Origin of the sequence: Saccharibacillus alkalitolerans (genome assembly GCF_011090185.1) — a bacterium.
Classification (GTDB): domain Bacteria; phylum Bacillota; class Bacilli; order Paenibacillales; family Paenibacillaceae; genus Saccharibacillus; species Saccharibacillus alkalitolerans.
In genome coordinates this window covers 230,110-287,292 of the sequence record NZ_JAAFGS010000003.1, presented here as the reverse complement: position 1 = coordinate 287,292, position 57,183 = coordinate 230,110, and the positions used below count along the sequence as shown (strand labels likewise).

The following is a 57,183-nucleotide window of genomic DNA, read 5'->3' as shown; positions in this document are numbered from 1 at the left end:
CTGCTGTTGAGCTTCGGGATCGAATTCAGCCAAATGTACCGGGCGCCGTGGATCGACGGACTGCGGCATACGGTTTTGGGGGCGCTGATTCTCGGACGGGGCTTCCTGACGGCGGATCTGGCGCGTTATACGGTCGGCATCGCGGCCGCTTTCGCCGCGGACGCCGCTGTCGGGACGGGATTCAGGCATAAAAAGAACGGTTAAGCGGAAAAGTTTTGAAGTTTTAAAGTTTTGAAGTCACGTCCAAGGGGGACAGACGATGAAAAAAGTAATAATAGGCAGCGTGCTGACGCTGGCCGGAACATGGATTACGGGATGCATTTTTGTGGCGGCCGCGCTCTTCGTGCCCAACCTTTCCTCCTGGGAAGGAACGCGGGTATGGTATGCGATCTTCGGATCAGGGCCGTACGAAGCGGACCTGAAGCAGAGCATGGCGCTGGGACTTCCTTTCGCGGTCGGCGTGCTGATGTTCGCGTTCGGCATCGTCATTTTGGCCGTCGAATTTTTCCGCCCGGAGGAACGCCGGGGCAGCGCGCCGGCGCCGATTCGTCCGCTTCCCGGCGGGAACGGCGGGACAAAGCTGGCCGCTTTTTCTTCGGATAAGGCTCCGCTGACGGAAACGGAAGAAATTCCGACCATGAAGGAAGTCGGCCCGTGAACGGGGAGGTTCTAAAGGAAGCGAGGAATGAATCATGATCGATATTCGTAAGCTGGAGGCCCGAGACCTGCCGCCGCTGGCGGCTTTATACGGAGAGTTGGTTGAAGAGAAGTCGTCGCCGGAAGCGATGCGGGATCCCTTTGCGGCGATCGCGGCCGACGAACGTTATGTTCTGCTGGGAGCTTTCGAGGAAGAAAGGTTGGCCGGCAGCGTGATGGGCATCGTCTGTTACGACCTGATCGGCGGCTGCCGTCCGTTCATGGTCGTGGAGAACGTGATCGTGTCGGATGCGTTCCGCGGCCGCAAGGTGGGGCGTCTGCTGATGGAGAAGCTGGAGGAGATCGCACGGGAAAACCGCTGCGCGTACTCGCTGCTCGTCTCGAGCGGTTTCCGCAAAGAAGCGCATGCCTTCTACGAATCGCTGGGCTATACGGAAGACGTGCGCGGCTTTCGCAGGAGGCTGGACTGAGGCGAACGCACGTCGCGAAACTTTTTAGAAAAAAAGTGAGTACCTATCTTGTAATCGCTTTATCCCTTATGTTACAATGGGCCTAACAACAGGATTGTGACCGGTCATGCGGGCAATGCCTAAGTTAACTCAAATATTATTAACTCGAGGTGGATTCCATTTCGACTTGATGATATTTGCATTAACTTAGGCTTTTTTTATAGCCACATTGCGGCGGAAGAGAAGCCGGGCCGCCGGAAACGCGGAAATGCAGTCGGGAGTGAAGAACGATGATTATTGAAAAAGTGCTGAATAACAATGTGCTGCTGACCCGCAATGCCAAAGGGAAAGAGGTCATCGTAATGGGTCGGGGCATTTCTTTCAACAAGGTAATCGGCGACGAGGTCGATGAACACAAGATCGATAAAATTTTCATGCTGAATACCAACGAATTGACGGCGCGCCTGACCGAGCTGCTGAACGAGATTCCCGTGACCCATCTCGAAACGGTCAAGGCCATTGTCGAACACGCGGGCCGGGTGCTGGGCGAAGAATTGAACGACAACATCTATCTGTCGCTGACCGATCATATTTCGTACGCGATCGAGCGTCAGAAAAAGGGAATCGAATTCAAGAACGCCATGCTGTTCGAGATCAAGCGCTTCTACAAGAAGGAGTACGAGATCGGGCAGGACGCGCTTCGGATGATCGAAGACGAGATCGGCGTCAAGCTGCCGGAGGACGAAGCGGGCTTCATCGCCCTGCATATCGTCAATGCGAGAACGGACGGGGCGGAAATGCGTTTGACGATGGAAATGACGGAGATTGTGCACCATATTCTGAACATCGTGACGTATCATTACGGCATCGTGCTCGACGAATCTTCATTGAGCTATTCGCGCTTTCTGACGCATCTCCAGTACTTCTCGATGCGGCTGCTGCGCAAGGAAGTGCACGAGAGCGGAGAAGATTTTTTGTACGAGCAGGTGCGCAAAAGCTATGCCAAAGCGTTCGACTGCGTCAAAAAGATCGACGATTACCTACAGAGCACGTATCATCAGGCGCTCAGCAAAGACGAATACGTGTATCTCACCATCCATATCCAGCGGATCACGACGCGCGGCGAGGAATAGAATGTCTCAGAACAGAGGCATTTAGGCGGACAATCGAATACGGTTTATCTCCAATCGGAAACAGGGTGTAACTGGTCATGCAGGCAAAACCTGAACTGGTGAGAGAACGAACGTCGATCCCTAAGGATGGCGTCTGTTCGGTCACGAGTTCAGGTTTTTCTGCGTTTTAAGAAGGCAAAAGGGCAGCCGGCGCCGTTTTTGCTCCAACCAAAACGCAGCAGAGCGAACTCGAAAGATTCGTCCACCTTACAGCAAGGCAATCCAGCGAGGAGGCATAATCATGAACGCGAAAGACCAAGAAATCGCTAAAAAAGTGATCGAAGGGGTAGGCGGGGAAGACAATGTCAGTTCCGTGTTCCACTGCGCGACCCGTCTTCGTTTCAAATTGAAAGATACCGCCAAAGCGGATAAGGAAGGCTTGAACAACACGCCGGGCGTCGTCACCGTCGTCGAGAGCGGCGGCCAATTCCAGGTCGTCATCGGCAACAACGTGCCCGAAGTATTCAAAAGCATGATGAGTCAGACCCGTCTTAAAGACGCCGAAAGCACGGACGGCGGCGGGCAGGACGAAGAAAAAGGCAGCTGGCTGAACCGCGCGGTCGACATGATCTCCAGCATTTTCTCGCCGCTGCTCGGCGCTCTGGCCGGAGCCGGGGTGCTCAAAGGCCTTGTGGCGCTGTTCCTCGTAATGGGATGGATTCAGGAGGAATCCGGCAGCTATCTGATCCTGAACGCCGCTTCCGACAGCGTGTTCACGTTCCTGCCGATCTTCCTGGCCATCACGTCGTCGCGCCGCTTCAAGACGAATACGTTCGTCTCCGTCGCCATCGCGGGCGCGCTGGTCTATCCGGCGATCGCGGCGGCGCAGGAGGCCGGGACCGCCCTTAATTTCTTCGGCATTCCGATCGTGCTCGTGACGTACACGTCGACGGTTATCCCGGTCATTCTGGCCGTATGGGTGCAGTCTTACGTCGAGAAGTTCTTCGCCTCGTTCGTGCATCAATCGGTCAAGAACATTCTGGTGCCGATGCTGACGCTGCTCGTCGTCGTTCCGCTGACGTTCCTGGCATTCGGTCCGGTCGGCAACATCATCAGCGAAGGTCTGGCCAGCGGCTACACCTGGCTGTATAACCTGAGCCCGATCGTCGCGGGATTGATCGCGGGCGGATTCTGGCAGGTCTTCGTGATCTTCGGCGTTCACTGGGGATTCGTGCCGATCATGCTCAGCAACCTGGGCACCATCGGCTACGATACGATGCTGCCGATGCTGGCGGCTCCGGTGCTGGCTCAGGCCGGCGCGCTGTTCGGCATTTTCCTCAAAGCCAAAGACCGCGACCTCAAAGCGCTGTCGGGTTCGTCGACGCTGGCCGGCATTTTCGGAATTACCGAGCCCGGCATTTACGGCATTACGCTGAAATATAAAAAGCCGTTCATTCTGGCCTGCATTTCCGGCGCGATCGGCGCGGCCATTATCGGGGCCGGCGGCGGACGAGCCATTTCGTTCGCGCTGCCGAGCGTGCTTGCCATTCCGGCTTACGTCGGTACGGGCTTCGCCACGACCGTCATCGGCATCTTCGTCGCCTTCGCCCTGGCGGCGCTGCTGAACCTGTTCTTGTTCAAAGAGCCGGCAGCGGATACCGCGCCGGTTCCGGCACGCACGAAAGACGGAGAACCGGCCGCAATTCGTCCGGAGGAAGCGGTCTCCGATTCGTCGGACAGCCTGTTGAAAAAAGAAGTGATCGTCAGCCCGCTGGAAGGGACGATTCAGCCCCTGAGCAGCATTCCGGACCCGGCCTTCTCCTCGGGCGCGATGGGTCAGGGCATCGTCATCGATCCGTCGTCGGGCCGCCTGACGTCTCCCGCGGCGGGAACGGTAACGACCGTATTCCCGACCGGTCACGCGATCGGCATCACGACGGACGGCGGCGCGCAGCTGCTGATCCACGTGGGCGTCAATACGGTCCGTCTGAAAGGACAGTTTTTCGACAAGAAAGTCAAAGAAGGCGATCGGGTAGAAGCCGGGCAGCTGTTGCTAGAGTTCGATCTCGAGCAGATCAAGGCGGCCGGCTACGTGACGGCCACGCCGGTGATCGTTACCAATTCGGCCGATTATCTGGATGTCCTTAAGACGACGGAAACGTCTGTTCAAGGCGGGGATTACCTGCTGACGGCGGTCGTATAACCGATAGGCCGATTATTTTCGGCCTTTATCAGAACAGCCCCGAGATCCGTTCGAGAGAACGGATTTCGGGGCTGTTCGGCATACAGCGATAGACATGGAGAAGACAGGCCGGTCTGCGGTCGTTTTATCTTAAAAACGCTGTTCGATCAGCTTGGCCGTCCGGATCAGCTCTTCGTTGTCCCTGGCGGTCACTCCCGACAGAAGCATGCTGCCGTCTTCGAAGCCGATCCGGCTGTCGAATCCGTGAAGAAGCGCTTCTATGTACATCGGCCACATCGTGACTTCGGCTCCGTGCAGCAGAATGGGCAGTCTGCAGCCGGCTCGCTTCAAAATGCCGCGGATTCGGCGGACCGCCGCCGATTCCCGGCCGGGATCGGGAACCTCGATCTCGATCAATACCCGCAGGCATTCGTCGCGTCCGGGCATGGCGGCGAATCGTTCGGCGTCGGCTTCGCTGCGCAGTCCCGCTTCGACGCCGATGCCGCGCGCCTGCGCCGCCATTACGATCCATTCGGCGTCGGGTTCGTGAATGTTGACCGAAATATAATCGGGCAGCACCTGCCAGGAACGCAGCCGGTTCATACGGGCGGCGCTGTCGGGCAGAATCGGCCAGGCCGTGGAGATGCCGACCGGAACGCCGGGCAGACGTTCGCGAACGGCCGACAGCGTCCGGGCCACGTCTTCCGCTTCGAGGCTCTCGTCTTCCCGTTCGTTGCGCACGTGAATATGCAGTTCGGCCGCCCCGGCACGGATCGCTTTCGCGGCATCCGCGGCGATTTCCGACGGGGTACAGGGAACGGCCGGATGATCTTTCCGGGTTCGCGTGCCGTTCAGGCAAGCTTGAAGCATGCGGCAGCCTCCTTCCAGACGACTGATAAGTTCTAGTATATTCCAATTATCGGAAAGAGCGAACGTTATTTTTAGCTGTTTACGGTGTCCGTAATCTATAATGCATCCTAATAAGTTCCATTATTTCTCATAGACCAATAGTCGATTTGCCTTATTTATCGGCTTTTTTGCCGGACTAAAGTCGTCATTCCTCCAAGCTTGCTAATAAAAAACTTTTTTTGTCCGATATTTTTTGTAAAAGGAATTTGGTTAAGTAAATCCAGGGGGGATTGTCCATTGCGCATCCATGTAACGGAGCTTCAGCACGGCGATATGCTGAAAGACGACACGTTCAGTCCGGCAGGGCTGCACGTACTGCCGAAAGGCACGGTAATCAAAGGGGAAGAGACGGATCTGTTGGATCGCCACAAGGTCGACTACGTCGAGATCGAGCCGCGGGGAACGCAGACCGGAATCGGCGTGCTCAGCGCCGCGATGCAGAGCCATATCGAGCTGGCGATCCGCGGCTACCAGTCCATTTTCCTCGAAGCGCTGACCAGCGGCAAATTCGATCAGGAAGCGGTCGATCTGCAGCTTGAGCCGCTTCTGCGCACCGTGGACGAACATCGCGACATTGTATCGCTTCTGCTCGTGCTGGAGCGCGAAGATGTAAGCCTGTACAATCACTCGATGCAGGTCGGCATGCTTTCTTATTACATGGCGACATGGCTCGGTTATTCGCGCGAGGAATGCTATGCGATCAGCAAAGCCGGCTATCTGCACGACATCGGCAAGAGCAAGATTTCCCCGACCATTCGCAACCGGACGGATTATTTGACGGAGTACGATCTCCAGGAGCTGCGCAAGCATGCGAAGCTGGGTTACGACGTGATCAAAAATTCCATGGACGACGAGACGACGGCGCTCGTGGCCTGGCAGCATCATGAACGGGAAGACGGTTCGGGATACCCTCAGGGACTGACCAAGCCGGATATTCATCCGTATTCGCAAATCGTGGCGGTAGCCGATACATATTTGAGACTGTCGGAGAGCAAAAAAGGCGAACCGAAGCGTCCTCTGCTCGACATCCTGCGGGAAGTGCACGAACTGGGCTTCGGCAAGCTGAACGAAAAGCCGGTGCAGGCGCTCGTCCAGCATCTGATGTCGAACCTGCTCGGCAAAAGCGTTCGGCTGAGCAGCGGCGAGACGGGAACGATCATTCTGAACAACCCGTCGGACATCTTCAAACCGCTCGTACGGGTCGGGGATTTGTTCCACGATTTGTCGCGCGAACGGAACTTGTCGGTCGAAGAAGTGTTTATTTGATACGGGTTGACGGGGCGGTGCCGGACGGGACAGGGCTGCTGCCGGCCGCCGACGAAAGAGCTTTCCGGAACGATTCCGGAAGGGCTCTTTTTTTGCGATCGGGGAAAAAGAGGAATCGCTCCTCTTCGTCCCGAAGTTTAACGGTATGAGCGCAGAGCAGCTTAAAAAGCGAGGAGGGGTACGATGCAGCCGAAATGGTTGGAGTGGGCCAAGCAGATCCAGGCGATCAGCCAGGCGGGGCTCGAATATTCCCGGGACGTCTACGATCTGGAGCGATTCGAGATGCTGAGAACGCTGAGTCTGGAGATCATGCACGAGTATACCGGCGTGGAGACGGAGCGGCTGCGCGAGCTGTTTGCCGGGGAGACCGGATACGCAACTCCGAAAGTCGACGTGCGCGGCGTTATTTTCCGGGCCGATAAAATGTTGCTGGTGCGCGAACGGCTCGACGGAGCCTGGGCGATGCCGGGAGGATGGGCGGATATCGGATTGTCGGCCAAAGAGAACGTGGTCAAGGAAATCCGCGAGGAGACCGGGTATACGGCGGAAGCGGGCAGGCTGCTGGCCGTGCTGGACAAAAAGTTTCACGATCACCCGGTGTCCCCTTTTCACGTCTACAAGATGTTTATTCGCTGCGAGATTACCGGAGGGGAAGCGGCCGCGACCCTGGAGACAAGCGAAACCGGATTTTTCGGCGAAGACGAACTGCCTCCGCTTTCGGTCGAGCGCAACACCGAACGGCAGGTTAAGGCGATGTTCGAATATCTTCGCGAACCGGAACGTCCGGTATGGCTGGATTGATTGCTTTCCTATAATAAAAATTATACATATGAAAAATTCATGATAGATTTCGGCGATTCATCGAACCGGAAAAAGGGCCGAAAATAACGATAGTTGGTTCATTACAGCGTTCAGCGCATATTGGGGGATGAAACGGAATGATAGAACTGTTGGTCGTGCGGCACGGCGAGTCGCAGGCGGATTTGGAAGACCGCCACGAAGGCCGGGCGGACTTTGAATTGACGCCGCTCGGCGAACGGCAGGCGGGCCTCGCGGCTGCCTGGATCGCCAAGCGGTATCGTCCTCACGAGATTCTCGCCAGTCCGCTGAAGCGAGCGGCGCGGACGGCCGAGGCGATCGCGCAGGAGTGCAGCCTCGCGGTCGATTACGATCCGAATCTGATGGAATGGGATAACGGCCTGCTGGCCGGATTGAAGCGGGAGGAAGGGCGCGTACTCTATCCGCTTCCGCCGGGAGGCAGGCAGCCTCACGATACGTTCGGGGAGACGGAATCGGAGATCGAGTTTCGGGCACGCGCGGAAGCTTTTTTATCCAAGCTGCTGTTCGCGCATCAAGGCAGGTCCGATCTGCACCGCATCTGCATCGTCTCGCACGGCGGCATGATCAACATGCTCTTCCACAGTCTGATGAATCTGCCGTTCCGGACGGAAATGTCGCTCGCGACGGGGGATACGGGCGTCCATTTGTGGAGAATCGACGGTTCGCGCAAACGGATCGTCTTCACGAATGCGCAGGAGCATTTGCGAAGCTGAACCGAGCATAAAGGAGGAGCCTGATATGGGAAGAAGCTGGTCGGAACTGGGCATTTCCCTGCTGTCGGCGGAGCGGACGTTCGGCTGCGAATTCGAAGAAGTGCTGCTCAACAAGCAGGTCGATGTTGAATGATAAATCATAATATCCGAAAAAGACCGCCGAACGGCGCTCTTCAACGTGCTTTGAAAGTCCAAAGCAGCTAAAAGTGAGACGGTGGAGAGAGAAATTCAGTGAAGTACAGGCTTTCGTAGAAAGCCGCTTCGGAAGCATATGCTAAAGAATTTCTCTCAGAGCCGGCTCGCTTCACGCGCCTGCGTAACTTTCGAGGAGAGCTTTAAGACCGCCGATAGGCGGTCTTTTTTCGTGCGGCGGAACTTTACAATTTCATTCGGCCTGCGCTACGATTAAGGGACTGATGCTTTAAAGGAGGAAAGAAAGTGACGGCCGTAATCGAACTGAAAGGCGTTTCCTGGAGGCGCGGGGACAACGAAATTTTGCGTAACATCGACTGGAGGGTCGAGTCCGGGCAGCACTGGGCCGTATTGGGTCTCAACGGGTCGGGCAAAACGAGCATTCTGAACATGATCAACGGTTACATGTGGCCGACCACCGGCGAGATCTCGGTGTTGGGACATAAGTTCGGAACGGTGGATCTGCGCGAGCTGCGAAAATCGATCGGCTGGGTCAGCTCTTCGCTGCAGGAGAAAATCCGGCCGAACGAGCAGGCGCTCGAGATCGTGATCAGCGGCCGGCATGCTTCGATCGGCCTGTACGCCGGCATCGAAGAGGATGACCGCGTCCGAGCCGAAGAGCTGATGCGCGACCTCGGATGTGCCCATTTGATCGGACGCGCTTACCAGACTTGCTCCCAGGGCGAGAAGCAGAAGCTGCTGATCGCCCGAGCGCTGATGGCGTCGCCCAAGCTGCTGATTCTCGACGAGGCGAGCAACGGGCTGGACTTCATTTCGCGGGAAGCGCTGCTGCAAAGCATCAATGGGCTGGCTTCGCGCGCCGACGCGCCGACGCTGCTGCTGGTGACGCATCATATCGAAGAGATTTCCCCGCTTTTCTCGCATTCGCTGCTGATCCGGCGCGGACGCGTATTCGCTCAAGGACGTTCGGAAGAGATTCTCAGCAGCGAGCGGCTGTCCGACTTTTTCGAACTCCCGGTCGACGTCGAATGGCGCGGGGGACGCGCCTGGCTCTCTGCGAAGTCGTCCGAAGTCTGAGGGGCGCCGCCGCAAAGCCGAAAAAAGACCTGACGAAAAATGGATGTTTGTCTCCTGCTCCAGCGGGTAATGATAGGATGTCGAGCAACAATACCAGAACACGCTGAGGAGGAAACCAACATGACAGATCCAAACCAAGATCCGAATCAACAGAGCGCAGGCGAAGACACGTTGATGGAAAAACACAGAAAAGAACAAGGACAAAACGTCGAGACGCAGGCGGACGAGTGGACGGCCAAGCCTTCTCCGAAAGCGACAGGCGAAGACGAAGACCAGAAGTAACAGCCGGCCGAACGGCTTAATTTGCGAACAATTGGCATTTCCGATAAAAAACCGACGCCCTATACAGGCGTCGGTTTTTTCGTGCGTCCTTGCTTCGCTAACCGTTCGAATGGACGGGCAGGGAGATTCTTACGCGGTACATATCGTCTGTTTTTGCGGCTTCGAAATTTCCTTTATGGTTTTGGACGATTTTTTCGCACACTTTGATTCCGATACCGTTGCTGTCGGCATTTTCGGTATTCGGATCGATTCGATTTTCGACATCGATATGGAGTTGTTCGCCGTGCAGCGTACATTGAACGCGGACTTCATGGCCTTTGTCGGCATACTTCAGCACATTGGAGAACAGATTGTCGAAAACCCGCTGCATGGACATGACGTGAACGCTCACGGTAAAAGGCATTTCGCACGGGATGAACGTAAAAAGGAATCCTTCATCGACCAGCAGAGGGGAATGAATGCCGATGAATTGATCGAGCAGTTGGCCGCCGTCGTACTCTTTGAGTTCGGGAGGATCGTTCTGGCTGTAAGACAAAATAAAGTATTCGAATAACTGATCCGACAGGTGCTTGATCCGATAAGCGTTATCTTTGCTGTTGGCAATGTAATTGAAGAGCTGTTCTTCCGTCTTGTATTTGCGGTACTGAATAATGTCCAAATATCCGATCAGCGCCGTGAGCGGCGTTCTCAAGTCGTGCGACATCGCCGTGACAAGCTCGTTGTTGGCATTTCGGGCCTGCTCTTCGTTTTCCAAGCGCTCTATGAAAGACTTCCTCATTTCGTTGACGCTCTGCGCGAGCGAAGCAAGCTCGTCCGTTCCTTTGATCGTGATCGGATATTCCAGATTGCCGCCTTCCAAAATTTTGATCTCGTTTTCCAAAATTTCGACGTAGGACGTCTTGGTGTTGATAAACAGCAGCATCAGAAACAAGAAAAAGGCGGAAGAAGCGGCCAAGCAGGAGAAAGTCGCGATATTGTAATACTTATATTCGAAGTACGATTCCAGATACAGCTGGGTATCGGCATCGGAAAATCGGAGGTCGTACAGGGAATCGTCGGGGACGAAAGGCTCGGAACCCAGTCCTTGGGATTCGACGCTGTGTCCGTCGGAAGCGTAGACGAGCTGTTTGTTTTGATAAATATAAATGGTCACGTACTTTTTCTTGCTGACCCAATCGCTTAGCCGATCCCGGTCCGTAATGCTCAGCCGATTCTGCGCAATATACTGGGACAGCTGCGCTTTCGTTCTTTGATTCTGCTCCGCGATGAACGAGGGACGAGCGAAATGCCGATCGAGCAAATTGGTTCCGGCGGTTTGCAGAATCAAAAAGAGCGATATCGACAATATAACGGAAACCAGGAGAACGATAAGAAGCTTGAACTTTAATTTCAAACGAAAAACAGGCCTATTCAATGCGATACCCCTTTCCCCATACCGTTTTAATCAACTTCGGGTCCTGGGGATCGCTTTCCGTCTTTTTTCTCAAGTTGCGGATATGGACCATTACGGTATTGTTGCAGCTGTAAAAGTAAGGCTCCTTCCATACGCTTTCGTACAAATTTTGCGCCGAAAAAATCTTTCTTTGATTTTGAGCCATCAGCAGCAAAATTTGATATTCGATATCGGTCAACAGAATCTCGTTTCCGTCTACGAACACTTCGCGGGAGCCGGTATCCAGAATCAAATCCCGTATTTGAATGCGGCTCGAAGAAGGTTCGGCCGTTTCCTTTCCCCGATATACATAGTAGCGTCTCAATAGGGCTTTCACCCGGTAGACCAATTCCGTGTAGGAAAAAGGCTTGGACATATAATCGTCGCTTCCCGCGGAAAAAGCCATATATTTATCCGAATCCTGCGTTTTTGCGGTTAAAAAAAGGATCGGCGCGCTCGTTTTTTTTCGAATGTCCATGCAGGCTTTGAAACCGGACTTGACGGGCATCATAATGTCGAGAATAACCAGGTCGATTCGTTCGTCCACTTTATTTACGGCATCTTCGCCGTCCACGGCCTCGATCACTTCGAAGTTTTCGCTTTCCAGCAGTACCCGGACGATCTCTCTGATTTCACGGTTGTCGTCGGCAATTAAAACGGTTTTCGGATCTTCCACGAATGTTCCTCCATACCCGGAATGATTTCTCGGTACTCTCACGCCTTATTTTACCTTGTTTCGCTGTGCGATCTGAACCGCACTTAAGAATTTTTAAGAATTGATATAAGCGTTTCTTAAGGTTATCTCTGTAACTTTCAAAGTATATGCGTATTTGATAACCAAAGATAGAGAGGATAGGACATCAAAATGAGCCTAACGAATAAAATTTTCAAACGGAAACGGATTTGGGTTTTGCTTCTTATTGCAGTTTTGGGGGCAACGTGGGCCGGCTATACTTTGCTCGGCGGAAGAGAAGCGGAAGGTCAAGCGCTGCAGAGCTTGCAAACCTCGCCGCTGGAAAAAGGAGAGATTGTCCGCTCGCTGCTGGTGTCGGGCGCAATCGGCAGCCCAAACAGTCGTAACGTATACGCGCCGTCTTCCTTGAAAGTGAATAAAGTAACGGCACAAGAAGGCGACGTGGTCAAAGCCGGGCAAACGCTCGCCGTTTTGGCTTCCGAAGATCTGGTTTTGGATATCGAATCGGCCAAACTGAATTTGGAGTCCTCCAAAGAAGCGTTAAAAAGTGCCGGTACGGACAATAAAAACGGGATCGCCTCCGCCAAAGAAAGCGTGCGGGCCGCGGAGATCGAAGTACAGACCGCACGCCGCCAATACGAAGACACAAAAGCCCAGGCCGAAAAAAAACCGGGCGCGGCGGTCTTATCCGCCCGTGCGGATGTGGAAACCGCGAAGCGGCAGCTTGCGATCAGCCGCAATCAAATGACGGGCGGTCCGGGCAGCGCGGTGGCATCGGCCAAAAAAGAGCTGGAAATCGCCCGTCGGCAGTATGAGGCTCTCCTGAGCCAATCCGAAAACCAATCCGGCACTTCGGTCGTATCCGCGAAAAAAGAGCTGGAGATCGCGAAGCGGCAGTATGACCTCTTGGAAAATCAAGTGAAAGGAAGCTCAGGCAGCGCCGTATTGTCCGCCAAAAAGGAATTGGAAATCGCGCAGCGGACCTACGATCAGCTGCTCGCCCAAGGGGACTTCGTTCCTGCCGTGCAGTCCGCGAAAAAAGAATTGGAAATCGCGGAACGCTCGTACAATGAGCTGCAGGCGCAGCCGGAAAATACGCCGGCGGTCAAAAACGCCAAAATGGAGTTGGATGCCGCCGTCAATAAATATTCGCAGCTGCAAAAGGGCAAGCCCGTCAGCGAACAGGCCGCGTTAACCCGGTATAACAGTGCGGTCGAAGCCTTGAACCGCGCCCAGTCCGGATCGAATGCACGGGTGAATCAAGCCCAGATCGAATGGCAGAATGCGGATCGCGATTACAGAACGGCGGCGGCTCGTTATGAAGCGAGCAAAACGGCGGAAGCTCCCGAAGGCGATCCGAAGCTCAAAGACGCCGTCGATCAAGCCAATGCCGCATTGAACGAAAAACAGGCGGCGCTGTCGACGATAAACCAGTCGCAAGCGGACAGCATAACGGCGGCCCGGGATGCGGTCAACAATGCCAACCTGGATTACAGGCAGTCCGTGGAAAGTTCGGCCGAGGCGCTGGAACAAGCCCGGCTTGCGGTCGACCGGGCCCAGGTCGGTTATGATTCCGCCGTCAAAGGGATTGCGGACGCCAAAACGAACGCCAAAGACGCATGGGAAAAAGCCAAACAATCTTATGACGGAGCGATTAATAACGCCAGAGAAGCTCTCGTAAGCGCCGGAGACACGCTGGAGAAAGCCAAACAGGCTTACGAGACCGCGCTCGGCGGCGCGACGGAGTCGGTGACCGCGGCCCGGGACACGCTCGATAAAGCCCAGCAGGCTTACGATCAGGCGATAGGGAGCTCAAAAGAAGCGTTGACCGCTGCCCAGGACACGCTCGATAAAGCTCAGCAGGCTTACGACAACGCCGGAAACAGCGCCAAAGATTCGCTGGCCGCCGCCCAAGAAACGGTTGAAAAATCGAAAATCGGCTACGAGAGCGCGCTTAAAAACCAAAGCGAAGCTTTCGCGACGGCCGCCGCGGCTTTGAAAAGAGCCGAGAACAGCTATGAAACGGCGCAGTTGAACCAGCGGATCGCGGAATCCAAAACGGACGAATCGGCCAAACTCGCGATCGAACTGCAGCAGGTGAGCTTGGAAAAGCTGCAAAAGCAGCTGAAAGATACCGTGATTACGGCGCCGGTCTCCGGTACGGTCACGTTCCAAAATGCGAAAGCGGGTCAATTTGCTTCCGGCTTAATGTTTACGGTCGAGGATACTTCAGCCCTGGCGGTGACCGCTATGTTAAGCGAGTCGGACATCGGATCCGTCAAAGTCGGACAGACGGCCATCGTGAAAACGGAAGGAACGGGAGACGAAGAATTCGAAGCCAAGCTTACGCGAATCGGCGCTGCGGCGGTCAAAAACAACGCGGGAGAAGGAACGGCAGCCAACGCGAACGCCAATACGAGCGTACAGTTTACGGCTCAAGTGGAGATCGCCAAACCGGATCCCCGAATGCTGATCGGAATGAACGCCCGGATGACGATCGTGCTGGAGAAAAAGGAAAACGTGCTTTCCGTGCCGCTGGATGCGGTGATGTCGGACGGAGACGGCGACCGGGTCTACGTGCTGCAGGATGGCAAGCTGCAGGAAATCGCCGTCAAGACAGGCATCCAAAACGATATTGTGACCGAAGTCGTATCTTCCGAGCTTTCGGAGGGCATGACGATCGCATCGATCGCGCAGGATGCTTACGATCTTCTGCAGAGCTCGCCCGAATTGAAAAAGGAGGGCGCTTCGAATGATTGAAATCCGCAATTTGGTCAAACGCTACTTCGCGGACACTCCCAATGAAATCACCGTGCTGAAAGGCATCGATTTGAGCATAAGCGAAGGGGAGTTCGTGGCGATCGTCGGACAGTCGGGGTCCGGCAAATCGACGCTGATGAACATTATCGGAGCGCTGGACCAGCCGAGCAGCGGAGAATACGAACTGGGAGGCACGCCGATTCAGCGGATGAACCGCGACCAACTTGCGCACATTCGCAATCAGAAAATAGGATTTGTTTTTCAATCGTTCAACCTGATTCCGAGAAGCAGCGCGCTCAAAAACGTGGAACTGCCCATGGTGTATGCGGGCATCAAGCCTTCCGAACGAACCCGCCGAGCCAAAAGCCTGCTGGAGATGATGGGAATGAGCGAACGAATGAATCACCAGCCCAATGAATTGTCCGGGGGGCAAAAACAGCGGGTAGCCATCGCGCGCGCATTGGCCAACGACCCCGATCTCATTTTGGCGGACGAACCTACCGGAGCCTTGGATTCGAAAACGGGCAATCTGGTCATGGAAATCTTTTTGAGAATCCATCGGGAAGAGAAAAAGACGATCTTATTCATTACGCACTCTGCGGAACTTGCGGAACTGTGCCCGCGTGTCGTCACGGTCAAAGACGGAGAAATCGTCTCCGACAAAGCCGGATCGAATATGGGAGGCATGATCCATGATTGAAAATCTTATTCTTTCGCTGGGAAGCCTTCGCGCGAATAAGATGCGTTCTTTTCTTACGATGCTGGGAATCATTATCGGAATCTCGTCCGTGATTGCCGTAATTTCGGTGGGCAATGCGATGACTTCTTCGGTTACCAGCCAATTCGCGGAACTCGGCATCAACAATGTAACGCTCGGCATTCAGAAGCGATCGGAAGACATGAACGGCGAATTCGGTTCGTCCGCTACCAAAGTACCGAAAGACTCGGACCGGCTTTCCATGCAGCAGATCGAAACGATGATGAAAAGGTTCCCCGAGATCGAGACGCTTTCGCTGTCCGAGGAAGCCGGACGGGGGAAAGCGAAAATCGGCCGCAAATCCAGCAACGTATCGTTGACGGGCGTCAACGCCGGCTACGCAAAAGCGAACAAGGTCAAAATGCTGCAGGGCCGTTACGTCAGCGAGACGGATGTCAAAGCGGCCCGAAGCGTGATCGTCGTGTCGGACCGAACGGCCAAGACTTTATACGGGTCGGGTAAAGCGGCGATCGGCAATAACTTGATCGTGTATACCGATAAAGCGATCAAACAATTCACGGTGATCGGCGTTTATCAATATACCCAGTCTTCCATGATGGGAGTCACGACGTCCGAGAAAGATTTGGAGACGAGCGGTTATATCCCGGTAAGCAGCGCCCAAAAAGACGCCGCCTACAAAAACTTCACTTCGCTTACGGTCATTCCCCGCCAGGGAACCGACCTTAACGATTTTACGGATAGGATCGGGAGTTATCTCACCGCTTTGTACCAATCCAACAAAGAGTGGGACAGTTACGCGTACAATATGAAAAACGAATTGGAATCGACAAACTCGCTGATGAATACGTTATCGCTGGCCATCGCCGCCATCGCCGGCATCGCCTTGATCGTCGGAGGAATCGGAGTCATGAATATCATGCTCGTTTCCGTGACGGAGAGAACGCATGAGATCGGCGTGCGCAAAGCGCTTGGCGCGAAAGATTCCCATATTCGCACGCAGTTCGTGGCGGAGGCGATCTTGCTTTCCGTAACGGGGGGGCTGATCGGCATCGTGCTGGGCGTAGCCCTGGGCTTTACGGGTTCGCAGATCGTGGGGGCGAAATTTGTGCTGTCCGGTTACGTAGTTTTGGGGACCCTGCTGTTCTCGATGCTGATCGGCGTCTTCTTCGGTTATTACCCTGCGAACAAAGCGGCCAAATTGAATACGATCGATGCGCTGCGCTACGAGTAAAAAAAGGAAACGCTCTCGCCACCCGTATCCTTTTTGCCTAATAAACGGAATTTTAGTAGAATGGGGATTGCTGATAGTTCGGTGCGACTTCGGCAGGAAGCCCATAACAGAACGGGAGCGGATACGATGAGCGAATTGATTATGCGTACGGCCTCGGCCGGTGATATCGTACAGTTGGCCGAAATGCGTTACGACTATACGCTGGAGGAACATCCGGAGCTGGCGGTTACGGAAGAACAAAAGCGTGATTATATCGACGAAATGCACGAATTTTTGGAAGAGGCGATCGGATCCGAGAACTGGGTGCTGTGGGTTGCCGAGTACGGGGACGAGATCGTGGCGCATGCGTATTTGGAGCTGGTGCGAAAAGTACCCCGTCCCGGACGCGCGACCAAGCCTTTTATTTATATGACCAACGTCTATACCCGCCCGCAGCATCGGGGTTTGGGCATCGGCAGCCGTCTGGCGCAGGTCATCGAAAAATGGTCCAGAGAGCTGGAACACGATTTTATTTTGGTCTGGCCGAACGAACGGGGCGAAGCGTTTTATACGAAAAACGGTTACAGCGCCTGCTCGGTGCCGATGGAGCTTCGGCTGTCGAACTGAGTCGACCGCAGGAAAAAGAAAACAGCAAGCGCGCGGTCGTGTCCGCGCGCTTTTTTTTGCGTTAAGCTGTACCTGCGAGGAGGGGACAAAAAATGATGCTTGAAGAGATGCGTCTGCATACGAGTGCGGGAAATGAGGTTCTGCTCAAACTGGGGGATGGGGCTTAAAAGGAGGCGAACGCATTTGAAAGCGAACGAAGCGAACGATTCGGAAATCGCGATCCGGCGGGAACGCGAAGGGGATGCCGAACAGCTGAGCGGACTGTTCGGCCAGCTGGGATATCCGGGTAAAACGGCGGCGCTGGCCGAACGGCTGGACAGGCTGCGCCGGCACGAAGATTATTCGATATTCGTGGCCGAAAGGGACGGAATTCTGATCGGCACGATTGCCCTGCATCGCGAACTGCCGCTTTTGCGGGACGCATGCGAGGCGTGGATTACGGCGCTGGTCGTCTCGGAAGAAGCGCGGGGAAGCGGAGTCGGCGGCCGCCTGCTGGAGCGCGCCGAAGAGTGGGCGCGGGAGCAGGGCGCGGCTTATGTCCGCTTGAACAGCGGCAACCGGGAAGAACGCCGGCAGGCGCATTTGTTTTACCGCGGCCGCGGCTACGCCGCAGGATCGACCGGATTTGCTAAAGCGTTAAAACAATGAGAAAATGGATGAGAAGGGGAGAAAAACGGCATCAAATGCAGCGTGAACACGCAGAGTTACGTTTATCCGCTTCCCAAAACCTTTTATCGTTTTTGTCTGTTTCAAAGGATAATTTTATAATAAGGATGCAAGGTCAAGAAAGGTCAAACAAACTTCGGCTCAGACGTCAACGACGCAGGCGCTTCACGATCCACTTATTTCGAGAGGAGAATGAAAGATGTTTGAACAAGGACCGTTTGGCAGACACGCGGAAGAAATGTTCGGTCAATTGGCCAAGACTTTCGGAGATACGTTCGGCGAGGAATTCGCGGCTCCGTTCCGGGAGCGCGCCATGTCGTTCCGTACGGACCTCTATGAACAGGACGGCCGTTACACGCTGGAGGCGGAGCTTCCCGGCTTCCGCAAGGAAGACATCGATATCGATTATACGGCCCCTTATTTGACGATTCGGGCTGTGCGGCACGAAGAGACCCGGCAGGAGGAAGATTCCCGGCGCATCGTGCGCAGCGAACGCCGCCACGGCGAATTCGTCCGCCGCTTTTACATGGAAGACGCCGACCGGGAAGGCATTCGCGCTTTGCTCAAGGACGGCCTGCTCAGACTGGACATTCCGAAAAAGGAACAGCCGGGCGGCAAGCGCATCCTGATCGAAAGCGAAGATTAAGCGGCGTCCCAAGATGAACAAAAGCTTGACCCGCGCCAAAAACCGGGCAGCCCAGTAAACGAAAAAGACACCGGTTTCCGGTGTCTTTTTTGAATCCTTTATAAACGCGGCTGTTCGAAAGCCGCTCTGCCGCATGGTTGAGAGGCGTTAGGGACGCAGCGCCGAGTTGAACTTGGCGACCGCTTCGGCAAGCGAGAGCCGAGCGGCATTCAGCTGATTCTGCGTGGACGTCTTGGAGAGAACGGTATTCGATTTGTTGATCGCTTTGCGAAGTTCGCCGAATGCGGAGCTTGGACGCTGCCCCGAACGGATGCCCTTCGGCGAATCAAGCAGTTGGCGCGCTTCGCTGACTTCGCGGGCCAACTGCAGTCCTTCGACAAGCGCGTCGTGAGCGCTCTGCACGCATCGGGCCGCACCGTCGATCGCCAACAGACCGGAAGTGCCGTTCAGCAGCGCTTCGAGACCGTCGGCCTGGACGCGGAACGCGTTTAGCAGCTTGGCGTAGTCTTCGTTCGCGGGCGCCGACGCAGCCAACGCTTCGACCGACTGCTTTTGCGCGGTCAGCTGGTTCAAACGATCCGCGCGATCAAGGTTCATCGCATCGCGAAGCACTGCCGAAGCTTCGACGTACTTGCGGTACTGCTCCCTGAACTCGGCAGTCGTCGCGCTTTCGCTGTACGCGACGGCTTGAGCCTGTTCGATGACCGCGAACATGACGTCCGCCGCTTCCTGCGGATAAGTATTGGGAGTCGTGCCGATCGAACCGTTGAGCATTCTGGCCATTTGGAAAGTTTGCCGTTCAAGTATCGAAGCGTCACGGATATAATCGTCGATGTAAGCGGTAAGCGCGCCGTCAAGATTGTGGAAAGCGCTGTTCAATTTGGAGGAGGAGGCGGCGGGATCGAGCAGCAGGGCGCGAGCGGAGTCGGAAGCCGTTTTTACAGCTTGATAACGGGTATTGTCCGGATCGCTGTAAAAGTCGTCCGAGGCTTTTTCGCACATGGCGAGCATCTTCAGAAGCGCAGTACGTTCCGTGCTGTTCCAGTAAGAAGTGGAAATCGTCTGTTCCGCGGAATCCGCATAAGCTGTCGCTTCCAACCCGGGCGCCAACGAAACGCCGCCGAATGTTACGGCCAGAGCCAATGCGGCAGCGGCCCCTTTTTTAATGCCCGAGCCCTTGAATCTGTTCAAAAGAACTCCTCCTTATGTCCTGATGTTTATCCTGATGTTAACGTGCCGAATTTGTTCCTCATTCTATTAAACAAATGGCGGAATATGAAACGGTTTTCTAATAAAAATCCCGATAATTGCTTACTAGATAACTTTATAATGCTTAAAGTGGGATTAAAATACCAATTCCATAGAACTATAAGGGGTTTTCAGATAATCTAGATAATCCAAGTATGAAACCAGACCGGACAAAAACGCGTATTCGGAGAAGGGATTCGGACGAAAAGCGGGCAAACAAGTCGATCTTCATAATAGATATAAAAGAGATTAGGGTAAAGAAAGGATAGAGGAAGCGGGCGGCACGCAGTCCGTCCAGAGGGGGAGGAAGGCCATGCCGGATAAAAACCACTATGACGTGCTCGGAGTCGAAGCGAACGCCTCCCAGTCGGAAATCAAAAAAGCTTATCAAAAGCTGGCGAAACAGTGGCATCCCGACGTAAACAAGTCGGAAGGCGCCGAGAAGCGCTTTAAGGAAATCGCGGCGGCGTACGAAGTGCTCGGCAGCGAACAGAAAAGGCGCGATTACGACGATCTGCGCCGCCGCTCGGCATCGGGTTTCGGGGCAGGAGGAGCGAGAGGAGGCCGATCCGGGGCATCCGGACCGCAGGGAGCGGGATTCGGCGGCTCCGGGAGCCAATTCGACTGGATTAACGACCTGCCGCACGAAGATATTTTCGATATGTTTTTTAACGAGCGAATGGGGGGCTTCGCAGGATTCGGAACGGGTGCCGCGGATGCGGGGCCCAGCCGCCCTACCCAATCGACGCTGGAAGTTACGCTCGAGCAGGCTTACCGCGGAGAAACGGTCCGGATCGTGCTGGGAGAAAAAACGATCGGACTCCGGCTGCCGGAGCGTTCCCGCAGCGGCAGCACGATTCGCATGATGGGCACCGGAAGCAACGGGATCGCTACGGGCGAAGAACTGCGTATCGTACTGAAAATTGCGGAGCATCCCGTCTACACCCTGGAAGAAGAAAATCTGGTTGCCGCGCTGCGTATTGCTCCGTGGCAGGCGGCCCTCGGCGGGAAAGCGCGCATTTTGCTGCCCGACGGAGCGGCGGTCAATCTGAACATTCCCCGCGGTATCGCTTCCGGGCGAAGACTGCGCATTCCTCGTCGGGGGCTCAAACGGGCCGACGGGACTTACGGCGACCTGTTCGCCGAAATCGAAATTACGGTGCCCGACCCTTCCTCCGAAGAAGAGGAACTGTACCGGCGTTTGGAAAGCCTGTCGGGCTTCCGGCCGCAGCTGGGCAAACGCAAAACGTAAAGGAGGACGAAGAGGATGGATTTCAACCGCTTGACGCAAAAGCTGGAGGAGGCGATCTCGGCGTCGCAGTCGCTCGCGGCAGCGGGCGGCCATCAGGAGATCGATACTCCTCATCTGCTGAAGGCGCTGCTTCAGCAAAGCGGCGGCCTGCTGCCTAGACTGCTGGAGCGGATGAACGTGCCGCAGGACCGCCTGCTTCGGGGAGCCGAAGAGCGGCTGCGGAGCAAAGCCCGGGTCAGCGGCGGCGTGCAGCCTTATTTCTCGGCCGATCTGCTCGCCGTGCTGGAGCAGGCGCAGCGAGAAGCGGAGAATATGCATGACGAATTTACGGCCGTCGAACACGCGGTGCTGGCTTTTGACCAGGATCGGCGCGGCGGCGTTCGCGATTTGCTGCACGCCGAGGGCGTGACGCGCGACAAGCTGCTGGGCGTGCTCAAGGAGATTCGGGGCAATCAGCGGATCACCGGCCGGGAGCCGGAAGCGACCTACGAAGTACTGGAGAAATACGGACGCGACCTGGTTTCGGAAGTGCGCGCAGGCCGAATCGATCCGGTCATCGGACGCGACGCGGAGATTCGCCGGGTGATCCGAATCCTGTCGCGCAAGACCAAAAATAATCCGGTGCTGATTGGCGAACCCGGCGTCGGCAAGACGGCGATCGTCGAGGGGCTGGCGCACCGCATCGTACGGCGCGACGTGCCCGAAGGACTCAAGGACAAGACGATCTTCTCGCTCGATATGAGTTCGCTCGTCGCCGGCGCAAAATACCGCGGGGAGTTCGAAGAGCGGCTTCAGGCGGTGCTGAGGGAGATCAAGGAAGCGGACGGACGGATCATCCTGTTCATCGACGAAGTGCATACGATCGTCGGCGCAGGCAAATCCGAAGGCGCCATGGATGCGGGCAACATGCTGAAGCCGATGCTGGCCCGAGGCGAACTGCATTGTATCGGGGCGACGACGCTGGACGAATACCGCGAGCACATCGAAAAGGACCCGGCACTGGAGCGGCGGTTCCAGCAGGTGCTCGTCGGAGAGCCCGGCGTCGAAGATACGATTTCCATTTTGCGGGGGCTTCGGGAGCGGTTCGAAGTGCATCACGGCGTCAAGATCCACGACAGCGCCTTGGTTGCGGCGGGCGTGCTGTCCAATCGCTACATTTCCGACCGCTTTCTGCCGGATAAGGCGATCGATCTGGTCGACGAAGCCTGCGCCATGATCCGGACGGAGATCGACTCCATGCCGGGCGAGATGGACGAGGTGACGCGCCGGATGATGCAGATGGAGATCGAAGAAGCGGCGCTGCGCAAAGAGACCGATCCCGCAAGCATGCGCCGTCTGGAGCATCTGCAGCGGGAACTGGCGGACCTGAAGGAGAAGCATCTTGTGATGAAGGAGCGCTGGGAGAAGGAAAAAGCTTCGATCGAGCGGGTTCGGGAGCTTCAGCGGCAGCTGGAGAAAGCGCGTAAAGATCTGGAGAACGCCCAGGAGGCCTACGATCTGAACAAGTCGGCGGAGATCAGCTACGGCATCATTCCGGGCTTGGAGCGCGAATTGAAGCAGGCCGAGGAAGAAGCGCACGGGAGCGGCGAAGAGCGGATGCTGCGCGAAGCGGTAACGGAAGAAGAAATTTCGGATATCGTTTCGAAGTGGACGGGCATTCCGGTCAGCCGCCTGGTCGAAGGCGAACGCGAAAAACTGCTGCGGCTCGAAGATATTTTACGGGAACGCGTAGTCGGCCAGGACGAAGCGGTCGGCCTGGTCACCGATGCCGTACTGCGGGCGCGCGCGGGAATCAAGGATCCCAACCGGCCGATCGGCTCTTTCTTGTTCCTCGGACCGACCGGCGTCGGCAAGACGGAGCTTGCGAAGACGCTGTCGGCGGCGCTGTTCGACCGCGAAGAGAACATGATTCGCATCGACATGTCCGAATACATGGAGAAGCACAGCGTGTCGCGGCTGATCGGCGCGCCTCCGGGCTACATCGGCTACGAAGAGGGAGGACAGTTGACCGAAGCGGTGCGGCGTCAGCCGTATTCCGTCATCCTTCTCGACGAAGTGGAGAAGGCTCATCCCGACGTATTCAACATTCTGCTGCAGCTGCTCGACGACGGCCGCCTGACCGATTCGCGCGGACGGAACGTCGATTTCAAAAATACCATCGTGATCATGACGTCGAATATCGGATCCGCGCATTTGACGGGAGGTGCCGAATCCGGGGAGAATGCGCCCGGCTCCGGCATATCGGAGGAAGCGCGGGAGCGCGTCATGCGCGAGCTGCGCGGACATTTCCGGCCGGAATTCCTCAACCGCGTGGACGATGTGGTGCTGTTCAATCCGCTCGGCCTGCCGGAGATCGAACGGATCGTGCTGAAGCTGGCCGGCGAACTGCGAGGCCGATTGGCCGAGCGCCGCATCGAACTGGAACTGTCCGAGCGCGCGGCGAGGCTGATCGCGCGGGAAGGATTCGATCCCGTCTACGGAGCGCGGCCGCTTAAACGGTATATGCAGCGGGCGCTGGAAACGCGCGTGGCCCGGGCTTTGATCGCCGGCGAGGCTCAGGACGGCGACCGCCTGCTCGCGGACGAGCAAAACGGCGCGCTGACGGTGACCGTTCTGCCGGCCGCGGAGCGTCAGAATATCGCGAGATAAGTAGCCCGACTTTGCGGCTCCCGCGAGGGCCCTGCCGACGAAACCTTTTCCGGTTTCGCCGAAGCGGGGTCTTTTTTTCGCGATTCCGTCTCTGCAAGCTTCACGCTCTTTGCTCCGCCTGCCGTTTTCGGTACAATGGTAGAATAGCGCCGCGGGCAGGCCGCGGCGGATCGATAAGCGGCAAAGGGGAATTGGGTATGGAGAAGGAAGGCGGACCGATCAAGAACAACGAACGTCGGGCAGGCATTTTGCGAGCGGCCGCTGTTCTGGCGAAGGGCGAATTGGAACACGAGAGCAGCGGGCACGATTGGTGGCATATTCACCGCGTGACGAAGCTGGCGAAGACGATCGCGGCGGAAGAAGGAGCGGACCTGTTCGTCTGCGAGCTTGCGGCGCTGCTGCACGATCTGGCGGACGAGAAGCTGGTGGACGATCATGAAGCCGGCATGAAGCGCACGGAAAGCTGGATGCTGGAAAACGGAGCTTCCGCCGAAGAGGCTTCGCGCGTATTGGAGATCATCTCGACCATGTCGTTTCGCGGAGGAAGCGGATCGCCCATGACGACGCTCGAAGGGCGCGTCGTGCAGGACGCCGACCGGCTGGACGCGATCGGGGCGATCGGCATCGCGCGGACATTCGTTTATTCGGGCAAAAAAGGACGTCCCATGCACGATCCGAATATTCCGGTCCGGCACAAAATGACGCCCGAGGAATACCGCAGCGGCAACGACACGGCGATCAACCACTTTCACGAAAAGCTGCTGAAACTCCAGGATCTGATGAACACGGATGCCGGACGACGGATCGCGGAAGAACGCCATTCGTTCATGCTGGAATTCCTGGAGCGATTCGAGCGCGAGTGGAACGGCATGTGATCTAATTTATCGCTCCGGCGCCTTTATTCGTTTACGACAATTTGCTTCGCGCGGCCGCGGAGACGTGCGAGGCGCCGCAGTACCGGGACGCGACGGAACATCTGCACCTGGTCGTCCGCAGGCGCTGACAAGGAGGAGTGTTTCGATGACTTTAAGCTTTGACCCTATCATGTTGGAGTTTCCCGAACAGTTCGAGACGGAACGGTTGATCGTCCGGGCGACCCGTCCCGGCGACGGTGCCGAGCTGAACGCGGCGATCAGCGAAAGCCGGGAGGCATTGATTCCGTTCATGCCGTTTGCTCGGGTGCTGCCCGAACCGGAAGAAACCGAGCGGTTGATGCGGCGGAAGCGGCTGCAGTATTTGGAGCGGACGGACTTGATGATGCTGATGACCGAGCGGGAAACGGGCAAAATCTTGGGAGCCAGCGGTCTGCACCGTTTCGATTGGAACGTGCGGCGCTTCGAGATCGGCTATTGGGTTCGTACGCCTTACGCGGGCAGGGGACTGGTGACCGAAGCCGTCCGCGGATTGACGGACTTCGCCGTCCGCCATCTGGAGGCGAACCGAATCGAGATTCGCTGCGACGACCGGAACGAGCGAAGCGCGGCGGTCGCGAAGCGGGCGGGCTTTGCCATCGAAGGCGTGCTGCGCAATTGGCAGCGCGAAGACGACGGCACGCTCGTCAACGAAATGGTATTCGCGAAAATTCGAGACGTCGACTTCTGAGGATAGAGACGACGGCCCGAAGCGAAACGGAACGACTTGACATCAAACGGAGGATTATCGATGAGCAAAATCGCGATCATATCAGACATCCACGGCAATCTTCCGGCTTTGGAAGCGGTGTTGGAGGATATCGAAAGCCGCGGCATTGCGGAAATTTATTGTCTGGGAGACTTGGTCGGCAAGGGACCCAGCTCGGACCTTGCCGTCGATCTGATCCGTCGGCGCTGCCGGCAGGTCGTGCGGGGCAATTGGGACGAATTTCTTCCGCAGCCGACGGAATTCGAAACGCTGGTCTGGCATCAGAATTTACTGGGGGAAGAGCGGCTCGAGTATTTGCGTTCGCTGCCGTTTTCGATCGAATTCATGCTGAGCGGCCGTTACGTCCGGCTGTTTCATGCTTCGCCGCGCAGCGCGTTCGAACGCGTGCAGCCCTGGGACGATTACGGGCGCAAGCTCAGCTTGTTCGAGCCGTCCGATCTGAGCGCGGATCCTGTCAAAGCCGATGTGGCCGGTTACGGAGACATTCATAACGCCTATATGCAGCATATGGACGGCCGCATGCTGTTCAACGCGGGAAGCGTGGGCAATCCGCTGGATATGACCCAGGCGTCCTATGCCATTCTGGAAGGCGACCTTGGCGAACGGCGCAGAACGCGGCTCGACCTGACGTTCGCGAGGGTGCCTTACGATATCGCGCTTGCGGTCCGCCAGGCGGCGGAAGCGGAGATGCCGGAGCTGGACGCTTACGTCAAAGAGATTCGGACCGGCCGCTACCGCGGCCTGAAAGACTGAGCCCGAAAAAACCGAAAAACGTATACGCCTCTTCGGCTTTTATTTTCAAGAACCCGGTTTTCGGCCAGCGTCTTCGCGTAAGGCGCGGAGCCGATGCGACCGGGTTCTTTTTGCGTTGAACGGGTAATGAACGGCAAGGGCTGCCGACATCCGAACGATTGCGGATCACGGAACCCGGGACCGCGTCCGCAGCCATCCCGGAAAAAACGAAACGAAGAGGTGCGCCTATGGAGACGACAACCGAGCGACAATCGCGCCCGAAGGTAATCCTGACCGGAGCCAGCGGCTATATCGGGCAGAATCTGATGAAGAAGCTTAAGGAAGATTACGATATTATCGCGCTTTCCCGCGGCGGAGATTCGCGCGAGGACGAAGAGCATGTGGAATGGAGAAGCTGCGATTTTTATTCGATGGACGATTCGCTGGAGTCGCTGAAAGGCGCGGATTACGCCTTTTATTTGATCCACTCGATGATGCCTTCGGCGAAGCTGACCCAGGGCAGTTTCGAAGATATGGACGCCATACTGGCCGACCACTTTGCCCGCGCGGCCCGAAAGAACGGCATCAAGCAGATCGTATATCTCAGCGGAATCGTGCCCGACGACCTGCCGGAAGAAGAACTTTCGCGCCATTTGAGAAGCCGGTTGGAAGTTCAGCGGATTCTCGAATCGTCCGGCGTTCCGGTGACGACGATTCGAGCGGGACTGATCGTCGGGCCGCAGGGTTCGTCTTTCCCGATTCTGTACAAGCTGGTGAAGCGACTGCCCGTCATGACGCTGCCCACATGGACGCGCACCAAGACCCATGCCATCGCGCTGGACGACGTGCTCGTCGCGCTCAAAGGCAGCGTGGGCAACGAAGAAGTCAAAGGACGCGCCATCGACGTGGGCGGCCCGGACGTCATGAGCTATAAAGAAATGATGAAACAGATGGCGGAGGTGCTGGGCGTTAAGCGGCATTTCATCGACCTGCCGTTCTTGACCGTCAATCTGTCCAGGCTGTGGGTGACGCTGATTACCGGATCGCCGAAAGAAATGGCGTATCCGCTCATAGAAAGCTTGATCCATCCGATGGTCGCCCATCCGGACCGGATGGTGGAAGGCATCAGCGACGGCAAAAAAACGTTCAAGGAAGCGGCGCGCGAATCGCTGGAGGAAGAACGGAAGAAGAAAGAAGAAGCCGAGCGCAAGCGCGACGAACCTTCGGACGACAAAGAATCGAAGCCTGTCGCGGAAAAGATCAAAAAATCCGACGTGCGTTCGGTTCAGCGGGTAACGCTGCCGGAAGGCAAGGACGCCCATTGGGCAGGCGAGTATTATCTGGAATGGTTGGGCAAAGCGCTCGGACCGTTTATCCGCGTGCGGACGGACGAAGACGGCGTCAGCCGGATCTATATCCGCTTTTTCAGCCGGCCGATTCTGGAACTCAGCTACGATCCGGTCAAAAGCGGCGAGGACCGCGCGGTCTACCGCATTACGGGCGGCATGTTCGCCAATGCGAAAGACGCCCATTCGGGCCGGCTGGAGTTTCTCATGATTCCGGACACGAGCGACTGCGTCGTGGCCATTCACGACTATATGCCTTCGATGCCTTGGTTCCTGTACAAATATACGCAGGCGAAGCTGCATCTGGCGGTCATGTACGCGTTCCGCAAGCATCTGGAACGGCAGGGGCGGCTGGGCAGATCCAGCACGTCGAAAAAAGCCGGAGGTTCGGTCGGTACGCCGTCCTCGATTGAAGCGCAGGGATAAGCAAACGGAACGAATACGGATTTCGATCGAGTACGGCAGGGCGGCAGCGCGAATTCGGCTGCCGTCTTGTCGTGCCTTCAGCCGCCGGCGCACGCATTGAGCCGACGAACGCGGCATTTTGCTCCGATTTCGTCGGTTGGTTCGCTGAGGGGCGCTTGGAGACGGAAGGGAAGAATAAGGATGGTTTTTGAATGAAATGTGATAAAAATCTTTGCGCATTTATTCGATTTACGTTATTATTAAATTATAATCATTCTAAATAAAGAAACGACTTTAAGGTCGGACGAACTGGGAAGCAGCAGCATGAAAGCCCAAAGGAGGTTCGAAGACATTGATCAGCGTGGAAGAACAACTGAAATCGATGAAGCAGCAGATGATTGCCAAAGGATATAAATCGACCGTTCAGCGGGAAGCGACGATGCGTGTTCTGCTCGAGCATGAACGCGATCATATGAGTGCCGAAGACGTATATATGCGGGTCAAGGAACGGTTCCCGGAAATCGGGCTGGCGACGGTGTACCGTACGCTGGAACTGCTGACGGAACTGCATCTGGTGGAGAAAATGAATTTCGGCGACGGCGTGGCCCGTTTCGACCTGCGCAGCGAAGACCATGAGCATATGCATCATCATATGATCTGCTCGGTCTGCGGCGAAGTGGAAGAAATTCAGGACGATTGGTTGACCGAATTGGAGCAGCGCGTCAAACGGGAATACGGCTTCAACGTGTCGGATCATCGCCTCGATTTTATCGGGACGTTCGCATCCTGCAAACACGGCGACTGCCGGCGTCACTGCGAGACGGCTTCGTAATACAAGCGGAGTCTCCGGAGTCGTATGCAGAGAAGACAGCTTCCGGGCTGTCTTTTTTTTGTTGGGTCCACATTGACATTCGGCAAACGGTTGAATACATTTGTATACATAAGCATGCAATTCCGAAAAGCGGAAGACGAACTTGCGGAGAAACGAAGGAGGAACCGGAATGCGTAAAGATCAACAGGGCGTGGAAGGACGCCCGAAAGAGATGGAACCGGAGCATGAATCGTCGGAGCCTGAACAGGCCGAGGGCGAAAAACGCGGACGGCGCGAGGGAGCCCAGACGTTTCGCCGCGGACGGGCGCTGCATTTTTTGGAACGTCTCGAACTTCGCCGAAGCACCCTGGCCGCGCAGCTTGAAGAGAGCGCGTTCGAAAGCATCCGTCCCGTGATCGCGGGCGAATTGAAGGCGGTCGATGCCATTATGCAGGAATTCGTTCAGGTATTCGAACTGCACGAAAAGCCGGAAAAGCGCGGGCGCGGGGAAAGCGGGCACCGAGGACACGGGCGCGGCCGGCGCCATCAAGAACGCCGAGAGGAAGAATCCGGGACGCGCGAAGAACGGAAAGCGCCCGAAGAATCCCGGATGCCGGAGAACGGGGAGGACAAGAGCTGATCGGGACGTTCGACGAAACGCGGCCGAAGATCGCGGGCTGCCTCGATTCGTTAAAACCTTTTCGTTCGAGAAAAAGTAGAGAAAAAATTCACAAGACGCCGCGGAATTTTTGTGTTATATTTAATCAAATATCATTCTTTCGCCCATACCGGCGCCGGCGGCAGCCCGCCGTTATGGGCGAAAGGAGCTTCATCATTCCCTCGGAAGGTTGTGTCGTCGAAAAGAAATCCACTAACCGTATAAAGGAGGATGTACGCATGCAAATCATTATGTGTACGGAAGAACACAAGGACCGGTTGACCGAAATTTGGCTGATGTCGATCCGGCGTACGCTGTCCGATCTCGATCCGGGCGACGTTCAGTTCTATGCCCGCCTGTTCAGGGAAGAAGTTCTCGAACGGTTGGAACTGTATGCGGTACAAAGCCGCTTCGGCGGCGAATTGACCGGGTTCATTGCCATGAACGGCTCCAAAGTCGAGCTGCTCGTCGTTCATCCTCATTATCAGGGCCAGGGCATCGCGGACATGCTGATCGGCCATGTGTCGCTTCGGGGCGAGCTTGCCGTGGATGTCGGCGATCAGACGCCGGAGGTCTACGATTTCTATCAGCGATTCGGCTTTATCGAAGCGGGACGTTCGGAACAAGACGCCCATGGCCGTCCCGGCGCCACCGTTCACCTGCTGCGCCCGCAGCAGCTCGAGCCTCAGACCGGAGCTTCCTGATCGGCATGACGGGAGACGAACATGTGCTGCTGCGAGAGCTCGCCCCGCTTATGCTGGGCGAGCAGCGGGAAGAAGAGAACTTTTTCGCCGGCTCGCCGACGCTGATCGCGGTCGAGAGCGGTGCGGGGATTCTCTTTATCGACGGAACGAGAATCGATTTGTATCCGGGAACCGCGGTGCTTGCCGAGTACGGGATGAAGATCGGACTGCGCCGAGTGCCTCCCGGCGACCTTCGGCTCTACCGGATCAGCTTCGACCGCTACCGGCTCTCGCTGGAAGGACGCGGCCAGCTCGTATACCAGGACGACAACGATTCGCTGCCCTCTGCGGGTATGGTCCACTCCGGACTGCCGCGGCGGGCCTTTTCTTTGATGCGGGAGTTGGCCGCGGGAGAAATGCGGGAGACGCTGCACGGCGAGCCGCCGCTGACCCGTCAGCGGGACTGGCTGGAGCTGTTCCAACTGCTGTTTTCGTCCGTGCCTCGGCGGGAGGAAGATCGCGAAGAATCGGCAGTTGAACGCGCGGTCCGGCGGATCGACGCCGAATACGCGCGGAAATTGTCGCGCGAGGAACTGGCGGAAGAAGCGGGATACCATCCGCATTATTTCTCAAGGCTGTTCCGGCAGAAGACCGGGCTCAGCTTGTCGGATTACATTCTTCGGGTTCGCATGGAAAAGGCGAAGGAGCTGCTCATGCTCAGCGGTCTCGGCATGAGCGAGATCGCCGCCCGGGTCGGCTATCCCGACGGCCTGTACTTCAGCCGCAAGTTCAAACAGGCGACCGGATGCCATCCGACGGAGTTCCGCCGTCGGCCCAAGCGCATCGCCGCGCTGCAGTTCGCGGGCGCGCTGCTGGCGCTCGGGCTTGCGCCGGAAGCCGTCGAGCGAAGGACGGCCGATTATTCCGTTCAGCTGGCCGAGGAGCTGAACGGCACGGCACGGATCGACGAAAGCGATCCGGAAGCTTTGGCGCGGTTAAAGCCGGATCTCATTGTCGCTCCGGCTTACCTTAAGCGGGAGCGGCTGGAGACGCTGCGCCGGATCGCGCCGACGATAGTGCATCCTTGGATGGATTCGGATCCTGTGCGCCAATTGGAACATTTGGCCGCCAAGCTTGGTCGGACGGCCGAAGCGGCGGCATGGATTGCCGATTTTCGGCGCCGGGCGGCCGAGTCGCGCGCCGAAGTCGCGTCCGTGTTTCCCCCGGGGGAAACGGCGGCTTTTTACGAAATTGCCTTCGGCAATCTGTACGTGCTCGATCAGGGGGTGCGCGGCGCTTACGTGCTGCACGAAGCGCTGGGGCTGCCTGCGCCCGAGCGCGTTCACCGCGAAGTCATCGTCCCCGGCCGGTATAAGCGGATCGCGCCCGAGCGGTTTGCCGACTATGCGGCGGACCATATGTTTCTTACCGTCTATGCCGAAGACGGGGACAGGGACGGCGAACGGCTGCTCGATTCGCCCGAATGGCGGGCCCTTCCGGCCGTGCGGGAAGGGCGAACTTATCCCGTTCCGCTGGAACGGTTCTGGTTCAACGACGGATTATCGATCTTGCGTCAGCTGGATTGGCTGACGGAAAGGCTGCTCGAGCGGTTCGACAGCAGCCGACTGTCGAAATCGACTCCCAAAAAATGATAGAAAATGGATGCGCCGCGGCGCGGGTTTCTGCGAAATCGCGCATAAATGAAAAAGCGAAACGCTTATTCCGTGCGTTTCGCTTTTTCATTCAATAAAATATGCAAAATTTTTAACCGTAGTATAAATTTCCATATTGACAAGATATATAAAGAGGAGTAGAGTGGAAGCAAGCACAAATTGTCGAATAATATCGAATAACGACGATCCTTTGTCGACAACTAACATTTTAATCGAAATGGGGAATTATAGCAATGAAAGCAACAGGTATCGTAAGACGCGTAGACGAACTCGGACGGGTTGTTATCCCAATCGAACTCCGCAGAACAATGGGCATCGACATCAAAGACGGACTGGAAATTTTCGTTGACGGCGAGCGCATCATTCTGAGAAAATATGCGCCTACCTGCATCTTCACCGGCGAAGCCGAAGATCTGGTTTACTTCAAAGGCAAAATGGTCAGCAAAGCCGCAATCGAAGAACTGATCGAAATGTACCAAAGCTCCGAAGCTAAGTAAGTATCTTTCATCTTCCCGCTTCCGAGCGGTTATCATAGAGCCTGCCGCAAGCCCGCCGAGGCAACGGCGGGCTTTTTGATTTGCCCGGGCGTAAGGGAAGAGGGACGAAAACAGGGGCTCAAACGCGGGTGCGGAACGGAAAACGGGAAATGCCGGGAGAAATGATATAATGGTCCAATAAGAAAGGGGAGCATTAACTTGAATGCGAATGAAAGAAAAGCAGTCTCTGCCTATGATTTTACGGTCGACTCCGCCCTGACTCCCGCGGTCGGCATGCTGTACGCGATGATCGAATACAATTTGCGGCGCTTGGAACGGTTGGCAGGGGGCATGAGCGCGGAGCAGCTCGATTTTCTCCCGGACGGAGGAAGCAACAGCGCCGCGCAGCTGCTCCGTCATCTTGCGGTAACGGAGCTGTACTGGGTATATCGGCTGCAGTCTCTTCCTTATCCGCCGGAGGCGCTGGCCGAATTCGGACCGATGTACGACGAAAGCGGCCGGCTGCCGGCAGTCTCGGGCCGGAGCGCCGCCGAGCTGCTTGGCGAGTGCCGCGCCGTGCATGAGCGGCTGCACCGGGTCTGTCTGGGCTTGAGCGACGAAGATCTGCAGCGGCAGGTTCCTTACGAGAAGGGAGCTTCCGCGACCGTCCGCTGGGGAATCTGGCACGTCGGCGACCATTGCCGGCATCACTACGCCCAGATTGCCGCGCTGAAAAAGGCGGCGAAAGAAGCCGGGATCGCCGGCATGCCTGTCCGGGCAGACGCGGCAGAACGGGACAATCTGCAGGCGGCGCTGCGGGAAATTCGCCGTTCGGGCCGGCTTCCGGAGCCGGAACGGCTCGGCGAATTGGCTGCCGCGATGCTGGAGCATATCGGCGATCCCGATCCGGAGCTGAGGGACGAGCTGATTTACGGTTCGTTTTCGGATTGGATCGGAGCGGGGGTGTTCAAAGCGGAACAGCTGCGGAGCTTGATGAATACCGCGCTGGACGAGCGGCATGTAGGGTACGGAATCGGCGAAAACGGAACGGATACGGTGTTCGTGCGTTCTTTTTCGATGCTGCTTCTGCCGCTCATCCTGTCCGCGGATCGGGAGCAAGCTTTTTTGACGGAAAAAGAATGGAGGATCATGTTCCGAACCGTCCTGCGCGCGCTGGACGAAGAGAGGGATCTTCGCGGCTATGAGTCGCAAGGCGGGCGGGGATGGGCGCACGCCGCGGCGCATGCGGCGGACGCGCTGGAAGATCTGGGAAGATCGAAGCTGGCGGGTCCGTCCGAACGGCTCGAAATGCTGGAAGCGGTCCGCCGCAGGCTGCTGACGGCGGACCGGGTATTCGTGCATGACGAAGACGATCGCTTGGCCGCGGCGGCGGAAACGGTCTTGACCTGCGGAAATGTCGAAGAGCAGGACTTTGCCGATTGGCTGGAGCGGTTCGGGGAAGCTCCGGGTCCCGAAGCGAAGCCGTTCGCCGGAGAAGGACGCGTCAATGCCCGGCTGTTTCTCCAGCGGCTCCACGTCCGGCTGCTGGAGCATCGTTCCCAGGCCGGGCGCGCGGAATCGATCCGGATTCGGGCTTCGCGTCTGCTGATGGGATAACCCTGCCCTGTCATTGCGGGAGGGCGGGGCGGCTTCGAATCGCGCTTTCGGGACGACTCCCGCGAAAAAGGAGGCCTCGTCCGATGACGGGCCTCCTTTTTGCCGCGCTTCCGCCGAACCGGATCGCTGCCGAGTCGGCAGCCGGACATACGGCGTACAAATCAGGCGACGGTGAGAATGTAGGCCGCCCGGTCGTTTTTCAGCTCGAGACGATCTTCGCTCCGACTGCCGATTTCAAGATCGTTCAGCACGATCTCGTAGCTGTCGCCGGGGACCGGAACTTTTTCGCCGTCGGCGTTGAGAATGCTGCCGGCTCCGCGCAGCAGCAGCGCCCGTTCCAAGTAATCGTCTACCGGATTGTCCTGCGGGCGTTCCCCGATCTCCTCCAGCTCGAAATGCACGACGTCGGTATCTTCGTTTTCCTTTTTTTCGATTTTCAGCGTTTGCCCGGCTTTGCCGTTCAGCCACTCGGTCAGCGCTTGGATTTGCTTATCCATCGTTTCCCACCCTTTCTTCCGGCGGCGCTTCTCGCTCCGCCTGCATACTGTCCATTTACCCCGCAGGCCGCATGAGCAAACGGGCTTGGCCGCCTCCTTGGAGGAGCGGGAAAGGTCTAGAGAGGATCCCTGTCCGCCTCTTCCTCGGCCGGGGAGCGGAATTTGAATCGGTATGCGGCATAAACGACGATCAGAAATCCGCCGTACAGCGCGAGCACGGTCAGCGTTTTCGGCAGATCGGTAAACAAGTTCTGTCCGACGAAAGCGAAAACGAGCATAGCCGGAATTTTGCCGAGCGCGGACGCGACGATATATACGGCCGGACGGATGTTCAGAAAAGCGGGATACAAGTTGACGAGCGCCTGCGGCAGCAGCGGCACCAAGCGGGCGGCGAGGATCACGGCGAACGGCCGTCGTTCCATAAGCCTTCCCGCCCGCTCCAATCCGGAGAAGCGAGCCAGTGCGGCTTGTCCCTGCTTTCTGAAAAAGCGGCGTACCAGCGTATACTGCAGCAGCGAAGCGGCCGTGACCGCCAGCCAGGCGATCAGCGCTCCCGCGGCGGGGCCGTACAGGAATCCCAGCGAAGCGATGACCAATTTATAGGGCAGGACGGGGAAAAAGGCGAACAGGAAAGCGAGAGCGAAACCGGCGGCTGCCGGCAGCGAGACATCCTCCATCAGCGCTTGCAGTTCGCCTCGGCAGATCAGAATCGTCAGCAGAGCGCCGGCGTAGAGGGCAAGGGTGATCCATTTTTTCATGCGTCGGCGCGGCTCCTTTCGTCGGGGTGCGAACGTGTCCGTTGCGGCCCGTATTCCGATTGTATGCGAAGGCATCGAAAGAAGTCGAGCTTTCTTGAAGTGCGCCGGTCGGGTATACTTGGCGAATGAGCGTCAAACGAAACGTCGCGGCAGCTGAGGTTCGTCTGGCGCAGTCGCGCGGCGGCGCATGCGGCCGACCCGTCGGGGAATCGTTCGCTGTCCGTACGGAGCAGACCCGCGAAACCGATCGCCTCTGTCGTTTCGCATAAAAAGAAAATTGACGGAAGGAGTGGAAGGATGTTCAATTCTGAAACGTCGTCCCTGACGAGCGGACAGCCAGCCGGAATGTACGGGCAGATGGCGGGCCCCGGCGCGCTCAGGGACCCGCTGTGGGGAACGGTCACCGAGCTCAGCGAAACGGAAACGGCGCTGCTGCGCACGGAAACGCTTCGGCGGCTGCATTTTGTCCGGCATGCGGGACCGGCCGCGCTGCATACGCAGCATACGTCGACGCGGCTCCAGCACACGCTCGGGGTGTTCGCGCTGATCGCGCATTTCGCGCCGGAACGGCCGGAGCTGAGAGCGGCCGCCCTGCTGCACGACGCGGGCCACGGACCGTTCAGCCATGCGCTGGAAGGGATCGAAGGCTTCGACCATCATGCCCGGGCGGAGAAGGAGCTGCATGCGGAAGAAATTCGCCGCATTTTGGAAGACGGCGGTCTGGACCGCGCGGAAGTGCTCGACTTGATCGAAGGCCGAATCGCGAGCCCGCTGCGCAGCGGCGAGAAGATTCTGCACGCCGACCATTTGGATTCGTGGGTGCGCAGCGCCGCTTCGTTCGGCATCCTGCCGAAGCCCGCGCCGGAGCTGCTGCGCGGCTTCCGGCTGTCCGGTCCGCATCTCGAAGCGGACGCGGACGCCGCCGAGCTGACGCTGCGGCTGATCCTGCACGAAGCGCATTACCACGCTTCGCCGGACAACGTCGGACCCATCGCCGTGCTCCGGGCCTTGACGCGGCGCCTGATCGACGCCGGCGGCCTGCCCCCCGCGGAACTCGGGGGCTTGGCCGACGACGAGCTGCTGGCGCTGCTGCGGCGGCATCCGTCGACCGCCGAAGAGGCCGGCCGGCTTCTGTACCGGCCCCATGAGCTGCGCGTCGTCCGCGCCGGGGAGCCGGCTCCGGAAGAGGCCTACCGCCACAGCTTGCACAAGCTGTATCTGGCGCTGCCGCTTATTCGGGGCGGCGCCGCGCCGTCGAATCTGCCGTCTTATGCGCAGCTTGGCGAATTGGACGGTCTGCTTGGCGAATACCGGGTGTTTTGGGAGGGAGCCTTATGAGCGGGCTGCCGCATTCCGAGCCTTGCGTTCCGGCGGCGCTCCTGCAGGAAAAGTCTCCTCGGACGGGCCCGTCCGAGGAGACCCGGCTGTACTTCGTCCGCCACGCCCATTCGGCTTACGTGCACGGCATGGAGCTGGAGCGCGGCTTGTCCGCGGAAGGAACGACAGACGCCGAAGCCGTCCGGCGCCGGCTCGAAGGGGAAGGCGTCGGCGTGTTCGTCTCGAGTCCTTACCGGCGCGCGATCGACACGATCCGTCCGCTGGCGGACTCGGCCGGAATCGCCGTCGAGATCCATGACGATCTGCGGGAGCGGCTCGTCTCCGGCTCGCGGGACATCGGGGCGGATCGGTTCCTGGAGGAGAAGCAGCGCTGCTACGAGGACTTCGATTACCGGCCTCCGGGCGGGGAGAGCGGCCGGGAAGCGCGGAAAAGGGCGTCGGCCGTGCTTCTTGAACTGCTGCGGCGCTATCCCGGCGAGCGGATCGCCGTCGGCACGCACGGCGATATTCTGACGCTGATGCTCGGCGGTTTCGACGAACGGTACGGATTCGACTTTTGGCGGCGTCTTTCCATGCCGGACATCTACTGCGCTTCGTTTGAGGGCGGGAAGTTCGCGGGGGCGCGGCGGATGGAGTTCCGGTAAGACGGACAAACCAGGCTTGCGCTTGACGGAACCTGCCGGAGATTCGCCGCCGCAAAAAGGGAAAGGCCGCAGACATGTCTGCGGCCTTTCCCTTTTTCAGAACAAGCTCCAGTCCATGCGCTGCGACAATCGTTCGAGCAGATGCACGCCCGCGCTGCTGTTGCCTTTGGCGTTCAGCGCGGGGCCGACGACGCCGATTCCGAGCGCGCCGGGCACGAAGGTCAGGATGCCGCCGGACACGCCGCTTTTGGCCGGAAGCCCGGCTTTGATGGCGAATTCGCCCGAGGCGTTGTACATGCCGCACGTGATCATGAACGTCTTTGCGATCTGCACGTAGCGGCGCGGAATCAAATATTCCCCGCTCAGCGGGTCGGTGCCGTCGCCGGCAAGCACGAGCGCCATACGGGCGAGATCGCGGCAGCTGGCTTCGATCGAGCAGTGCCGGAAGTAGACGGACAGCACCTCTTCGACGTCTCCGCCGAGCACGCCGTTTTCCACGAGGAAATAAGCGATGGAACGGTTGAGGTTGCCGGTCTGCAGCTCGGAACGGTAGACCGCTTCGTTGATCTCGAGCGGGCTTCCGCCGGACAGCCGGCGGAAAAATTCGAGGATGCGCAGCGATTTCTCTTCGGCGGTGGCGCCGCGGATCATGGAAGAGACGGTGATCGCTCCGGCGTTGATCAGCGGGTTGAACGGGATGCCCGGACGCACAAGTTCGAGCTTCAGCATCGAATTGAAGTTGTCGCCGGTCGGCTCCATGCCGACCCGTTCGAACACGGCGTCCTCGCCGTTGTCCATCAGCGCAAGAATCAGGGTAAAGACTTTGGATATGCTCTGCAGCGTGAACGCCATTCCGCAGTCTCCCGCCGAGGCATGGTCGCCGTTCAGGTCGAGCAGATGAATGCCGAGCGCGTCCCGCGGAGCTTTGGACAGTTCGGGGATATAGGAAGCCACTTCTCCGGAAAAGGCTTCCTTGCGGCTGTACTCCAGCCATTCGGGCAGGAATTGGCGGACTTCCGCCAGCCGGGCTTCTTTGTTGGTCATGGCATGCAGCCTCCTTCGTATGCGGCGGTTCGGGTTCGCGGACGCTGTCGGGCCGCGCGCCGTCCTCTTCATCATACCGGTTTGCTTCGCGATTTCAACGAAGCTTTCCGCGTAGAGATGCGGAGAAGAAGCGCGCCGTTTTTTTGAAGCGAATGTTCGGAAATGCAGGCTGACCGGGTCCGCGCCGAGCAGACACCTAACATCTAATGTGCGCTTGACTGCCAGATAGGCAAGCAGTTACAATATTATATACGGTTTCGTAAAACAATGTTCTCATGATCATACAAAAACGTTCGGAAACGCGATGTGCGCGGCTGCGGACAAAACGCGAGAACGATATGCGAAAAGCGATAAAACCGCCCGTTCTTCAGCGAACGGGCTTTATAGGGAGTGGAGACAATGGAGAGACTTCTCGAGGTCAAAGATTTGGCGATTTCATTCAGAACGCGCGCCGGCGAAGTCCAAGCGATTCGCGGCGTTAACTTCCATCTGGACAAAGGCGAGACGCTGGCGATCGTGGGCGAATCGGGCTCCGGCAAGAGCGTAACGTCCCAGGCGATCATGAAGCTGGTACCGGAACCGCAGGGACAATACAAGCGGGGACAAATTTTGTTCGAAGGCCAGGACCTGATCAAAAAATCGCAAAACCAGATGCAAAAAATGCGCGGCAAGGAAATCGGCATGATCTTCCAGGATCCGATGACCTCGCTGAACCCGACGATGAAAGTCGGCAAGCAGATCACCGAAGTACTGTTCACGCACGAGAAGATCTCCGGAGCGGATGCGCGCGCTCGCGGTCTTGAACTGCTGAACCTGGTCGGCATCCCGAACGCGGAAAAGCGCTTTAACCAGTATCCGCACGAGTTCTCCGGCGGTATGCGCCAGCGTGTCGTAATCGCCATGGCGCTGGCCGCCAATCCGAAGCTGCTGATCGCGGACGAACCGACGACGGCGCTCGACGTGACGATCCAGGCGCAGATCCTCGAGCTGATGAAGGACCTGCAGGCCAAGATCGGTACGGCCATCATCTTTATCACCCACGACCTCGGCGTCGTGGCGAAGATGGCGGACCGCGTAGCCGTCATGTATGCCGGCCAGATCGTCGAAATGGGTACGGCCGCCGAGATCTTCTACGATCCGCGCCACCCGTACACATGGGGACTGCTTTCTTCGATGCCTGCGCTCGACAGCAACGGCGAAGAGAAGCTGACCGCCATCCCGGGCACGCCGCCCGACCTGCTGCATCCTCCGGTCGGCGACGCGTTCGCTCTGCGCAGCAATTATGCCATGAAGATCGATTTCGAGAAGGAGCCTCCGATGTTCAAGGTCTCCGACACGCATTTCGTCAAGTCGTGGCTGCTGCATCCGGACGCTCCTGCGGTTACGCCGCCGGAAGCGGTGCTGCGCCGTCAGCGCAAGCTGAGCAACGCGTACGAAACGCCGGTTCTGGTCGAAGCTTAAGCGAAGGCCGGACACCGCATAACCGAATCACGGGCTGCCGAACAGCGGAATCGATTTTTCGATTCCGCTGTTTTTTGCGTTTCGGAGCGGTTTAAGCCTTGAAATCGGTAAAAGGCCGGCCGCTCTTCAGCGCGAAAAGCCGCGCCGGGACGGTATACGTCCGGCGCGGCTTTTTGTCGTGCGGTCCCTGCGGCGGAGGGCGGAATAGGGGACGCGTTCGGCGCCTTAGCGGACCGGAGACGACTTGAGGCGTCTGTCCGGGCGGGACTCGCGAAACTTGAAGTAGTACAGCAGCGAAGCGCTGACATAGAGCGCGCCGGTAATGCTGAACGTGATGGCGTAACCCCAATAATTGCCGTAAGTCGTGACGAGATGCGACTGGACCGGTCCCATGCTGGCCCAGCCGAGCATAAAGGCGGTCTGGGTCAGGGAGTTGGCGATGCCCCGCTTGTTGTCGGGAATACGGTCGACCATGATCGCCGATTGGATCGGATTGGCGGCGTTCATCAGCGCCTGGCGGAAGAGGAACGTGACCGAGGCGATCAGGGCGATGTTGGTAAAGCCTGTCGTCAGCAGGAAAGGCAGGGAAAGCATCTGGAAAATGACGACGGCGTTGACCGGACCTACCCGTTTGGACAGCGAAGGTCCGATCAGCATGGACACGATCGTCATCACCTGACCGAGCGAAATAAGCAGGCTCATCGTCGTCAGCGAGACGCCGAACCGATTCGTGAAGTACAAATTCAGATACGGGACGACCAGACCCGAACCGAGTCCGATCGGCAGCTGGGCGAGCACGAACCAGAAGATGAGGCGCGAGCTTCGGCCCGACGAGCCGGAGGCCTCCGCAGCCGTCCCCACGGCTTCCGGCGCGGCTTCCGGCCCGAGATCCCGGCCGGCTTCCGCGGGCGAAGTCTTCGGCGGCTCGGACTTTCGCCGATCTTCGCGGATGAACAGCATCGGCGCGAAGGCGGCGAGCGTGGCGATGCCGCCCGCAAACAGCGTGAAGCGCAGGCTGGCGACGCGCTCCAGGCCGGAGTGCTGCAGCGCGTCGGCGAGTACGCCGCCGCCCATGCTGCCGATGACCTGGGCGGCAAGCATCAGCGAGGAATAAGCGCTGAACAGAGCCAACCGCTGGGACTTTTTCACGTTTTCGGCCAGAAACGGAATCGCCAGCACCTGGAAGAAAGCGGCGAACACGCCGGAGCAGACGGCGAGCGCAAGCAGCAGCGGTTCCGCTTCGGCGAATGCGCGCAGAGCGAACACGATGCCGCTGAACAGGGCGCCTACGATCAGCAGCATTTTTCGGCTGAGGCGGTCGCCGAACAGACCGATGGGAATGAAGATGCAGGCCGTCGCGAGCGACTGGATGCTGACGACACGGCCGTTCATGGCATCGGTATAGCCGATTCCCTGGATATAGAGGTTGTACAGAACGGAAAACATGCCGCCGCCGATCTGGTAAAGCAGGTTTGCGGCGAAAAACAGTTTGACATTGCGCGGCCATTCGGCGATTCCGGCCATCAGGCGCCTGAGCGATTCCAATTGCGGACCTCCTTTTTTACAGCAAAGCTTTTTTATTTTACCAGTTTATCGGACAGTCGGAAAGGAAACGCTTTGATTCAAACAAGCTCTGCCGATTCAGGGCCCGGGCAAAGACTCGCCCCGGTTTCTCCGGCGTTGGGATTTTGGCTTCCGAATCGTTTATACTTAGAGACGGAAGCGCGGCGGAGAAGGCATCGCGGGCGAACGCCGGACCGCATCGTGCCGGACGGAAAGGAAGGGATCGAAATGAGTTTGAACGAAGGGAATTTCAACCGGTTGAAGCAGGCGATCGAGGAGCATGATTTCGCGCACGCGGAGGATTACTTGCTGAATACGGCGAAGCAGACGGTCATAGGATTCAAAGCGGGCCGGGATTCGTACGTGGAAATCGGAAATTCGCGGATCGGCGGAGAACCGGACCTGCCGGAAGGCTGGGAATGGCCGGCCGATTCGGACGGCATGCTTATGTCGTTTGTCCTGCAGCTCAACCTGGCGGGGACGAAAGACGCGGAGAACCGGCTGCCTCAGGACGGCGTGCTGTTCTTTTTCGTGGGCGATTACGGATTGGAGACCGAGCACCGCGTGCTGTACGCAAGCGCGGAGGAGATGAAGGGAGCGGCGCGCAGGCAGGCTCCGGGAGAACTGCCGTTCGAAGCGGATTTCGGGCCTTACCGTCCGTACCGCGTGGAGGCGAAGGGTTCGCTGGATCTGCCGGGTTATTCTTATGTGGACGAGGATGCGATCGAAGACGAGAATCACGGCTGGGAGGAATACGAAGAGCTGGGTTTCGCGCTGAAAGACGGCGAGCCGTCCGCGGCGGTCAAAATGTTCGGCTATGCGGAGGGACAGCACGGCGACGACGAATACATGGCCGCGCTGGAGCTGTTCGGCTGCGACTCGACTTATGACCCGAAGGAGGCGATCGAACGCTTGACGAAAGCTCTCGGCGGCGACCGGGAGCGGGCGGAGCGCGAAGTGGCGGACATCGTCATGCTGGCGGAGATCGATTCGGACGACGATATCGGCTTCATGTGGGGAGACGCGGGCGTGCTGCACTATTTCATGCGCAGGGAAGACCTGCTGAAAGGCAGCTTCGACCGCACCTACTGCTCATACTATTCCAGCTGAGCCGAAAAGGAAGATCGACCGTAAGGCCGTACATACATCATTCAAGCCGCAGGGCCGGAGCGAAAGTCCGCGGCAGTCGGGAGGCAAACGAAATGACACACGAAAACGAACGGTTCGAAGCGGAAGGACAGCGGGAAGAAGGATCCGGTTCGTCTGCCGAAGATATGCTGGAAGCCGAGCGGGACTTCGGTTTTGCCCGCGTTTACACCGTAGAGCTGAAATACAAGGAACGTCCCGATTTTTCGCGGGAACGGTTATACGAGAAAATGCAGCTGTACACGGGCACGGTCGACCGTCCGGAGGAACAAAAGCTGTCGGACAATCTGCTCGTATGGGAGCCGTCGGAGAAGACGGAGACGGACATGCTGCACTTTTTCCACCTGAATTATCCGGTCAAGTTCGCGGACGGCGAGATGCCGGCGCAGACTTCGCTGATGCCTACGCCGAACCGGCCGGCTTCCGAATACGAGACGGCGGTGCAGCAGGCTTGGCATTGGCCGGAAGCGGGAGCGGTTCTCGAGGAATGCCGATATTCGATACGCCTGATCGATATGATGGCATCCGGACTGGAACCGAAGGAGCGGCTGCGCCTCGTTACCGGCGCGCTTCGGGCCGTGCTGGAGACGGTGCCTTGCGACGCCGTTTATTTCCGGGAGAGCGACAAGCTGCTGGAACCGGGCGATTACTTGACGGCGATCGAAGCGGGCGGAATTCTGTACGGAGCGATGAACCTGCGCTTTTTCAATGTGGAGGGAACGGGCAGCGAACGGAGCGAGATGCTTATGGACACTGTCGGGCTGGCCGCGCTCGGCGTGCCGGACGTGCAGTGCCACTTCTTCGATCTGGAACCGAACGAAGTGGCGCAGCAGCTGACCAACCTCGGCTACTATCTGTTCGACTGCGGCGACGTGATCAAGGACGGAGAGACGTTTGGGCCGACGGAAGAAGTCCGCTGGCGCTGCGAGCATCAATACGCGCTGGCGGGACCGCACCGCATCGTGCTCGATGTCGATCCCGGTCAGCCTTATTATGCGGGACGCCAATCCGCGCCTACAGTCGATTGAACGGGATATGGATAAAAATGACTTCTTTAAATATGTAAAAGTTTGATAAGTAGAATTTTACACAATTGTTTCGGATTTGTGCGAGCGTGCTCGGGGTTGTATACTGGATGGGACAGCTAAGACGAACACCTTCCGATGCAGAAGCGGCGGCGGATGTCGGCTGATCGGATACAGGAGAGTGACGAATGCGCAAAATTAAAGTGGTTACGGATTCGACCGTCGATCTGAACGACGCGGTACTGGCGGAATACGGGATTGAAATGGTTCCGCTGTCTTTTACGATTGACGGACAAATGTATACGGATCGGGTGGACATTACGCCGGCTTCGTTTATTCAAAAGATGATCCACGCGGCAGAGCTTCCGAAAAGCTCGCAGCCGGCGGCCGGAACGTTCGTGGAGCTATACGACCGCCTGGGCGCCGAAGGCTATGACGTGATTTCCATTCACATGACCGGCAGCATGAGCGGAACGGTACGTTCCGCGGCCATGGCTGCGGACATGACGGAAACGAACGTCACCGTGATCGATTCTCAATATATTTCCAGAGGTCTGGCTTTCCAGGTTATCGAGGCTGCCGTCATGGCCGGAGAAGGACGCAGCATGGAAGAGATCGTCGCGCGTCTGGACGAAGTTCGCGCCGCCACCCAGCTGTTCGTGGTCGTGGACACGCTGGATAATCTGGTCAAAGGCGGACGGATCGGCAAAGGCAAAGCGCTGATCGGATCGCTGCTGCATATCAAGCCGATCGGCACCCTGCGCGACGGGGAATTCGGCATCATCACCAATGTGCGGAGTCATGCCCAGGTCGTGAAGCAGCTTGCCCGGCAGTTTGCCGACGACGTAAAAGGACGCACGATCAAGGGAGTGGGCCTGGCCCATGCGGAAGGCTTCAAGCTGGCGGAGAACCTCAAGGACAAAATTCACGAGCTGACCGGTTACTCGCAGATCGAAATCGATTACACGAGTCCGATCATCAGTACGCATACGGGACCGGGAGCGATCGGCTTCACGTATTACGCGGAATAGGTTTTTCGCTTAAGGCCGAACGCGCTCGCCGCTTCGGGAAGACGCTTCGTGCCCGAACGTTTTCTTGAACCGAATTTTCCGGAACGAAAAGAAAAGCCGCTCCTTTTCGGGAGCGGCTTTTTGTCGCGCCGGGAAACGGGGCGAACGGGTTTCTTGAGGCGAAACGGGATCAGACCGTCTTCAAATATTGAACGAGAGTCAGCAGTCCTTTGTCGAAGTTCTCCAGGTTGAAGTGTTCGTTCGGGGCATGCAGATTTTCGTCCGGCAGACCGAAGCCCATCAGGACGACCGGAGCGCTCAGCACGCGGGAGAACGCTTCGATGATCGGGATGGAGCCGCCGTCCTTGGTGAACAGGGCGCGAACGCCGTACACGGCTTCGTAAGCGTCCGCGGCTTTTTGCAGGAACGGATGAGCCGGGTCGATATTGAACGCAAAAGCTTTTTCTCCCGGAACGATCGTAAGCTTGGCGCCGATCGGCGCATGCGCGCGCAGATGGCGTTCGATCTTGTCCAGAATGTCCTGCGGGTCCTGGTCGGCCACGAGGCGGCAGGTGATCTTGGCATGGGCTTCCTTGGGGATGACCGTCTTGGTGCCCTCGCCCTGGAATCCGCCGTATACGCCGTTCAGTTCGAGCGTCGGACGAACGCCGGTGCGCTCGAGGAACGAGAAACCTTCTTCGCCGAACAGGGTGTCGAGACCGAGGTCGGTTCTCAGCTTTTCCTCGTCGTATTCCATCTTCTCGAGCTCGCCGCGCAGTTCGTCGGTCAGCGGCAGCACGTCGTCGTAGAAGCCGTCCACGAGCACGCGTCCGCTCTTCTCGTCGTGCAGCGAATTCAGCAGGCTTACGATGCCGTGCAGCGCGTTCGGGACGCCTCCGCCGAACGAGCCGGAGTGCAGGTCGGTATTGGCGGTATTCAGCGTTACCTCGAGCGAACACAATCCGCGCAGGCCCGTGCTGATCGCCGGCTTGCCGCGTTCGAGCAGCGACGTGTCGGAGATCAGCACGGCGTCGGCCGCGAGTTTGTCCGCGTTGTCGTGCAGGAACGGAACGAGGTTCGGACTGGATACTTCCTCTTCGCCTTCGATACAGAGCTTGACGTTGACCGGAAGTTTGCCTTCCTGCCGTAAAATCGCTTCGAGCGCTTTTACGTGCAGGAAGACCTGACCCTTGTCGTCGGTCGCTCCGCGGGCGTACAGCTTGCCGTCCCGCTCGTTCGGCTCGAACGGAGGCGTCTCCCACAGATTCAGCGGATCGACCGGCTGCACGTCGTAATGACCGTAAATCAGCAGCGTCGGCGCGCCTTCGGCGTGCAGGTGATCGGCCGTCAGAATCGGATGTCCTTCCGTTTCGTTCAGCGTCACGTTCTCGAGTCCGGCGCGTTCCAACGCTTCCTTCAGCCACTCGGCCGCGCGGCGTACATCGCCTTTATGCGCGGACAGCGCGGAAATGCTCGGGATGGACAGCCATTCCTTCAGTTCGCCGAGGTGCTTGTCGCGGTTCTGTTCGAAATAAGTCTGGTAGTTGTTCATCGGGTTAAAAAGAGGCCTCCTTGTACAATCGTCTCGGGGCTTATTGTACTACAAAAAAACGCATGCCGGAAAGGCATGCGTCGGATGCGGTCCGCTTCGCGGTTCGAGGACGGGCGCGGCGGACGGTTATTCGTGCAGCGAAAAGTTGATCGTGCCGACCATCGTGCCGCTGCGGGCGAAGGTCAGTTCGTAAATGCCCGGCTCCCAATTCTTGTTGTCCAGCTCCATAGCGACCTGCTGCGTGGACTCGTCTTCTTCGACTTCCTGCTGCTGAACGACTTTGCCGGTGCTCTCGGAAATGACGGCCATAATGGCGGTATGGTCTTTGGTAACGTCGCTGTCCGGATAGTCGGCGATCGCGTAGATCGTTTTGCTTCGGCTGAACGACGTGCCGTTGTCCGTCACGGCCGTGCCGTCGGCATTCAGCGATTGCCCCATTTGAAGGGTGAAAGGATTTGCCTCCGGGTTCGATCGAGCGTAAACGAGGTAAATCACCAACGCGACGATCGCGATGACCGCGACGATGCCGCCGGCGAGGCCGAGCGCTTTTTTACGGTTCGAGTTCATCTATTTGTTCCTCCTCGGTGTTCGGTTCCGTTACCCAGTATACGCCAAACTTGCTTCATGCCGCAAAAAAAGCGGCGCAAAAAACGGATTTTCCGTTTTGCCGCGCGCCGACCGCGCCTACCGGCTGCCCTTCGCGACGACAAAAAAGCCTATCCGGCGGACAGGCTTTCGATAAGGAAGCGCCGAGCGGCGCGCATAAAGCCGATCTTGCGGCCTGCAGACGGCATCAGCCGATTCTGCGGCAGCTTCTTCTGCGCAGCAGATAAACCTGGTTGCGGAGCGCAAGGTGAAACCGAATGCTGTTCATCAATTCCGGATTGTCCTCCCGTTCGACTTCTCGGATGCGCTGCTCTTTGACGGGATCGGGACTGAGTAGAAACTCGGTCATCCACAAAGAATAATTCGGTCTGCCTGTCATAACGGTCCCTCCTCGGAATTTAGGGTGAGGTGCGGTAGGTCATGTTTCTATTATACGCCTCATTCGAAAAAAAAGATGAGTCCCGGATTAAATTTATTCGCCGAATCGGCACCCGGGACTCTTTTTTTAATGGGCGAAAAAGTCCGGTTCCGCGTCCAGCGCCCGATTCAGCTCGGACCCGTCGACGGCCGTGAATTGTCCGTTCGCCGAACCCAGATACAACGTTTTTCCGTCGGCGTTCAGCAGTCCGTTCCGGACCCACAGATCGTTGATCTCGTTGTACGTCACGGTAAATCCGTCGATCCGGTGCAGAAGCTTGCCGCTCCGGGCATCGAAGACGAGCAGATCGGGGCCGTAAGGCAGGAGAACGTATTTGTCCATCTCGACGAAGCTGCCGGCCGGTACGCTGCCGTTCAGCCCGCCGAGCGCGAATTCCGAAGTCTCCGCCTGCCACAGAGGCTGGCCGTCTTCGAGCGAGAGCGCGGCCGGAATGCCGTTCAGCAGCACGTAGAGACGATCCTTGCCGGGCAGCGCATGCTCGGCGCGTCCGGGCAGGCTCCAGACTTCCTTGCCGGCTTTGGCGTCGTAAAAGACCGTCTGGAACATCGCGCCTTTCTCGTAAGCGGCCGCATCGGACGCGCGGCGGATCAGCAGATTTCCGTCGCCGAGCCGATCGACCTGCTCGTTCGCGCGGATCGGGTAACGTCCGGAGATTTCGCCGGTAGAGGTATTCATGCGGACCCAATCCCCGCCGAGCGTGAGCCAGCGCAATCCGTTGCGCGCGGCAAAAGGGTCCGCGCGTTCGGCGCCTGGCGCGTAAGAAGCGGAACGGGAGGACGCCGGCGCATCCCTGTCCGCTTTAAGGCTCCACGCCGCTTTTCCCGTACGCGGATCAAGCGCCTGAATCCAGCGTCCCTGCTGAATCAGAACGTACGGGTCGTCAGAACCTTTGTTCAACACCGTATACGGGTCGGCAAATTCTTTGGTCCAGCGCACCTCTCCCGAGCGTTGAGACAGGACGGTCAACTTGCCCTTTTCGCCTTCGCCCGGCTGCAGGCTGAGCATGACGGAGGTTCCGGCCGCGTTCAGGACAGGCGACGCGTATTCTTCCTTGCCGTCGACTTCCCGGCTCCAACGAACCGTTCCGTCGCTCAAACGGATGCTCCGCAGCTTCGGAACGCCGTCCTGTTCGGAAGCCGAACCGGTCAACAGAAGCACGGAACGCCCGTCTTGGCCGAACAGCGCATCCGCCGTTCCGGATCCGGTCTCTCTTTCCCACAGCCTTTGGCCGCTTGCGCGATCCAGTGCATAGATGCCGCTTTCCATATGTCCGCCGCTGATGAAGGAATCGTCGCTGCGTATCAGCAGCGCGTCTTCCGAAGCCGCCAGCAGGTATTGCGCGTCGAGATCGTCCTGCGCCTGCCAGGCCGGTTTCGGAGATACGGACGGGACGGGAGGAAGCGTGCGGAATTCGTATTTCAATACATAAGGAGGCTGGGAAGAATTGATGCCGGTCTGAGCGGCGTCGGCAGTAGGCTGAATCCAGTTCCAACCGGTCAGCCTGCCGCCGGGATCGAACGACAGCGTCATCTGCGCATCGCCGCGTTCATAGCGCCAGAGCACGCCGCGTTCGTTCGAGTCGCCTTCCCAGGTCCGTTCGAAATGGGAAAGCGGCGTGCGGGAGAAAGGCTCGCCCAGCAGCTTAAGCACTTCGTCCGCGGTCGCTCCCTCCGTCAGGAACGTTTCGGTCAGGCTGCGGACCATATCCGTCGGCACGGTCGAATCGGCCGAGAGGAGACCGGATACCGGGGCCTGCGTGCTGAGAACCTGATCGCTTTCGACCCAGAGCAGCGCGGGACGGACGACGGAGCCGCCTTCGTAGCCGGGTTCTGCCGGCAGGGAGATTCCGTACCAGTCGCCGTAACGGATTGCCGAGATGGCGCCCGAAGAGGCGTACTCCGCGGGCCAGGACAATTCGCTCTCCGGAAACAGATGCAGGCGCGCGCCGGGTTTCATTCGGAGAATCAACGGGTCCGATTCTTCGGCCTCGGCCGCCCGGCTTTCCGTATACCAGACCGGAACGTAAGCCCGCTCGTCGAAAGGAGTCCGCGTCTCGAGCAGTTCGCCCCGGCGGCCGATCACGGTAAGCGGCGCATGCGATTTTTCGTAATAGATCACGCCGAGCGAGGCGCGGTCGTCTGCTTCGGGCACGCTTTTGAAATAGGGAGCCGCCTGGAGCGCCGCGGCCGACTGTTCGGCGGTCGAAGCGGCAGCGGCCTGCTGCGGCTGCGCCGGAGCGGCCCCGTAAGCGGGCAGCGCCGAGGCGGGCAGAAGGATCAGGGGCAGGCACAGCGCGATCCCGAGACGTCCGGCACGAACGGTTCCCGGTTTCGGCTGCCGCGAATCCCGTTTATTTGGAATTGATGCGCTTTGCGGTTTTCGTATGGATGCAGGTTTCTTCATCACCGATCTTAACCTCCCGATGGGCATGGAAATTCGTCTGCTTGCGCAGCTTTGTCCGGGGCGTATTTCCGATTGCGGAAAAGGTGCTCCCTTTCTTAATTAGACCACTTCCTTTTCTTTAGACGCTGGAAGGAGCAAAAAAGTTCAGCTTAGGGACGAAAATCCGCTTAAGGACGATCGGGGAAATGCGGGGGCCGCCGTAAGCGGCAGCAGGGCGGGATTCGTCCTTGCCTTCCCGCCGTAGTATAATGAAAAAAACGAAAGGGCGGGAACGTGCTTGCGGTTTCCGCCGCCAAGGGGGAGAGGCGATGAATAAACAAAGCAAGAAGGGCTCGCTCCTTCCCGGCGGACAAAAGATCGACGGGCTGCATGTCGTGCTTGAGGGAAAGCCGGCCGGTTATCCGCCTGTCGTCTTCGAACATGGCTGCGGAGTGTCTTCCGAGGTCTGGTCGCTTGTCTATCCGGAGATTGCCAAACTGACGCAGACGCTCGTTTACGACCGGGCCGGATACGGATTCAGCGATCCGGGACCGCTGCCTCGGACGAGCGACCGCTGCGTGGAAGACCTGCGCCGGCTCGTCGAACGGCTGAGGATCGCCCGGCCGTTCATTCTGGTCGGACATTCGCTGGGCGGCTTCTATGCCCGGCTGTATACGGAGCGCTATCCCGAAGACGTGGCGGCGCTGGTGCTGATCGACGCTTCGCACGAAGACGAAATCCGGGGCATTTTTCCGCTCCCGTATCTAAAACGTCAGAAGCTGAGCGTAAGGCTGTACGGCCTGGCAAAGCGCGCGGCCCGGATCGGCCTGCTTCCCTGGTTGGCGGAGAAACGCTGGATTCCCGGCTTCGCCAGCTTCGCGGACAAACTGCCGGAGCGTTCGCGGAATGCCATGTGGGCCCGCGTCTTCGGCGCCGACAGCCTGGCGGCGGCGGAAAGCGAATACGACTGCTTCGTCGGCGAGACCGGCAGCGTGCCCCGCTCGCGCTTCGCTCGCCTCCCGCTTGCCGTCGTCAAAGCGGGCATTTACCGGCCGTCGAAATCGCCGAAAGTTACGGTAAAGCAGACGTTGGAGCGGACGCTGTACGATACGGCGCTCAAGATGAAGCAGCTGTCGGAAAAAAGCCGGCTGATCGAAGTCGAGGGCAGCGGCCATCATGTGCAGGTGGATAAGCCGGGCACGGTAATCGGCATCTTGAAGCGCCTGCTGGAGCTGACCCGGGCCGGGGCCCGAAACGGAGAACCGGGTCTCGTTCGACAAACGGAAGACCTATCCGAAGGAGGAAAACGATCATGAAGACGATGCCTTTGAACGCAAGAGGAATTCCGGCCAGCCGACTGGTGCTGGGCTGTATGCCGTTCGGCGGGGAATGGGATCATTCCCCGCTGTCGGAAGAGCGCTTCAAGCTGTCCGAAGCCGCCGTCGAAGCCGCTTTGTCGATCGGCATCAACATGTTCGATCATGCGGATATTTATACGCGGGGCAAATCGGAGGAAGCGTTCGGCCGCCTGCTGCGGGCGAGACCGGGACTTCGCGACGACATCGTCCTGCAGTCCAAGTGCGGCATCGGACTGGCGGACGAACAGCTCCCTTCGCGCTTCGACTTTTCGCGCGATCATATTCTCGAATCGGTCGAAGGCTCGCTGAAGCGGCTCGGCACCGATTATCTCGATATCCTGCTGCTTCATCGTCCGGATCCGCTGATGGAGCCCGACGAGATCGCGGAAGCGTTCAGCAGGCTGAAGGCTTCCGGCAAAGTGCGTTACTTCGGCGTTTCCAACATGAGCGTCGCGCAGATTCGGTTCATCGAACGAGGGTTGACGGAACGGTTGATCGTCAATCAGCTGGAAATGGGACTCGGACGGCTCGATTTTGTCGAAGAGACGGTACGCGTGAACCAAACGCGCGGCGCGGACATTCATTTTTCGGACGGGTTGATGGAGTACTGCCGGAGCGAGAACGTGCAGCTGCAAGCTTGGGGGCCGCTGGCCCAGGGCAAATTCACCGGGCGCGACGTCGCCGAAGAACCGGAGTATGTGCGGAAAACCGCGGAGCTGGTCGCGCGGATGGCGGACGAGCGGGGGACCACCCGCGAAGCGATCGTGCTCGGCTGGCTGATGAAGCATCCGGCGGTCATTCAGCCCGTGATCGGAACGATGAACCCGGAGCGGATCAAGGCCTGCGCGGATGCGCAGCGCCAGGCGGACGCGATGAGCCGCGTGGATTGGTACCGACTGTACATGACGGCGCGCGGAGATTGAGCCTATTCCTCCGCGGCCGAAACGGAGGACGAAAACAATGCATACACTCAAATCGCTGCAGTATCCATGGAAATTGTACATTTGGTTGACGCTTCTGCTGCTGACGCTTCTCGATCTGGCAGTACTGCTCGATATCCGGGGCGCTTCGGGCGGCAGAACTTACCGGTTCATGCTGTGGAATTATTTTCTCGCCTGGCTTCCGGCCGCGGCTTCCACGGCGCTGGACTGGGCGTTTTTGCAAAGGCGCGGTCCTCTCCGCCTGACGCTGCTGGCGGGGGCGGGATTGGTATGGCTGTTCTTTTATCCGAACGCGGCTTATCTGCTGACCGATCTGCTGCACGTGTTCCGGAATTACGGCTTCGACCCGCAGCAGAGATTCTGGACGGATATCGGCTTCTGGCATCATCTGCTGCCCATGCTGCTGGCGGCGCTGCTCGGGCTGCTGATCGCCTGCGCGTCGCTGTATTCGGTTCATCGGCTGGTCTCGCGCTCGCTGGGCCGCCTTGCGGGAGCCTCGTTCGCGGTCGTCGTGCTGCTGCTGTCCAGCTTCGGGATTTACATGGGCCGGTTTATCCGCTGGAACAGTTGGGACGTCGTGTCGAATCCTTTGATGCTGCTGCAGGATATGCGGTCGCTGCTGAGCGATCCGGCCTGGGTCCGGCATCTGATTTTGTTCGCCGGCGGACTGTTCGTGCTGCAGGCGGCTCTGTATCTCGTTCTTTATCTGTTTACCAAAATGAATGCGGGAGAAGGAAAACATGAGTAACGATCAATCGAGGCTGCAGCTCGTATTCGACGTCGGCGGCGTGCTGGCGGCCAATCTGGACGGGTTCTGGAGCGGGATGGCGGAAACGGCGAAAATGGAGCGAAGCGACCTGAGAGCCCGCTATAAACGGGAGATCGGGCCGGGATTGTGGCGGGGCACGGTTACGGAAGAACAGTTCTGGAACTGGCTGTCGGGCGTCTGCCCGGCGGTGACGACCGCCGAAGCGAAACGGCTTCTGACGCGCGTCCTCGTTCCGCTGCCTGCTCTCGGCAAGTTGGAACGCTGGAGCGCGGACGCGGATATCCATATTCTCAGCAATCATGTAACCGCTTGGATCATGCCGCTGTTCGAGGGCTTGGAAGCGCGGATCAGCAGCGTCACCGTGTCGAGCGAAGCCGGTTACCACAAGCCCGAGCCGCAGCTGTACGAAGCGGCCGCGCTCGGTCTGAACGGGTCCGATGTCTGTTTCGTCGACGATAAGATCGCCAACCTCGAAGCGGCCCGGAAGCTGGGTTGGGACACGCTGTTGGCGGATGCCGAAGGAGTCTGGACGGAGAAGATCGACCGGATGCTGGGAACCCATGCCTGATCGGCCGCGAAAACGGGGATTTTCGTTTGTCAAAACTTTTTGCCCTTTTCGGCTGTCCGATAGAAGACGGATCTATTCCGCTTCGACGGCGGAGAATACGGAAAGGGGAGGCGGACATGAGAGACGCGATAATCGGGATTATGGCGGTAGGTATCGGATTGAGCTTTTTGTACGGAGCGCTGAGCCGGGGAAAATCGTTGGTCAGAGTCAAACTGCTGGGTCTTCAAGTACCGATTCGCGCGCTGCAAATCGCCATTTCGCTGCTGATTGCGGCCGGCGGGATTTATTTGCTGATGCGTGGAGCTTAGACGATACGCAGATTCCGAAGGGGGAAAGCGGGAACGATCCATGGGGCAGCGGCGCTTGTGCTTGCGGAAATTTACGTGTATAAAGAATCGGTGTAGCTTCGATCGGTCGGCCGGGGATACGGCGGAGGGCCGGGACCTTTTGCGCAACGGTACACCCGGCTGTTCGAAAAATTTTCCGAGAGGCTGCGGGAAGCGCGGATCAAAAATATACTGCGGGATTGATTAAGGAGTGAGCACGATGAAATTGCAGCAATGGATAGATGCCGCCCTGAGCGGGAGGATCGGCGAGGAAGACGTGCAGCATGCGCTGTGGCTGCTGTCGAACACGCCGCTGCTGTATGACGGCGGGGAGACGATCTCCGTCGAAGATTATATGCGCGGATTGGAAAGGCAGCCGTCGGCGGAGGAGTCCGAAGCGCTGGACGAGCTGTTCGGCATGGCGGTATCGCTGTGCCGGCGGTATGCCGAAGCGGCGGACTACGACCGGATGCAGGATGTGCTGAGCCTGCAGTTCGATCTGTGGGCGCGCGGCGCGCTGCGCTTGGAAGATTGGATCGCCTGGATTCGGGAAGCCGCAGCCGGAACGATGGATCTGCCCGCTTACGACTTCGACGAAGTGCTCGGCAGCGCGCCGGAAGGCTTTATGATCCAGGACTTTCACGACGAGTTGAATTACCGGCTGGAAGACGCCCCCGACGACGAATGGGCGCTGTCGCATCTTGACGAATTGTATCGCCGCGTCGGCGTCACCGGAAAAGCATAAAATTGCGGATAAAGGTTGACGGTAAGAAACAAAGCCGCTATGATAGGGAACAACGGGAGACGAGCCGACAACGGTTTGTCTCTCGTTTTCTTTTGTTAACCGGTTATACACGGAACGGAGAGGGCGAATATCCGCGCTTTCCGTCGAAATCGAAAGCAGAATAGTTTGGTTGACTTGACAATGAGAATGTTTATCAATTAGGATAATGAAACAAGAAGGGCTCCGCTCTTCAACAACAAAGGAGGCGGCAGGAATGTTTGTCGTGATGAGAACGATTACGGTCAAAGAAGGAACTTCCGATCTGGTGGTCGAGCGTTTTTCCGAACCGGGGATCGTCGAGGAGCAGCCGGGCTTTGTCGACATTCAAATTTTGGTGAAAGACGTGCGGCGCGGCGAGGAGGAAGTTGTCGTTCAGATCCGGTGGGAATCGAAGGAAGCCTGGAAAAATTGGGAGAAAAGCGATGCGCATATTCAAGCTCATCGCAGCAGCCGGGGCGAAGCGAAGCCGGACCACGTATTATCCACTTCGCATGCCGCCTACGAACTCAAAACCGTAAAGCTTCCCCGTACTGCGGAAAACCGCGCCTGATCGTGCGGGTTCGCGCCTGCAGTGAAATAGACCCTTGCAAAAACCGTCTTCCTCTGCGAAGGCGGTTTTTTTGTCGAAAATGTCGTTTTATGAGCAAAAGTCGGTCAGTTTTCCTCTAATTGCCTTCAAAAGAAGTCTTTTTGAGCGTATAATCAACGACAATCTATCGTGCTGCGCGGACGGGCATCACAAAGTCGGAATACGAAGGGCGTGCGAAAAATGAAGGCGGGGAGACACGAAGCGGAAAGCGGGGAACGGACGGAAGAAATAAGAGAAACGCTGCGGTACGGGGACGGCGGAAGCACGGAATACCGGCTGCGGAAGATCGCGGTATACCGCTGAATAAAGAGGAACGCGGAAGGGAGCGAAGGAAGATGAACGGCTTGGACGGCGCGAACGGAATGAATGACCGAGAAAATCAAACGATTCAAAACGCTCCGGAACTATTGGGACGGGAAGTCGCTCCGCTGGGCGAAATCATCGAAGCTTATCCGATGAACGGCTGCGCGTCCGGAGACCGGAAATACAAAGTGCACTTTCACGGTTATGACAGCGCCTACCTGCTGCGTCTGTTCGGCGAATCTTCCCTTTCGCTGAAGCGGGCCGAATTCGAAGCGCTGCACCGGATGCAGGCGCTGACGGTTCATTGTTCGCGGCCGATCGCGATGGGACGCTGGGGCACGGAAGGGTTGTATTTTCTGCTTGTTTCTTATATCGACGGAACGGATGCCGGGCAGGCGCTGCCGCTCTCGAGCAAGCCGCAGCAGCTTCGGATCGGGATGCAGGCGGGCGAGGAACTGCGCCGCATCCGCTGCCATTCGGCGCCGGCGGGAACGGAAGACTGGAGAAGCCGCTACCGACGCCGGACGGAACGCGAACTGGAACTGCTCCAAAAGCACGGCATTTCGTCCCGCGGTCTTGAAGCGGCGGCGGAAAAAATCCGCAGCGCCGCAGGTTTGACGGAAAAACGTCCTTCCGCTTTTTTGCACGGAAACTTTGACCCCGCCCATCTGATCGTGCAGGGAGGAAGGCTGACGGGGGTGATCGGCTTCGGCCGATTCGGTTGGGGCGATCCGCTGTACGACTTCGCGAGACTGGGCCTGCACAGCCGCAGCGTCAGCCCGCTTTTTTGCACGGGTCAGATCTTGGGCTATCACGGCGGACAGGAGCCGGGACGTGAATTTTGGGGATTCTATGCGCTTTATGCCGCTTCGGGCGCCGTATCGCTTGCGGCGGAGTCTCTGGGGCGTCCGCGCGAAGAGCTGTTTACGGCGATCGAGCTGGCGGACCGGCTGGCGGCGGACCATGACGGCTTCGCCGACGATTCCCCCTCCTGGTTCGGAGTTCTTTAAAATTTTTGCAATTTAGCGAGGAAAGATTCGGGAGGCATTATTCCGGGGTATGTGAGAAGTAGAGCTTTTTCCCGAAGAAGAAAAAGCAGCTCATTCAGTACATAAACCGGAAGGGGAAGGCAAATTGAAGACCTACATTCTCGTATATAACGGATTCGCGCAGTTCGAGGTTATGCTTGCCGCCCATTTGATGAAAACGGCCGGCGAAATCGTAACCGTCGGATTGTCGACGGATCCGGTTGTTTCGCACGAAGGATTTCGTATCGTGCCCCATATGACGATCGAACGGGTGGAAGCATGCTCGGTCGATCTCTTTATCGTTCCCGGAGGAGATTTGTCGCAGATCTCGCGCCGGAGCGAAGTGGAGAATCTGCTGAAAGCCGTGCAGGCCTGCGGCGGAAAAGTCGGGGCGATCTGTTCCGGAACGATGCTGGCGCTGGATGCCGGCTTGGCGCGCGGACGCAACTTTACTTCGCCGCAGCCCGCGGATCCCGCCGCGGCCGCAGGATCGCGGCTGAGCCTTCCCGTCGTGTCCGACAGCGGGCTTGTGACCGCGCAGGCTTACGGCTACGTCGATTTTGCCTTGGAATTGGGACGGCTGAGCGGCATATACCGGAACGAGGCCGATTACGAGGAAACGGTGCGCTTCTTCAAATTTTTCATGCCGCCCGAAGAGCCGGAAACGGCGGAGTACGTTAGAGCGGCCGAACTCCGCACGCCGGCCGCGTCGGAGACGGTACTGGCCGTGTGATCCGCTCGGAAAGAGAAAACAGCGCGAACGGGAATCGGGATGTATAGGCGCGGGTGAGCGGATTTTTTCGGCCGTCCGCGTTTGGGATTTATGACGCGTTAAGGTATACTTAACACATATCGCTCGGGCAGCCGGGCTACCGGCGGAGTGCCGGGAGACAAGGCCGGATCCGCGGAAGACGCGGCTTAAGCCGATGTCTCCGAACGCGGATCACGGCGAATGACGATCAGGAGGAATGGAAATGGCACAAACTCAAAAGATGTTCGTGTTCGTCGGCTCGTACGCCGAATCCGCTTCGAGCGGCGTGTACACCTACGAATTCGACGAAAAAGAAAGCACGCTCAGACTGCTGGATCAAACTTCGGACTTGAAAAATCCGACGTTTTTGAACGTGGATGTCGAAAATCGGCATATCTACGCTATTGGAGAAACGGAAACCGAGAACGGCAAAGCGGGCGAAGTGATGATGATCCACTTTTCCGAAGAAGGAACGCTTACCCGCTTCAATCGGGCGGTTACGACGCCGAATACGACCTGCCACGTGCAGCGCGATTCGAACAATCGTTTTCTGATCGTGTCCAGCTACCACGGCGGAATGGTCGGTCTGGTCTCGCTCAAACCGAACGGACATATCGGCGATCTGCTCGACGTGCAGACCCACGAGCCGATCGACGGAGCGGCGCCGCATGTGCATTCCGCTTTCTTCAGCCCGGACGAGAAGTTCCTGCTGGTTCA

At 57.9% G+C, this 57,183-nt stretch carries 57 protein-coding genes (2 of these 57 cut by a window edge); 45 read left to right on the top strand and 12 right to left on the bottom strand.

The genetic code is table 11. The features are described 5' to 3' along the window. The 5 genes from GYN08_RS10035 to GYN08_RS10015 all read left to right on the top strand — a co-directional run. Positions 1-204, top strand: partial view of a ribosomal maturation YjgA family protein gene (locus GYN08_RS10035; protein WP_166274077.1) — the end only. It extends 237 nt beyond the left edge of the window; the window shows 204 of its 441 coding nt (coding positions 238-441); the start codon falls outside the window, past its left edge; the stop codon is at positions 202-204. 55 nt (positions 205-259) lie between these two features. Continuing rightward, entirely contained in the window at positions 260-658 is a 399-nt protein-coding gene (locus tag GYN08_RS10030) for a hypothetical protein (RefSeq protein WP_166274076.1), read from the top strand. A gap of 34 nt (positions 659-692) precedes the next feature. Further along, entirely contained in the window at positions 693-1,127 is a 435-nt protein-coding gene (locus GYN08_RS10025; RefSeq protein WP_166274075.1) for a GNAT family N-acetyltransferase, read from the top strand. Between the two features lie 269 nt (positions 1,128-1,396). Beyond that, on the top strand, positions 1,397-2,239 hold the full coding sequence (gene licT, locus GYN08_RS10020; protein WP_166274074.1) for a BglG family transcription antiterminator LicT: 843 nt from the start codon (positions 1,397-1,399) through the stop codon (positions 2,237-2,239). A 280-nt stretch (positions 2,240-2,519) separates the two neighbouring features. After that, on the top strand, positions 2,520-4,421 hold the full coding sequence (locus tag GYN08_RS10015; RefSeq protein WP_166274073.1) for a beta-glucoside-specific PTS transporter subunit IIABC: 1,902 nt from the start codon (positions 2,520-2,522) through the stop codon (positions 4,419-4,421). Positions 4,422-4,550: 129 nt separating this feature from the next. On the opposite strand, the gene GYN08_RS10010 is transcribed toward GYN08_RS10015, so the two are convergent. Continuing rightward, complete coding sequence (locus GYN08_RS10010) at positions 4,551-5,270, bottom strand: 3-keto-5-aminohexanoate cleavage protein (RefSeq protein WP_166274072.1); 720 nt, start codon at positions 5,268-5,270, stop codon at positions 4,551-4,553. Positions 5,271-5,546: 276 nt separating this feature from the next. Between GYN08_RS10010 and GYN08_RS10005 the strand changes: the two genes are divergently transcribed. The 5 genes from GYN08_RS10005 (at position 5,547) to GYN08_RS09985 (ending at position 9,640) form a co-directional block, all read left to right on the top strand. Then, positions 5,547-6,575 (top strand): HD-GYP domain-containing protein, encoded by a 1,029-nt coding sequence (locus tag GYN08_RS10005; protein WP_166274071.1) that lies wholly within the window; start codon positions 5,547-5,549, stop codon positions 6,573-6,575. 183 nt (positions 6,576-6,758) lie between these two features. Beyond that, positions 6,759-7,376 (top strand): NUDIX hydrolase, encoded by a 618-nt coding sequence (locus tag GYN08_RS10000; protein WP_166274070.1) that lies wholly within the window; start codon positions 6,759-6,761, stop codon positions 7,374-7,376. A 137-nt stretch (positions 7,377-7,513) separates the two neighbouring features. Continuing rightward, positions 7,514-8,128, top strand: coding sequence for a histidine phosphatase family protein (locus GYN08_RS09995; RefSeq protein WP_166274069.1), 615 nt, complete (start codon positions 7,514-7,516; stop codon positions 8,126-8,128). Positions 8,129-8,566: 438 nt separating this feature from the next. Beyond that, positions 8,567-9,358, top strand: a complete 792-nt coding sequence (locus tag GYN08_RS09990) for an ABC transporter ATP-binding protein (RefSeq protein WP_166274068.1) — start codon at positions 8,567-8,569, stop codon at positions 9,356-9,358. Between the two features lie 120 nt (positions 9,359-9,478). Then, on the top strand, positions 9,479-9,640 hold the full coding sequence (locus tag GYN08_RS09985) for a hypothetical protein (RefSeq protein WP_166274067.1): 162 nt from the start codon (positions 9,479-9,481) through the stop codon (positions 9,638-9,640). A gap of 97 nt (positions 9,641-9,737) precedes the next feature. On the opposite strand, the gene GYN08_RS09980 is transcribed toward GYN08_RS09985, so the two are convergent. Together GYN08_RS09980 and GYN08_RS24060 are read right to left on the bottom strand one after the other, a co-directional pair. Then, complete coding sequence (locus GYN08_RS09980) at positions 9,738-10,967, bottom strand: HAMP domain-containing sensor histidine kinase (RefSeq protein WP_166274066.1); 1,230 nt, start codon at positions 10,965-10,967, stop codon at positions 9,738-9,740. Positions 10,968-11,046: 79 nt separating this feature from the next. Next, the gene (locus GYN08_RS24060) at positions 11,047-11,748 is read right to left on the bottom strand and encodes a response regulator transcription factor (protein ID WP_166274065.1); all 702 of its coding nucleotides are present in this window, start codon (positions 11,746-11,748) and stop codon (positions 11,047-11,049) included. Positions 11,749-11,982: 234 nt separating this feature from the next. Here GYN08_RS24060 and GYN08_RS09970 point away from each other — a divergent pair, with 234 nt between their 5' ends. The 6 genes from GYN08_RS09970 (at position 11,983) to GYN08_RS09945 (ending at position 18,393) form a co-directional block, all read left to right on the top strand. Next, positions 11,983-14,526 (top strand): HlyD family efflux transporter periplasmic adaptor subunit, encoded by a 2,544-nt coding sequence (locus GYN08_RS09970; protein WP_166274064.1) that lies wholly within the window; start codon positions 11,983-11,985, stop codon positions 14,524-14,526. Continuing rightward, positions 14,519-15,226 carry an ABC transporter ATP-binding protein gene (locus GYN08_RS09965; protein ID WP_166274063.1) on the top strand — a complete coding sequence of 236 codons (708 nt, stop codon included), beginning with the start codon at positions 14,519-14,521 and terminating at the stop codon, positions 15,224-15,226. The genes GYN08_RS09970 and GYN08_RS09965 overlap by 8 nt, the downstream gene beginning before the upstream one ends. Then, complete coding sequence (locus tag GYN08_RS09960; protein WP_166274062.1) at positions 15,219-16,475, top strand: ABC transporter permease; 1,257 nt, start codon at positions 15,219-15,221, stop codon at positions 16,473-16,475. The genes GYN08_RS09965 and GYN08_RS09960 overlap by 8 nt, the downstream gene beginning before the upstream one ends. Before the next feature lie 126 nt (positions 16,476-16,601). Continuing rightward, on the top strand, positions 16,602-17,081 hold the full coding sequence (locus tag GYN08_RS09955; protein WP_235946112.1) for a GNAT family N-acetyltransferase: 480 nt from the start codon (positions 16,602-16,604) through the stop codon (positions 17,079-17,081). A gap of 183 nt (positions 17,082-17,264) precedes the next feature. Next, positions 17,265-17,729: a GNAT family N-acetyltransferase gene (locus tag GYN08_RS09950; protein ID WP_166274061.1), complete on the top strand. Its 465-nt coding sequence runs from the start codon at positions 17,265-17,267 to the stop codon at positions 17,727-17,729. A gap of 217 nt (positions 17,730-17,946) precedes the next feature. Continuing rightward, complete coding sequence (locus GYN08_RS09945; RefSeq protein WP_166274060.1) at positions 17,947-18,393, top strand: Hsp20/alpha crystallin family protein; 447 nt, start codon at positions 17,947-17,949, stop codon at positions 18,391-18,393. Positions 18,394-18,540: 147 nt separating this feature from the next. Here GYN08_RS09945 and GYN08_RS09940 read toward each other — a convergent pair whose 3' ends face one another. Further along, positions 18,541-19,584, bottom strand: coding sequence for a hypothetical protein (locus GYN08_RS09940; protein WP_166274059.1), 1,044 nt, complete (start codon positions 19,582-19,584; stop codon positions 18,541-18,543). A 370-nt stretch (positions 19,585-19,954) separates the two neighbouring features. On the opposite strand from GYN08_RS09940, the gene GYN08_RS09935 reads away from it, so the two are divergent. The 12 genes from GYN08_RS09935 (at position 19,955) to GYN08_RS09880 (ending at position 33,584) form a co-directional block, all read left to right on the top strand. After that, the gene (locus GYN08_RS09935) at positions 19,955-20,893 is read left to right on the top strand and encodes a DnaJ domain-containing protein (RefSeq protein WP_166274058.1); all 939 of its coding nucleotides are present in this window, start codon (positions 19,955-19,957) and stop codon (positions 20,891-20,893) included. 15 nt (positions 20,894-20,908) lie between these two features. Then, positions 20,909-23,542 (top strand): ATP-dependent chaperone ClpB, encoded by a 2,634-nt coding sequence (gene clpB, locus GYN08_RS09930; RefSeq protein WP_166274057.1) that lies wholly within the window; start codon positions 20,909-20,911, stop codon positions 23,540-23,542. A gap of 197 nt (positions 23,543-23,739) precedes the next feature. Continuing rightward, the gene (locus GYN08_RS09925) at positions 23,740-24,417 is read left to right on the top strand and encodes an HD domain-containing protein (RefSeq protein WP_166274056.1); all 678 of its coding nucleotides are present in this window, start codon (positions 23,740-23,742) and stop codon (positions 24,415-24,417) included. 145 nt (positions 24,418-24,562) lie between these two features. Further along, positions 24,563-25,144 (top strand): GNAT family N-acetyltransferase, encoded by a 582-nt coding sequence (locus GYN08_RS09920; protein WP_166274055.1) that lies wholly within the window; start codon positions 24,563-24,565, stop codon positions 25,142-25,144. Positions 25,145-25,204: 60 nt separating this feature from the next. Beyond that, a complete protein-coding gene (locus GYN08_RS09915; RefSeq protein WP_166274054.1) occupies positions 25,205-25,936 on the top strand; it encodes a metallophosphoesterase family protein in 732 nt (243 codons plus the stop codon). Between the two features lie 227 nt (positions 25,937-26,163). Next, on the top strand, positions 26,164-27,687 hold the full coding sequence (locus tag GYN08_RS09910) for an NAD(P)H-binding protein (RefSeq protein ID WP_166274053.1): 1,524 nt from the start codon (positions 26,164-26,166) through the stop codon (positions 27,685-27,687). 331 nt (positions 27,688-28,018) lie between these two features. After that, on the top strand, positions 28,019-28,498 hold the full coding sequence (fur, locus tag GYN08_RS09905; RefSeq protein WP_328802916.1) for a ferric iron uptake transcriptional regulator: 480 nt from the start codon (positions 28,019-28,021) through the stop codon (positions 28,496-28,498). A 169-nt stretch (positions 28,499-28,667) separates the two neighbouring features. Further along, positions 28,668-29,117 (top strand): hypothetical protein, encoded by a 450-nt coding sequence (locus GYN08_RS23480; protein WP_206023682.1) that lies wholly within the window; start codon positions 28,668-28,670, stop codon positions 29,115-29,117. 257 nt (positions 29,118-29,374) lie between these two features. Then, positions 29,375-29,839 carry a GNAT family N-acetyltransferase gene (locus GYN08_RS09895; RefSeq protein ID WP_166274052.1) on the top strand — a complete coding sequence of 155 codons (465 nt, stop codon included), beginning with the start codon at positions 29,375-29,377 and terminating at the stop codon, positions 29,837-29,839. Between the two features lie 5 nt (positions 29,840-29,844). Then, the gene (locus GYN08_RS09890) at positions 29,845-31,470 is read left to right on the top strand and encodes an AraC family transcriptional regulator (RefSeq protein ID WP_166274051.1); all 1,626 of its coding nucleotides are present in this window, start codon (positions 29,845-29,847) and stop codon (positions 31,468-31,470) included. A 254-nt stretch (positions 31,471-31,724) separates the two neighbouring features. Beyond that, positions 31,725-31,988, top strand: coding sequence for an AbrB/MazE/SpoVT family DNA-binding domain-containing protein (locus tag GYN08_RS09885; protein WP_166274050.1), 264 nt, complete (start codon positions 31,725-31,727; stop codon positions 31,986-31,988). 198 nt (positions 31,989-32,186) lie between these two features. Next, on the top strand, positions 32,187-33,584 hold the full coding sequence (locus tag GYN08_RS09880) for a DUF2785 domain-containing protein (RefSeq protein WP_166274049.1): 1,398 nt from the start codon (positions 32,187-32,189) through the stop codon (positions 33,582-33,584). Between the two features lie 161 nt (positions 33,585-33,745). On the opposite strand, the gene GYN08_RS09875 is transcribed toward GYN08_RS09880, so the two are convergent. Together GYN08_RS09875 and GYN08_RS09870 are read right to left on the bottom strand one after the other, a co-directional pair. Continuing rightward, positions 33,746-34,081, bottom strand: a complete 336-nt coding sequence (locus GYN08_RS09875) for a hypothetical protein (protein ID WP_166274048.1) — start codon at positions 34,079-34,081, stop codon at positions 33,746-33,748. Between the two features lie 116 nt (positions 34,082-34,197). Further along, the gene (locus tag GYN08_RS09870; protein ID WP_166274047.1) at positions 34,198-34,839 is read right to left on the bottom strand and encodes a TVP38/TMEM64 family protein; all 642 of its coding nucleotides are present in this window, start codon (positions 34,837-34,839) and stop codon (positions 34,198-34,200) included. A 297-nt stretch (positions 34,840-35,136) separates the two neighbouring features. Here GYN08_RS09870 and GYN08_RS09865 point away from each other — a divergent pair, with 297 nt between their 5' ends. Together GYN08_RS09865 and GYN08_RS09860 are read left to right on the top strand one after the other, a co-directional pair. Next, positions 35,137-36,177 carry an HD domain-containing protein gene (locus tag GYN08_RS09865; RefSeq protein WP_166274046.1) on the top strand — a complete coding sequence of 347 codons (1,041 nt, stop codon included), beginning with the start codon at positions 35,137-35,139 and terminating at the stop codon, positions 36,175-36,177. Beyond that, positions 36,174-36,821, top strand: a complete 648-nt coding sequence (locus tag GYN08_RS09860) for a histidine phosphatase family protein (RefSeq protein WP_166274045.1) — start codon at positions 36,174-36,176, stop codon at positions 36,819-36,821. Before GYN08_RS09865 ends, GYN08_RS09860 begins: the two co-directional genes overlap by 4 nt. 96 nt (positions 36,822-36,917) lie before the next feature. On the opposite strand, the gene glsA is transcribed toward GYN08_RS09860, so the two are convergent. Next, on the bottom strand, positions 36,918-37,865 hold the full coding sequence (glsA, locus tag GYN08_RS09855) for a glutaminase A (protein WP_166274044.1): 948 nt from the start codon (positions 37,863-37,865) through the stop codon (positions 36,918-36,920). Between the two features lie 399 nt (positions 37,866-38,264). On the opposite strand from glsA, the gene GYN08_RS09850 reads away from it, so the two are divergent. Beyond that, complete coding sequence (locus GYN08_RS09850; protein WP_206023681.1) at positions 38,265-39,326, top strand: ABC transporter ATP-binding protein; 1,062 nt, start codon at positions 38,265-38,267, stop codon at positions 39,324-39,326. Between the two features lie 225 nt (positions 39,327-39,551). Here the strand turns inward: GYN08_RS09850 and GYN08_RS09845 are convergent, their stop codons facing one another. Beyond that, positions 39,552-40,871 (bottom strand): MFS transporter, encoded by a 1,320-nt coding sequence (locus GYN08_RS09845; protein WP_408015056.1) that lies wholly within the window; start codon positions 40,869-40,871, stop codon positions 39,552-39,554. A gap of 246 nt (positions 40,872-41,117) precedes the next feature. On the opposite strand from GYN08_RS09845, the gene GYN08_RS09840 reads away from it, so the two are divergent. From GYN08_RS09840 to GYN08_RS09830, 3 genes are all read left to right on the top strand, one after another. Further along, complete coding sequence (locus tag GYN08_RS09840; protein WP_166274042.1) at positions 41,118-41,999, top strand: DUF1963 domain-containing protein; 882 nt, start codon at positions 41,118-41,120, stop codon at positions 41,997-41,999. A gap of 92 nt (positions 42,000-42,091) precedes the next feature. Then, a complete protein-coding gene (locus GYN08_RS09835) occupies positions 42,092-43,063 on the top strand; it encodes a DUF4261 domain-containing protein (protein ID WP_166274041.1) in 972 nt (323 codons plus the stop codon). Between the two features lie 185 nt (positions 43,064-43,248). Further along, positions 43,249-44,091 carry a DegV family protein gene (locus tag GYN08_RS09830; RefSeq protein ID WP_166274040.1) on the top strand — a complete coding sequence of 281 codons (843 nt, stop codon included), beginning with the start codon at positions 43,249-43,251 and terminating at the stop codon, positions 44,089-44,091. 169 nt (positions 44,092-44,260) lie between these two features. On the opposite strand, the gene GYN08_RS09825 is transcribed toward GYN08_RS09830, so the two are convergent. The 4 genes from GYN08_RS09825 to GYN08_RS09810 form a co-directional block, all read right to left on the bottom strand. After that, positions 44,261-45,622: a dipeptidase gene (locus GYN08_RS09825; protein WP_166274039.1), complete on the bottom strand. Its 1,362-nt coding sequence runs from the start codon at positions 45,620-45,622 to the stop codon at positions 44,261-44,263. 126 nt (positions 45,623-45,748) lie between these two features. Beyond that, positions 45,749-46,189, bottom strand: coding sequence for a hypothetical protein (locus GYN08_RS09820; protein WP_166274038.1), 441 nt, complete (start codon positions 46,187-46,189; stop codon positions 45,749-45,751). 226 nt (positions 46,190-46,415) lie between these two features. Beyond that, the gene (locus tag GYN08_RS09815) at positions 46,416-46,607 is read right to left on the bottom strand and encodes a hypothetical protein (protein ID WP_166274037.1); all 192 of its coding nucleotides are present in this window, start codon (positions 46,605-46,607) and stop codon (positions 46,416-46,418) included. 126 nt (positions 46,608-46,733) lie between these two features. Next, positions 46,734-49,070, bottom strand: a complete 2,337-nt coding sequence (locus GYN08_RS09810) for an outer membrane protein assembly factor BamB family protein (RefSeq protein ID WP_235946167.1) — start codon at positions 49,068-49,070, stop codon at positions 46,734-46,736. Positions 49,071-49,378: 308 nt separating this feature from the next. Between GYN08_RS09810 and GYN08_RS09805 the strand changes: the two genes are divergently transcribed. The 11 genes from GYN08_RS09805 to GYN08_RS09760 all read left to right on the top strand — a co-directional run. Next, the gene (locus GYN08_RS09805) at positions 49,379-50,365 is read left to right on the top strand and encodes an alpha/beta fold hydrolase (protein WP_166274035.1); all 987 of its coding nucleotides are present in this window, start codon (positions 49,379-49,381) and stop codon (positions 50,363-50,365) included. Beyond that, positions 50,362-51,330, top strand: a complete 969-nt coding sequence (locus GYN08_RS09800) for an aldo/keto reductase (RefSeq protein ID WP_166274034.1) — start codon at positions 50,362-50,364, stop codon at positions 51,328-51,330. Before GYN08_RS09805 ends, GYN08_RS09800 begins: the two co-directional genes overlap by 4 nt. Before the next feature lie 37 nt (positions 51,331-51,367). Continuing rightward, a complete protein-coding gene (locus GYN08_RS09795) occupies positions 51,368-52,096 on the top strand; it encodes a DUF1361 domain-containing protein (RefSeq protein ID WP_166274033.1) in 729 nt (242 codons plus the stop codon). After that, a complete protein-coding gene (locus GYN08_RS09790; protein WP_166274032.1) occupies positions 52,089-52,685 on the top strand; it encodes an HAD-IA family hydrolase in 597 nt (198 codons plus the stop codon). Before GYN08_RS09795 ends, GYN08_RS09790 begins: the two co-directional genes overlap by 8 nt. Positions 52,686-52,801: 116 nt before the next feature. Further along, the gene (locus GYN08_RS09785) at positions 52,802-52,993 is read left to right on the top strand and encodes a hypothetical protein (protein ID WP_166274031.1); all 192 of its coding nucleotides are present in this window, start codon (positions 52,802-52,804) and stop codon (positions 52,991-52,993) included. A gap of 238 nt (positions 52,994-53,231) precedes the next feature. Further along, positions 53,232-53,756 (top strand): hypothetical protein, encoded by a 525-nt coding sequence (locus GYN08_RS09780; RefSeq protein ID WP_166274030.1) that lies wholly within the window; start codon positions 53,232-53,234, stop codon positions 53,754-53,756. Between the two features lie 253 nt (positions 53,757-54,009). Then, positions 54,010-54,345, top strand: a complete 336-nt coding sequence (locus GYN08_RS09775) for an antibiotic biosynthesis monooxygenase (protein WP_166274029.1) — start codon at positions 54,010-54,012, stop codon at positions 54,343-54,345. Between the two features lie 219 nt (positions 54,346-54,564). Further along, complete coding sequence (locus GYN08_RS23940) at positions 54,565-54,687, top strand: hypothetical protein (protein WP_268952867.1); 123 nt, start codon at positions 54,565-54,567, stop codon at positions 54,685-54,687. Positions 54,688-54,719: 32 nt separating this feature from the next. Further along, positions 54,720-55,697 (top strand): phosphotransferase family protein, encoded by a 978-nt coding sequence (locus tag GYN08_RS09770; protein WP_166274028.1) that lies wholly within the window; start codon positions 54,720-54,722, stop codon positions 55,695-55,697. A 124-nt stretch (positions 55,698-55,821) separates the two neighbouring features. Beyond that, positions 55,822-56,448: a DJ-1/PfpI family protein gene (locus GYN08_RS09765; protein ID WP_166274027.1), complete on the top strand. Its 627-nt coding sequence runs from the start codon at positions 55,822-55,824 to the stop codon at positions 56,446-56,448. A 241-nt stretch (positions 56,449-56,689) separates the two neighbouring features. Next, positions 56,690-57,183, top strand: the start of a protein-coding gene (locus GYN08_RS09760; protein ID WP_166274026.1) for a lactonase family protein. Its footprint extends 565 nt past the window's final position; the window shows 494 of its 1,059 coding nt (coding positions 1-494); it begins with the start codon at positions 56,690-56,692; its stop codon lies beyond the right edge, outside the window.

Bases quoted from the DNA above. Each gene is read 5' to 3' on its own strand.
- GYN08_RS10030 (WP_166274076.1), top strand. From the start codon at position 260: ATGAAAAAAGTAATAATAGGCAGCGTGCTGACGCTGGCCGGAACATGG.
- GYN08_RS10025 (WP_166274075.1), top strand. From the start codon at position 693: ATGATCGATATTCGTAAGCTGGAGGCCCGAGACCTGCCGCCGCTGGCG.
- licT (WP_166274074.1), top strand. From the start codon at position 1,397: ATGATTATTGAAAAAGTGCTGAATAACAATGTGCTGCTGACCCGCAAT.
- GYN08_RS10015 (WP_166274073.1), top strand. From the start codon at position 2,520: ATGAACGCGAAAGACCAAGAAATCGCTAAAAAAGTGATCGAAGGGGTA.
- GYN08_RS10010 (WP_166274072.1), bottom strand. From the start codon at position 5,270: ATGCTTCAAGCTTGCCTGAACGGCACGCGAACCCGGAAAGATCATCCG.
- GYN08_RS10000 (WP_166274070.1), top strand. From the start codon at position 6,759: ATGCAGCCGAAATGGTTGGAGTGGGCCAAGCAGATCCAGGCGATCAGC.
- GYN08_RS09995 (WP_166274069.1), top strand. From the start codon at position 7,514: ATGATAGAACTGTTGGTCGTGCGGCACGGCGAGTCGCAGGCGGATTTG.
- GYN08_RS09985 (WP_166274067.1), top strand. From the start codon at position 9,479: ATGACAGATCCAAACCAAGATCCGAATCAACAGAGCGCAGGCGAAGAC.
- GYN08_RS09965 (WP_166274063.1), top strand. From the start codon at position 14,519: ATGATTGAAATCCGCAATTTGGTCAAACGCTACTTCGCGGACACTCCC.
- GYN08_RS09960 (WP_166274062.1), top strand. From the start codon at position 15,219: ATGATTGAAAATCTTATTCTTTCGCTGGGAAGCCTTCGCGCGAATAAG.
- GYN08_RS09955 (WP_235946112.1), top strand. From the start codon at position 16,602: ATGAGCGAATTGATTATGCGTACGGCCTCGGCCGGTGATATCGTACAG.
- GYN08_RS09945 (WP_166274060.1), top strand. From the start codon at position 17,947: ATGTTTGAACAAGGACCGTTTGGCAGACACGCGGAAGAAATGTTCGGT.
- GYN08_RS09935 (WP_166274058.1), top strand. From the start codon at position 19,955: ATGCCGGATAAAAACCACTATGACGTGCTCGGAGTCGAAGCGAACGCC.
- clpB (WP_166274057.1), top strand. From the start codon at position 20,909: ATGGATTTCAACCGCTTGACGCAAAAGCTGGAGGAGGCGATCTCGGCG.
- GYN08_RS09925 (WP_166274056.1), top strand. From the start codon at position 23,740: ATGGAGAAGGAAGGCGGACCGATCAAGAACAACGAACGTCGGGCAGGC.
- GYN08_RS09920 (WP_166274055.1), top strand. From the start codon at position 24,563: ATGACTTTAAGCTTTGACCCTATCATGTTGGAGTTTCCCGAACAGTTC.
- GYN08_RS09915 (WP_166274054.1), top strand. From the start codon at position 25,205: ATGAGCAAAATCGCGATCATATCAGACATCCACGGCAATCTTCCGGCT.
- GYN08_RS09910 (WP_166274053.1), top strand. From the start codon at position 26,164: ATGGAGACGACAACCGAGCGACAATCGCGCCCGAAGGTAATCCTGACC.
- GYN08_RS23480 (WP_206023682.1), top strand. From the start codon at position 28,668: ATGCGTAAAGATCAACAGGGCGTGGAAGGACGCCCGAAAGAGATGGAA.
- GYN08_RS09895 (WP_166274052.1), top strand. From the start codon at position 29,375: ATGCAAATCATTATGTGTACGGAAGAACACAAGGACCGGTTGACCGAA.
- GYN08_RS09890 (WP_166274051.1), top strand. From the start codon at position 29,845: ATGACGGGAGACGAACATGTGCTGCTGCGAGAGCTCGCCCCGCTTATG.
- GYN08_RS09885 (WP_166274050.1), top strand. From the start codon at position 31,725: ATGAAAGCAACAGGTATCGTAAGACGCGTAGACGAACTCGGACGGGTT.
- GYN08_RS09875 (WP_166274048.1), bottom strand. From the start codon at position 34,081: ATGGATAAGCAAATCCAAGCGCTGACCGAGTGGCTGAACGGCAAAGCC.
- GYN08_RS09870 (WP_166274047.1), bottom strand. From the start codon at position 34,839: ATGAAAAAATGGATCACCCTTGCCCTCTACGCCGGCGCTCTGCTGACG.
- GYN08_RS09865 (WP_166274046.1), top strand. From the start codon at position 35,137: ATGTTCAATTCTGAAACGTCGTCCCTGACGAGCGGACAGCCAGCCGGA.
- GYN08_RS09860 (WP_166274045.1), top strand. From the start codon at position 36,174: ATGAGCGGGCTGCCGCATTCCGAGCCTTGCGTTCCGGCGGCGCTCCTG.
- glsA (WP_166274044.1), bottom strand. From the start codon at position 37,865: ATGACCAACAAAGAAGCCCGGCTGGCGGAAGTCCGCCAATTCCTGCCC.
- GYN08_RS09850 (WP_206023681.1), top strand. From the start codon at position 38,265: ATGGAGAGACTTCTCGAGGTCAAAGATTTGGCGATTTCATTCAGAACG.
- GYN08_RS09840 (WP_166274042.1), top strand. From the start codon at position 41,118: ATGAGTTTGAACGAAGGGAATTTCAACCGGTTGAAGCAGGCGATCGAG.
- GYN08_RS09835 (WP_166274041.1), top strand. From the start codon at position 42,092: ATGACACACGAAAACGAACGGTTCGAAGCGGAAGGACAGCGGGAAGAA.
- GYN08_RS09830 (WP_166274040.1), top strand. From the start codon at position 43,249: ATGCGCAAAATTAAAGTGGTTACGGATTCGACCGTCGATCTGAACGAC.
- GYN08_RS09825 (WP_166274039.1), bottom strand. From the start codon at position 45,622: ATGAACAACTACCAGACTTATTTCGAACAGAACCGCGACAAGCACCTC.
- GYN08_RS09820 (WP_166274038.1), bottom strand. From the start codon at position 46,189: ATGAACTCGAACCGTAAAAAAGCGCTCGGCCTCGCCGGCGGCATCGTC.
- GYN08_RS09815 (WP_166274037.1), bottom strand. From the start codon at position 46,607: ATGACAGGCAGACCGAATTATTCTTTGTGGATGACCGAGTTTCTACTC.
- GYN08_RS09810 (WP_235946167.1), bottom strand. From the start codon at position 49,070: ATGAAGAAACCTGCATCCATACGAAAACCGCAAAGCGCATCAATTCCA.
- GYN08_RS09805 (WP_166274035.1), top strand. From the start codon at position 49,379: ATGAATAAACAAAGCAAGAAGGGCTCGCTCCTTCCCGGCGGACAAAAG.
- GYN08_RS09800 (WP_166274034.1), top strand. From the start codon at position 50,362: ATGAAGACGATGCCTTTGAACGCAAGAGGAATTCCGGCCAGCCGACTG.
- GYN08_RS09795 (WP_166274033.1), top strand. From the start codon at position 51,368: ATGCATACACTCAAATCGCTGCAGTATCCATGGAAATTGTACATTTGG.
- GYN08_RS09790 (WP_166274032.1), top strand. From the start codon at position 52,089: ATGAGTAACGATCAATCGAGGCTGCAGCTCGTATTCGACGTCGGCGGC.
- GYN08_RS09785 (WP_166274031.1), top strand. From the start codon at position 52,802: ATGAGAGACGCGATAATCGGGATTATGGCGGTAGGTATCGGATTGAGC.
- GYN08_RS09780 (WP_166274030.1), top strand. From the start codon at position 53,232: ATGAAATTGCAGCAATGGATAGATGCCGCCCTGAGCGGGAGGATCGGC.
- GYN08_RS09775 (WP_166274029.1), top strand. From the start codon at position 54,010: ATGTTTGTCGTGATGAGAACGATTACGGTCAAAGAAGGAACTTCCGAT.
- GYN08_RS23940 (WP_268952867.1), top strand. From the start codon at position 54,565: ATGAAGGCGGGGAGACACGAAGCGGAAAGCGGGGAACGGACGGAAGAA.
- GYN08_RS09770 (WP_166274028.1), top strand. From the start codon at position 54,720: ATGAACGGCTTGGACGGCGCGAACGGAATGAATGACCGAGAAAATCAA.